The sequence below is a fragment of the Mycolicibacterium sp. XJ2546 genome (assembly GCF_053483195.1).
On the sequence record NZ_JBEFRW010000013.1, the window covers coordinates 1 to 57,096 of the forward strand.

The 57,096-nt window shown below is 66.8% G+C and carries 54 protein-coding genes (1 of these 54 only partly in view); 29 read left to right on the plus strand and 25 right to left on the minus strand.

What is annotated here, in order from left to right; genetic code table 11:
* Positions 1-21: 21 nt before the first annotated feature.
* The 5 genes from folP to ABQE44_RS19340 all read left to right on the plus strand — a co-directional run bounded on the left by folP (position 22) and on the right by ABQE44_RS19340 (position 3,164).
* On the plus strand, positions 22-897 hold the full coding sequence (folP, locus tag ABQE44_RS19320; protein ID WP_448393419.1) for a dihydropteroate synthase: 876 nt from the start codon (positions 22-24) through the stop codon (positions 895-897).
* Positions 894-1,844 carry a glucosyl-3-phosphoglycerate synthase gene (locus ABQE44_RS19325; RefSeq protein WP_448393420.1) on the plus strand — a complete coding sequence of 317 codons (951 nt, stop codon included), beginning with the start codon at positions 894-896 and terminating at the stop codon, positions 1,842-1,844. Before folP ends, ABQE44_RS19325 begins: the two co-directional genes overlap by 4 nt.
* 30 nt (positions 1,845-1,874) lie before the next feature.
* Entirely contained in the window at positions 1,875-2,240 is a 366-nt protein-coding gene (locus ABQE44_RS19330; RefSeq protein WP_448431400.1) for a DivIVA domain-containing protein, read from the plus strand.
* Positions 2,237-2,839 (plus strand): DNA-3-methyladenine glycosylase I, encoded by a 603-nt coding sequence (locus tag ABQE44_RS19335; protein ID WP_448431402.1) that lies wholly within the window; start codon positions 2,237-2,239, stop codon positions 2,837-2,839. Before ABQE44_RS19330 ends, ABQE44_RS19335 begins: the two co-directional genes overlap by 4 nt.
* Positions 2,840-2,996: 157 nt before the next feature.
* Positions 2,997-3,164: a DUF3117 domain-containing protein gene (locus ABQE44_RS19340; RefSeq protein ID WP_066857137.1), complete on the plus strand. Its 168-nt coding sequence runs from the start codon at positions 2,997-2,999 to the stop codon at positions 3,162-3,164.
* An 11-nt stretch (positions 3,165-3,175) separates the two neighbouring features.
* Here ABQE44_RS19340 and glgA read toward each other — a convergent pair whose 3' ends face one another.
* A complete protein-coding gene (gene glgA, locus ABQE44_RS19345) occupies positions 3,176-4,339 on the minus strand; it encodes a glycogen synthase (RefSeq protein ID WP_448393423.1) in 1,164 nt (387 codons plus the stop codon).
* Between the two features lie 91 nt (positions 4,340-4,430).
* On the opposite strand from glgA, the gene glgC reads away from it, so the two are divergent.
* Entirely contained in the window at positions 4,431-5,645 is a 1,215-nt protein-coding gene (glgC, locus tag ABQE44_RS19350) for a glucose-1-phosphate adenylyltransferase (RefSeq protein WP_448393424.1), read from the plus strand.
* Here glgC and ABQE44_RS19355 read toward each other — a convergent pair.
* The 7 genes from ABQE44_RS19355 to ABQE44_RS19385 form a co-directional block, all read right to left on the minus strand.
* Positions 5,642-6,220, minus strand: coding sequence for a DUF4126 domain-containing protein (locus tag ABQE44_RS19355; protein ID WP_448393425.1), 579 nt, complete (start codon positions 6,218-6,220; stop codon positions 5,642-5,644). The two genes, glgC and ABQE44_RS19355, sit on opposite strands and share 4 nt — an antisense overlap.
* A 74-nt stretch (positions 6,221-6,294) precedes the next feature.
* On the minus strand, positions 6,295-7,578 hold the full coding sequence (locus ABQE44_RS19360; RefSeq protein WP_448431404.1) for a DUF222 domain-containing protein: 1,284 nt from the start codon (positions 7,576-7,578) through the stop codon (positions 6,295-6,297).
* 299 nt (positions 7,579-7,877) lie between these two features.
* Entirely contained in the window at positions 7,878-8,552 is a 675-nt protein-coding gene (locus tag ABQE44_RS19365) for a methyltransferase family protein (protein WP_448431406.1), read from the minus strand.
* 3 nt (positions 8,553-8,555) lie between these two features.
* Entirely contained in the window at positions 8,556-10,172 is a 1,617-nt protein-coding gene (locus ABQE44_RS19370; protein ID WP_448431408.1) for an ABC transporter permease, read from the minus strand.
* Positions 10,169-11,083 carry an ABC transporter ATP-binding protein gene (locus ABQE44_RS19375; protein ID WP_448431410.1) on the minus strand — a complete coding sequence of 305 codons (915 nt, stop codon included), beginning with the start codon at positions 11,081-11,083 and terminating at the stop codon, positions 10,169-10,171. The genes ABQE44_RS19370 and ABQE44_RS19375 overlap by 4 nt, the downstream gene beginning before the upstream one ends.
* Positions 11,058-11,720, minus strand: a complete 663-nt coding sequence (locus ABQE44_RS19380) for a TetR/AcrR family transcriptional regulator (protein ID WP_448393430.1) — start codon at positions 11,718-11,720, stop codon at positions 11,058-11,060. Before ABQE44_RS19380 ends, ABQE44_RS19375 begins: the two co-directional genes overlap by 26 nt.
* 94 nt (positions 11,721-11,814) lie before the next feature.
* Complete coding sequence (locus tag ABQE44_RS19385; RefSeq protein ID WP_448393431.1) at positions 11,815-12,474, minus strand: O-methyltransferase; 660 nt, start codon at positions 12,472-12,474, stop codon at positions 11,815-11,817.
* A gap of 176 nt (positions 12,475-12,650) precedes the next feature.
* Here ABQE44_RS19385 and sigE point away from each other — a divergent pair, with 176 nt between their 5' ends.
* The 4 genes from sigE (at position 12,651) to tatB (ending at position 15,840) form a co-directional block, all read left to right on the plus strand.
* The gene (gene sigE / locus ABQE44_RS19390; protein ID WP_448431412.1) at positions 12,651-13,421 is read left to right on the plus strand and encodes an RNA polymerase sigma factor SigE; all 771 of its coding nucleotides are present in this window, start codon (positions 12,651-12,653) and stop codon (positions 13,419-13,421) included.
* Between the two features lie 75 nt (positions 13,422-13,496).
* Complete coding sequence (gene rseA / locus ABQE44_RS19395; protein ID WP_448393433.1) at positions 13,497-13,892, plus strand: anti-sigma E factor RseA; 396 nt, start codon at positions 13,497-13,499, stop codon at positions 13,890-13,892.
* 66 nt (positions 13,893-13,958) lie between these two features.
* Positions 13,959-15,449, plus strand: a complete 1,491-nt coding sequence (gene htrA / locus ABQE44_RS19400; RefSeq protein ID WP_448431414.1) for a serine protease HtrA — start codon at positions 13,959-13,961, stop codon at positions 15,447-15,449.
* A 1-nt stretch (position 15,450) separates the two neighbouring features.
* Positions 15,451-15,840 carry a Sec-independent protein translocase protein TatB gene (gene tatB, locus ABQE44_RS19405; RefSeq protein ID WP_448393435.1) on the plus strand — a complete coding sequence of 130 codons (390 nt, stop codon included), beginning with the start codon at positions 15,451-15,453 and terminating at the stop codon, positions 15,838-15,840.
* Between the two features lie 7 nt (positions 15,841-15,847).
* Here the strand turns inward: tatB and ABQE44_RS19410 are convergent, their stop codons facing one another.
* The 5 genes from ABQE44_RS19410 to ABQE44_RS19430 form a co-directional block, all read right to left on the minus strand.
* Complete coding sequence (locus ABQE44_RS19410; protein WP_448393436.1) at positions 15,848-16,501, minus strand: VldE C-terminal domain-containing protein; 654 nt, start codon at positions 16,499-16,501, stop codon at positions 15,848-15,850.
* 54 nt (positions 16,502-16,555) lie between these two features.
* The gene (locus tag ABQE44_RS19415; protein ID WP_448393437.1) at positions 16,556-17,695 is read right to left on the minus strand and encodes an Mrp/NBP35 family ATP-binding protein; all 1,140 of its coding nucleotides are present in this window, start codon (positions 17,693-17,695) and stop codon (positions 16,556-16,558) included.
* 35 nt (positions 17,696-17,730) lie between these two features.
* Positions 17,731-19,158, minus strand: a complete 1,428-nt coding sequence (locus tag ABQE44_RS19420; protein WP_448393438.1) for a lytic transglycosylase domain-containing protein — start codon at positions 19,156-19,158, stop codon at positions 17,731-17,733.
* Positions 19,159-19,282: 124 nt separating this feature from the next.
* On the minus strand, positions 19,283-19,795 hold the full coding sequence (locus tag ABQE44_RS19425) for a DUF1003 domain-containing protein (protein ID WP_448393439.1): 513 nt from the start codon (positions 19,793-19,795) through the stop codon (positions 19,283-19,285).
* A complete protein-coding gene (locus ABQE44_RS19430; RefSeq protein ID WP_448393440.1) occupies positions 19,792-21,084 on the minus strand; it encodes a magnesium transporter MgtE N-terminal domain-containing protein in 1,293 nt (430 codons plus the stop codon). Before ABQE44_RS19430 ends, ABQE44_RS19425 begins: the two co-directional genes overlap by 4 nt.
* 25 nt (positions 21,085-21,109) lie before the next feature.
* Between ABQE44_RS19430 and ABQE44_RS19435 the strand changes: the two genes are divergently transcribed.
* Entirely contained in the window at positions 21,110-22,066 is a 957-nt protein-coding gene (locus ABQE44_RS19435; protein WP_448393577.1) for an HpcH/HpaI aldolase/citrate lyase family protein, read from the plus strand.
* A gap of 9 nt (positions 22,067-22,075) precedes the next feature.
* Here ABQE44_RS19435 and ABQE44_RS19440 read toward each other — a convergent pair whose 3' ends face one another.
* On the minus strand, positions 22,076-22,699 hold the full coding sequence (locus tag ABQE44_RS19440) for a DUF4190 domain-containing protein (RefSeq protein WP_448431416.1): 624 nt from the start codon (positions 22,697-22,699) through the stop codon (positions 22,076-22,078).
* A gap of 106 nt (positions 22,700-22,805) precedes the next feature.
* Between ABQE44_RS19440 and ABQE44_RS19445 the strand changes: the two genes are divergently transcribed.
* From ABQE44_RS19445 to ABQE44_RS19485, 9 genes are all read left to right on the plus strand, one after another.
* Positions 22,806-23,333, plus strand: a complete 528-nt coding sequence (locus ABQE44_RS19445) for a YflT domain-containing protein (protein ID WP_448393442.1) — start codon at positions 22,806-22,808, stop codon at positions 23,331-23,333.
* A 229-nt stretch (positions 23,334-23,562) separates the two neighbouring features.
* Positions 23,563-24,966, plus strand: a complete 1,404-nt coding sequence (locus tag ABQE44_RS19450; protein WP_448393578.1) for an ABC transporter substrate-binding protein — start codon at positions 23,563-23,565, stop codon at positions 24,964-24,966.
* Positions 24,963-25,889, plus strand: coding sequence for a carbohydrate ABC transporter permease (locus ABQE44_RS19455; RefSeq protein WP_448431418.1), 927 nt, complete (start codon positions 24,963-24,965; stop codon positions 25,887-25,889). The genes ABQE44_RS19450 and ABQE44_RS19455 overlap by 4 nt, the downstream gene beginning before the upstream one ends.
* 11 nt (positions 25,890-25,900) lie before the next feature.
* Positions 25,901-26,725, plus strand: coding sequence for a carbohydrate ABC transporter permease (locus tag ABQE44_RS19460; protein ID WP_448393579.1), 825 nt, complete (start codon positions 25,901-25,903; stop codon positions 26,723-26,725).
* Between the two features lie 4 nt (positions 26,726-26,729).
* Complete coding sequence (locus ABQE44_RS19465; RefSeq protein WP_448431420.1) at positions 26,730-27,929, plus strand: ABC transporter ATP-binding protein; 1,200 nt, start codon at positions 26,730-26,732, stop codon at positions 27,927-27,929.
* Positions 27,926-28,531: a suppressor of fused domain protein gene (locus tag ABQE44_RS19470; protein WP_448393445.1), complete on the plus strand. Its 606-nt coding sequence runs from the start codon at positions 27,926-27,928 to the stop codon at positions 28,529-28,531. Before ABQE44_RS19465 ends, ABQE44_RS19470 begins: the two co-directional genes overlap by 4 nt.
* Before the next feature lie 123 nt (positions 28,532-28,654).
* On the plus strand, positions 28,655-29,644 hold the full coding sequence (locus ABQE44_RS19475) for a malate dehydrogenase (RefSeq protein ID WP_448393446.1): 990 nt from the start codon (positions 28,655-28,657) through the stop codon (positions 29,642-29,644).
* 42 nt (positions 29,645-29,686) lie between these two features.
* Complete coding sequence (locus tag ABQE44_RS19480; protein WP_448393447.1) at positions 29,687-30,871, plus strand: NAD(P)-dependent malic enzyme; 1,185 nt, start codon at positions 29,687-29,689, stop codon at positions 30,869-30,871.
* 2 nt (positions 30,872-30,873) lie between these two features.
* Positions 30,874-31,719, plus strand: coding sequence for a glycine betaine ABC transporter substrate-binding protein (locus ABQE44_RS19485; protein ID WP_448393448.1), 846 nt, complete (start codon positions 30,874-30,876; stop codon positions 31,717-31,719).
* A gap of 11 nt (positions 31,720-31,730) precedes the next feature.
* Here ABQE44_RS19485 and ABQE44_RS19490 read toward each other — a convergent pair whose 3' ends face one another.
* The 3 genes from ABQE44_RS19490 to ABQE44_RS19500 form a co-directional block, all read right to left on the minus strand.
* Positions 31,731-32,561, minus strand: coding sequence for an SDR family NAD(P)-dependent oxidoreductase (locus ABQE44_RS19490; RefSeq protein ID WP_448393449.1), 831 nt, complete (start codon positions 32,559-32,561; stop codon positions 31,731-31,733).
* Positions 32,562-32,704: 143 nt separating this feature from the next.
* Complete coding sequence (locus tag ABQE44_RS19495; protein WP_448393580.1) at positions 32,705-36,445, minus strand: multifunctional oxoglutarate decarboxylase/oxoglutarate dehydrogenase thiamine pyrophosphate-binding subunit/dihydrolipoyllysine-residue succinyltransferase subunit; 3,741 nt, start codon at positions 36,443-36,445, stop codon at positions 32,705-32,707.
* A gap of 204 nt (positions 36,446-36,649) precedes the next feature.
* On the minus strand, positions 36,650-37,402 hold the full coding sequence (locus tag ABQE44_RS19500; RefSeq protein WP_448393450.1) for a hypothetical protein: 753 nt from the start codon (positions 37,400-37,402) through the stop codon (positions 36,650-36,652).
* A gap of 145 nt (positions 37,403-37,547) precedes the next feature.
* Between ABQE44_RS19500 and ABQE44_RS19505 the strand changes: the two genes are divergently transcribed.
* Both ABQE44_RS19505 and ABQE44_RS19510 read left to right on the plus strand, forming a co-directional pair.
* Entirely contained in the window at positions 37,548-38,852 is a 1,305-nt protein-coding gene (locus ABQE44_RS19505; protein WP_448393451.1) for a multidrug effflux MFS transporter, read from the plus strand.
* 88 nt (positions 38,853-38,940) lie between these two features.
* A complete protein-coding gene (locus ABQE44_RS19510) occupies positions 38,941-41,058 on the plus strand; it encodes an MFS transporter (RefSeq protein WP_448431422.1) in 2,118 nt (705 codons plus the stop codon).
* Positions 41,059-41,078: 20 nt separating this feature from the next.
* Here the strand turns inward: ABQE44_RS19510 and ABQE44_RS19515 are convergent, their stop codons facing one another.
* Both ABQE44_RS19515 and ABQE44_RS19520 read right to left on the minus strand, forming a co-directional pair.
* Positions 41,079-42,431 carry an FAD-binding oxidoreductase gene (locus ABQE44_RS19515; protein WP_448393453.1) on the minus strand — a complete coding sequence of 451 codons (1,353 nt, stop codon included), beginning with the start codon at positions 42,429-42,431 and terminating at the stop codon, positions 41,079-41,081.
* Positions 42,428-45,853: a TM0106 family RecB-like putative nuclease gene (locus ABQE44_RS19520; RefSeq protein ID WP_448393454.1), complete on the minus strand. Its 3,426-nt coding sequence runs from the start codon at positions 45,851-45,853 to the stop codon at positions 42,428-42,430. Before ABQE44_RS19520 ends, ABQE44_RS19515 begins: the two co-directional genes overlap by 4 nt.
* A gap of 190 nt (positions 45,854-46,043) precedes the next feature.
* Between ABQE44_RS19520 and ABQE44_RS19525 the strand changes: the two genes are divergently transcribed.
* Positions 46,044-46,958 carry a type IV toxin-antitoxin system AbiEi family antitoxin gene (locus tag ABQE44_RS19525; protein WP_448393455.1) on the plus strand — a complete coding sequence of 305 codons (915 nt, stop codon included), beginning with the start codon at positions 46,044-46,046 and terminating at the stop codon, positions 46,956-46,958.
* Between the two features lie 77 nt (positions 46,959-47,035).
* Here ABQE44_RS19525 and ABQE44_RS19530 read toward each other — a convergent pair whose 3' ends face one another.
* On the minus strand, positions 47,036-47,596 hold the full coding sequence (locus ABQE44_RS19530) for an LppP/LprE family lipoprotein (protein ID WP_448393456.1): 561 nt from the start codon (positions 47,594-47,596) through the stop codon (positions 47,036-47,038).
* A gap of 122 nt (positions 47,597-47,718) precedes the next feature.
* Between ABQE44_RS19530 and ABQE44_RS19535 the strand changes: the two genes are divergently transcribed.
* From ABQE44_RS19535 to ABQE44_RS19545, 3 genes are read left to right on the plus strand one after another with little or no spacing between them, the layout of a single operon-like run.
* Positions 47,719-49,422: a DEAD/DEAH box helicase gene (locus ABQE44_RS19535; protein WP_448393457.1), complete on the plus strand. Its 1,704-nt coding sequence runs from the start codon at positions 47,719-47,721 to the stop codon at positions 49,420-49,422.
* Entirely contained in the window at positions 49,419-50,561 is a 1,143-nt protein-coding gene (locus ABQE44_RS19540) for an acyltransferase family protein (RefSeq protein WP_448393458.1), read from the plus strand. The genes ABQE44_RS19535 and ABQE44_RS19540 overlap by 4 nt, the downstream gene beginning before the upstream one ends.
* Positions 50,562-50,619: 58 nt before the next feature.
* Positions 50,620-51,336 (plus strand): siderophore-interacting protein, encoded by a 717-nt coding sequence (locus ABQE44_RS19545; RefSeq protein ID WP_448393459.1) that lies wholly within the window; start codon positions 50,620-50,622, stop codon positions 51,334-51,336.
* A 12-nt stretch (positions 51,337-51,348) separates the two neighbouring features.
* Here the strand turns inward: ABQE44_RS19545 and ABQE44_RS19550 are convergent, their stop codons facing one another.
* The 3 genes from ABQE44_RS19550 to ABQE44_RS19560 form a co-directional block, all read right to left on the minus strand.
* The gene (locus tag ABQE44_RS19550) at positions 51,349-51,930 is read right to left on the minus strand and encodes a TetR/AcrR family transcriptional regulator (RefSeq protein WP_448393460.1); all 582 of its coding nucleotides are present in this window, start codon (positions 51,928-51,930) and stop codon (positions 51,349-51,351) included.
* Positions 51,930-53,204 carry a cytochrome P450 gene (locus ABQE44_RS19555; RefSeq protein WP_448431425.1) on the minus strand — a complete coding sequence of 425 codons (1,275 nt, stop codon included), beginning with the start codon at positions 53,202-53,204 and terminating at the stop codon, positions 51,930-51,932. Before ABQE44_RS19555 ends, ABQE44_RS19550 begins: the two co-directional genes overlap by 1 nt.
* 97 nt (positions 53,205-53,301) lie before the next feature.
* Positions 53,302-54,621 carry an FAD-binding oxidoreductase gene (locus ABQE44_RS19560; protein ID WP_448431469.1) on the minus strand — a complete coding sequence of 440 codons (1,320 nt, stop codon included), beginning with the start codon at positions 54,619-54,621 and terminating at the stop codon, positions 53,302-53,304.
* A gap of 120 nt (positions 54,622-54,741) precedes the next feature.
* On the opposite strand from ABQE44_RS19560, the gene ABQE44_RS19565 reads away from it, so the two are divergent.
* From ABQE44_RS19565 to ABQE44_RS19575, 3 genes are all read left to right on the plus strand, one after another.
* A complete protein-coding gene (locus ABQE44_RS19565) occupies positions 54,742-55,551 on the plus strand; it encodes an AAA family ATPase (protein WP_448393462.1) in 810 nt (269 codons plus the stop codon).
* Positions 55,552-55,840: 289 nt separating this feature from the next.
* The gene (locus tag ABQE44_RS19570; RefSeq protein ID WP_448393463.1) at positions 55,841-56,251 is read left to right on the plus strand and encodes a hypothetical protein; all 411 of its coding nucleotides are present in this window, start codon (positions 55,841-55,843) and stop codon (positions 56,249-56,251) included.
* Positions 56,252-56,448: 197 nt separating this feature from the next.
* Positions 56,449-56,775, plus strand: a complete 327-nt coding sequence (locus ABQE44_RS19575) for a LuxR C-terminal-related transcriptional regulator (RefSeq protein WP_448393464.1) — start codon at positions 56,449-56,451, stop codon at positions 56,773-56,775.
* On the opposite strand, the gene ABQE44_RS19580 is transcribed toward ABQE44_RS19575, so the two are convergent.
* Positions 56,772-56,936 (minus strand): hypothetical protein, encoded by a 165-nt coding sequence (locus ABQE44_RS19580; RefSeq protein WP_448431427.1) that lies wholly within the window; start codon positions 56,934-56,936, stop codon positions 56,772-56,774. The two genes, ABQE44_RS19575 and ABQE44_RS19580, sit on opposite strands and share 4 nt — an antisense overlap.
* 149 nt (positions 56,937-57,085) lie before the next feature.
* Positions 57,086-57,096 carry the 3' end of a multidrug efflux MFS transporter Tap gene (locus tag ABQE44_RS19585; RefSeq protein ID WP_448393582.1) on the minus strand. Its footprint extends 1,240 nt past the window's final position, so 11 of the gene's 1,251 nt are visible here — the last part of the coding sequence; the start codon falls outside the window, past its right edge; its stop codon occupies positions 57,086-57,088.

The window sequence follows — 57,096 nt, forward strand, 5'->3', positions numbered from 1 at the left end:
GCAGGACCGTAGCCTGGAAGCGTGCAGTCGACCTTTCTGGGCCGCCCCGTGGCGGGTGATCGGGCGCTGATCATGGCGATCGTCAACCGCACACCCGACTCGTTCTACGACCGCGGGGCCACCTTCGCCGACGAGCACGCCAAGGCGGCCGTGCACACGGTGATCGAGCACGGCGCGGACGTCGTCGACGTGGGCGGTGTCAAGGCGGGCCCCGGCGCGCCGGTCGACACCGACGAGGAGATCGCCCGGGTGGTGCCGTTCATCGAATGGGTGCGCAACGCCTACCCCGACCAGTTGATCAGCGTCGACACCTGGCGCTCGACGGTGGCCAAACAGGCCTGCGCGGCCGGTGCCGACCTGATCAACGACACCTGGGCGGGCCACGATCCGGCGCTGCCCGAGGTCGCCGCGGAGTTCGGTGCGGGCCTGGTCTGCTCGCACACCGGCGGCGCGGCGCCGCGGACCCGGCCGTTTCGGGTCAACTACGGCGTTTCCGAGCGTGGCGTCGTCGACGACGTCATTGCCGAGGTGACCGCCGCCGCCGAGCGTGCGGTGCAACTGGGCGTGGCTCCAAACGCCGTATTGATCGACCCGACGCACGATTTCGGCAAAAACACTTACCACGGTCTTAGTTTGTTGCGCCACGTGAAAGACCTTGTAAAAACTGGATGGCCGGTCCTGATGGCGCTGAGCAACAAGGATTTTGTCGGGGAGACTCTGGGTGTGGGTTTGACCGAACGCCTGGAGGGCACGCTTGCTGCGACGGCACTTGCCGCTGCGGAGGGAGTTGCCATGTTCCGAGTACACGAGGTCGGGCCCACGCGACGCGTTCTCGAAATGGTCGCGTCGATTCAGGGCGCGCGTCCACCGGCGCACACGGTGAGGGGACTGGCATGACACTCACACCCGAGCTTCCCGCTACGGACGTTGTCACCGCACGGTGGCTGGCCGAGCGGAGCTGGAACCGGCCGTCGTGGACGGTCGCCGACCTCGAGGCCGCCAAGGGCACCCGGACCGTGTCGGTGGTGCTGCCCGCGCTCAACGAGGAGGACACCGTCGGCGGGGTCATCGCGACCATCGCACCACTGGTCGGCGGTCTGGTAGACGAGCTGATCGTGCTGGATTCCGGCTCGACCGACGACACCGAGATCCGCGCGCTGGCTGCCGGCGCCCGGGTGGTCAGCCGTGAAGCGGCCCTGCCCGAGGTGGCGCCGCAGCCCGGCAAGGGTGAGGTGCTGTGGCGCTCGCTGGCCGCCTCCACCGGCGACATCGTCGTGTTCGTCGACTCCGACCTGATCGAGCCCGACCCGATGTTCGTACCCAAGCTGCTGGGTCCGCTGCTGACCACCGAGGGCGTGCACCTGGTGAAGAGCTTCTACCGGCGGCCGCTGAAGGTCAGCGGCAGCGAGGACGCCAACGGCGGGGGCCGGGTCACCGAGCTGGTGGCGCGACCGCTGCTGGCGGCGCTGCGCCCCGAGCTCGGCTGCCTGTGCCAGCCGCTGGGCGGGGAGTACGCGGGCACCCGCGAATTGCTGATGTCGGTGCCGTTCGCGCCGGGTTACGGCGTGGAGATCGGCCTGCTCATCGACACCTATGACCGCTTGGGGCTGGATGCCATCGCCCAGGTCAACCTCGGGGTTCGCAGCCACCGCAACCGGCCGTTGACCGAGTTGGCGACGATGAGCCGCCAGGTCATCGCCACGACGCTGTCTCGCTGCGGGGTGCCGGATTCCGGGGTGGGGCTGACCCAGTTCTTCGCCGACGGCGACGACTACACCTCACGCACGTCGGCGGTATCGCTCACCGATCGGCCCCCGATGGCCACCCTGCGCCCGAACGCCTGATTGTCGGAGCGCTGAGGCAGTATCGATGCCGTGACGCTTGTTCTGGTCTATCTGGTCGTGCTCGTCCTGATTGCGGTCGTGCTGTTCGCGCTTGGCACCGTTCTGTTCGGGCGCGGGGAGCCGCTGCCTCCGCTGCCGCGCGGGACGACGGCCACCGTGTTGCCCGCCTCCGGAGTCACCGGCGCCGACGTCGAAGCGGTCAAGTTCACCCAAAGCCTGCGCGGCTATAAGACCAGCGAAGTGGACTGGGTGCTCGACCGGCTCGGCCAGGAGCTGGATCTGGTGCGCGGTGAGTTGGCGGCCGTGCGCGCGGCCTACGGCGTCGGCGACGACGACTCCGAGGAGCCCGAGGATGACGGCGTGCATGCGGGGCCGTCCGCGCAGGACGAATCGTGACCACCGACGACGACGGCCGGGTCCGCTGCGCCTGGATCGACGCGGCCCGCCTGGCCCCCGCCGATTACGTGCTGTACCGCGATTACCACGACACCGAGTGGGGCCGGCCGCTGCGCGACTCCGCGGCGCTGTTCGAACGCATCAGCCTCGAGGCGTTCCAGAGCGGGTTGTCGTGGCTGATCATCCTGCGCAAACGCGACAACTTCCGGCGCGCCTTCCACCAGTTCGACGCCGCGCGCATCGCCCGCTACACCGACCGTGACGTCCAGCGGTTGATGGCCGATACCGGAATCGTGCGCAACCGCGCGAAGATCGAGGCCACCGTCGCCAACGCCCGCGCGGTCGTCGACCTCGCCGAAAACGGGGTGGACCTGGCCGAGCTGCTGTGGTCGTTCGCCCCTGCCGGCCGGGCCCGGCCGGTTGACATCGCGCACGTCCCGGCGGTGACCCCCGAATCGACGGCGATGGCCAAAGAACTCAAGCGTCGCGGCTTTTCCTTCGTGGGTCCGACGACCGCGTACGCCTTGATGCAGGCCACCGGAATGGTCGACGACCACACGGCCGACTGCTGGGTGCCCGCACCGTCGTCGCAGTCTTAAGCCGGGTCTTTGCACACCGAGCGGCGGTGATAGGGAACAATAGGGGGAGTTCAATAGCAGTTCAGTGCCGGGAGCTGCCAACGGGTGGGCGCTCTTGGCCCCGACGAAGCCCGCTGGCTAGTCCCCGGCGGGCGGTTCATTGTGGAGGGAGCACTCGATGGCGGCGATGAAGCCCCGGACCGGAGACGGTCCACTGGAAGCGACGAAGGAGGGGCGCGGCATCGTGATGCGAGTACCACTGGAGGGCGGTGGGCGACTCGTCGTCGAGTTGACCCCTGACGAGGCCGCGGCACTCGGCGAAGAGCTGAAGAACGTCACCAGCTAGTCCGCCCGGGTCTACGCACACACCTTGCGGTAGATCTCGAGCGTCTGTTCGGCGATATGCGCCCAGGAGAATTCCTGGATGCACCGCTGCCTGCCTGCCTGACCGTAGTGGCGCGCCGTGTCCGGATCACCCACCAGCTCGTTGACCGCCTGGGCGAGCCGTTCCTCGAAGCCCGCAGGGTCGTTCGGGTCATAGCTCACCAGCAGGCCGGTCTCGCGGTCCGCCACCACCTCGGGGATGCCCCCGACATCGGAAGCCACCACCGCCGTCCCGCATGCCATCGCTTCGAGGTTGACGATGCCCAGCGGTTCATACACTGACGGGCACACGAACGCGGTTGCAGCCGACAGTATTTCGCGGATCTTGTTGACCGACAGCATTTCTCGGACCCAGAACACGCCGCTGCGCGCGCCGGTGAGATCCTGCACGGCTTCGGTCACCTCCGCCGCGATCTCGGGGGTGTCGGGAGCCCCGGCGCACAGCACCAGCTGAACGTCTGGCGCGAACCGGTGCGCCGCGGCGACCAGATGGGCGACGCCTTTCTGCCGGGTGATGCGTCCGACGAACGCCACGATCGGACGCGACATGTCCACACCCAGCTCGGCCAGCACCGACTCGCGCGCGTCGGGCACCGCCGGATACCAGACGTCGGTGTCGATGCCGTTGCGCACCACGTGGACTCGGTTGGGATCCAGCGCGGGATAGGTGCGCAGCACGTCGTCGCGCATGCCGGAGCTGACCGCGATGACCGCGTCGGCGCCTTCCACCGCCGTCTTCTCCACCCACGACGACACCCGGTAGCCGCCGCCGAGCTGTTCGGCCTTCCACGGCCGCATCGGCTCGAGTGAATGCGCGGTCACCACGTGCGGGACGCCGTAGAGCAGCGACGCCAGATGTCCGGCCAGCCCGGTGTACCAGGTGTGTGAATGCACGACGGTGGCCTGCGCCGCGGCGTTGGTCATTGCCAGATCCGCGGACAGCATCGACAACGCTGGGTTCGCGCCCGACAGGGCGGGATCGGGTTGCGCGACGACGGCGTCGGTCCTGGGCGCACCCATGCAGTGCACGTCGACCTCACACAGTCGGCGCAGTCGCGCGACGAGTTCGGTGACGTGCACCCCGGCCCCGCCGTAGACCTCGGGCGGGTACTCCCGGGTCATCATCGCCACCCGCATGGGATCGACGATAGTGACGGCCGCTCACCGCTGCAGCCTGATGTCGACGTGGGTGTTGGCAGTGAAGAGAATCGGCCGATAGGTTTGGAATATGAGGGAATTGCCACACGTGCTGGGCATTGTCCTGGCCGGCGGGGAGGGCAAGCGGTTGTATCCGCTGACCGCTGATCGGGCCAAACCGGCGGTTCCCTTCGGTGGTGCCTACCGGCTGATCGACTTCGTGCTGTCCAATCTCGTCAACGCCCGGTATCTGCGCATCTGTGTACTGACCCAGTACAAGTCGCATTCACTGGACCGGCATATCTCGCAGAACTGGCGACTGTCTGGTCTGGCGGGTGAGTACATCACCCCGGTGCCCGCCCAACAGCGGCTGGGCCCACGGTGGTACACGGGTTCGGCCGATGCCATCTACCAGTCAATGAACCTCATCTACGACGAGGATCCCGACTACATCGTCGTGTTCGGCGCCGACCACGTCTACCGGATGGACCCCGAGCAGATGGTCCGCTTCCACATCGAGAGCGGCGCCGGCGCGACGGTCGCCGGTATCCGGGTGCCGCGCACCGAGGCCACCGCGTTCGGTGTCATCGACGCCGACGAGTCGGGCAGGATCCGTGCCTTCGTGGAGAAACCAGCGGACCCACCCTCGGTGCCGGACAATCCCGACGAGGCGTTCGTGTCGATGGGCAACTACATCTTCACCACGAAGGTGCTCATCGACGCGATCCGCGCGGACGCCGAGGACGACCACTCCGACCACGACATGGGCGGCGACATCATTCCCCGGCTGGTCACCGACGGGATGGCCGCCGTCTACGACTTCAACAACAACGAGGTCCCCGGCGCCACCGAACGCGATCACGGCTACTGGCGTGACGTGGGAACCCTCGATGCGTTTTACGACGCGCATATGGATCTGGTGTCGGTGCATCCGGTGTTCAACCTGTACAACAAGCGCTGGCCGATCCGCGGTGAGATGGAGATGCTGGCACCGGCGAAGTTCGTCAACGGCGGCTCGGCGCAGGAGTCGGTGGTCGGTGCCGGCAGTATCGTTTCGGCTGCCTCCGTTCGCAATTCGGTGCTGTCGTCCAACGTCGTTGTCGACGACGGGGCCATCGTGGAGGGCAGCGTGGTCATGCCCGGAACGCGGATAGGTCGCGGCGCGGTGGTGCGCCATGCCATCCTCGACAAGAATGTCGTGGTGGGTCCTGGCGAGATGGTGGGCGTCGATCTCGACAAGGACCGCGAACGGTTCGCGATCAGCGCCGGCGGTGTGGTGGCGGTCGGCAAGGGCGTCTGGATCTAAGCCTCGGTTGGTCGGCGTCGGCGTCGTAACCGCACGGCCGCCCAGGCCAAACCGATCACCACCACGAGCACAAGTACGGGCACCAGGATCGCGACGAAGACCAGGCCGAAGCTGACCCCGTCCTCGACGGTGCTCAGCACCGGGGCGGCTACCCCGGCGGTCGCGACGTTGGCGGCAGGGCGCACCGTGGATTTGGTCAGCGAAATCACCAGTGCCACAACGACACCGATGAGCACAGCGACCCATTGACCGGATTGGGCGAACGCGCCGGGATCGGTGACCGCCGAAGTCTGTGCGGCGGTGCCCGAACCGAACACGATGCCGCCCGACGTCGGCCGGATGAACGTTTGAACGGCGTCGTTGACGGTGTCGAGTGCGGGCACCTTATCGGCGATGACCTCGATCACCAACAGCACCGCGACGATCAGCATGACCCAACCGTTCTCCAGCCAGGCCCAGCCCTGCGGCAGCGCGACCAGATCGGTGAACCGGGACAACAAGCCAAGCGCCAGCAACGGGATGTAGGCGTTGAGCCCCGCCGCGGTCGCTAAGCCGAGTCCGGTCAGCACTTCCATGGGGACAGTATGGGCGCACGCGCCACCACGGCCTGCGAGTTGCTGGAACCTGACAGGCGACGATCGAAACCGAATCAGGCAGCGTCGCGCCAGGCCAACACGTCGGCGAAGGCGATCTCGATGCTGCTCGCCGGGGGTCGGGGCGAGCCGGGCAGTGGTGGCGCCTTGGATCTGTGGCGGGCCTTGGTCGGAGTGGTGATCTCGGAGGTGTGGGTGCCGTCTTCATCCCGCCGGGTGGTGACCCGCCAACCCGGGGCTTCCTTGGCGTAGTTGCAGGCTTCGCAGTCGCCGAGACCGTTCAGCTCGCTAGTCTGTCCACCCACGGCGTGGGCGGTTGCGTGGTCGATGTGTCGAATTGGGGCATCGCAGTATGGGGTGCGGCAGGTGTCATCGCGGAAGGCGATGAACTTTGCGAGGGCTTTGGGGAACAGCCGGGCCCGGGATTCCATGGCGACCAGCGCACCGGATGACGGGTGGCGGTACAGGCGGCGCAGCGTGGCTTTGGAGCGTTCGTCGGCGATCGCGTGGCTGGCCAAGCGGCGCGCGATTGCGGCCGGAATCGGCCCGTATCCCGGAACCCGCGCCGGAGTCTGGTCGTCGCCCAACAGGGTCTCATCGGTCACGACGAGGTCGACCGCGATTGGCGTCGGAACGTCGGCCGGTTGGCCGGTCACGCGCTCGACGAGCGTATCGGCCATGACCTGGCCGCGCGAGCGGTTATCGAACGTGGTGTCGGCTTGCCGTCGTAACGCTGCATACACGCTGATGCCCTGGGTTAGCGGCAGCAGCGCGGTAACATAGACCATGTTGTCGGGTGCTGGACGGGTGGTCACGGTGCGCTCCCGCTCGGCACGCACCGCGCGGTCGACGACCGCTTGCGGGTCCAGTTCGTAGGCAATGGCCTTCGCCGCGGCGGCGATTCGCTTATCGCCCTTGCCTTCGAGTTCGGATTGATCCGCGCACATCTTCGCATCGAGCTTCCCGCGGTCTTCCACGGTCAAGCAGGCCGACTCGCGCACGATGAGGGTGGCCCGCCATTCCGACAGCGTTCCTGCCTCGAGCGCAGCGAGCGTGTGGGGCATCTCGTAGACGAGCGCCTTGGCGAAACCCAGATGGCGATTGCCGCGATTCGGCGAATCATGCCGAGCCAACGCGATCTCGCTGGCCAGACCGCGGCAGCGTTTGGCGGTAGGAATCCCTTCGGCTTCCTCGCGGGCGCGGCGCTTCTGGTCGAGTGCGGCGGTGAGTCTGGCCTGCCCGGCGGCCGCGACGGACTTGAAGTGTTCGAGTTCGGCGATGCACTCGACCAGCGTCGCCTCATCGGCGTCGGTGTCGAGGACTGCCAAAGTGTCGAACATACGTTCGAGTATAACGCACAAGGCGACAACTTTCGCGAGGAGTTCGCGGGCTGTGGACAACTAAGCAGGCGCGGCTGGCCACCTGAGCTGACGGCGGTGATATCGGCCACCGCCGAGCCTGAATAAAGCGATGCGACGGAAAGTCGCCGTCGTACTCGGAGGCTTCGGACGGACGGGGCAAAATTTCGATGCGCGCGTCTCGGTACCCGACGCACGCCGGTGCCACTGCCACGCCGTGGCCTTACGCACGCCAGTTGTGTCCGGTTGCGGGGCGCGCATTGGCTGGCGCCGGTCCGCGCTCACCAGACGCAGGGCAGCAACCGGTAGTGCACCTTCTCGGTGTACTGGTCTAGTCCACGAGTTCGGTGCGTAGTGCCTTGCTCCTCGTCGAGGATCCGGAAGACGAGCATCGCAACGGTGGGTATCACGGTCACCAGCCCCCAATACGAGTCCAGCGCAAGCGGCGTGCCGATCATCATGATCAGCGTCCCGGAGTACATCGGATGACGAACCACGCCGTACAGGCCCGTCGAGACGAGCTTCTGTTCTACTTCGACCGTGATGGTCGCCGCGGCGTAGTTGTTCTGGATGACCACGATCTGCGCGAGGGTGAGCCCCACCCACACCAGCGCGTTGCCGACGATGACCACCGCCGTCGGCACGCTCGACCAGCCGAACCGGTGATCGAGTGCGCTGATCACCAGGACCGCGAGGACCGACAGGATCGTCGCGGTGATGATGAGCTTCTGCACCGTGCGGGTTTCGGCGAACGGCCCCGCGCGCATGCGCCGGCGCAACGCATCGGGCATCCGCACCGCCAGGTAGAAGGTGGGGCCCATTGTCCCAACGACGAACACCGCGATGAAAACCCAAGCCTGCCAATAGTGGAAGGTGCCGGCGGGCCAGAACAACCCCACGCCGAAGAACACGACGCCGAAGACGGCCGAGGCGAGCACCTGAAAAGCAATCTTCATAGATCACACCGCGTCGCGCCCGCGGTAGATCAGGCCCGCGCCCAGCGTCAGCAACCCGGCGACGACGACCATCCCCACCATCGCCGCCACGGGGACATCCATCGGCGCCGTCGTTTGACCCACTGGGGAGAGGTCCAGCAGCCACTGCGGAAGGCGTAGCAGCGCACCAAGATACAGCGACACGATCACGAACGTGACGACAAGCCAGGTGATCCAAACCTGGCGCAGTGCGAATGCGATCGCCGCGATACCCGCGATCACCGCCATCGCCGGAAGGTGCGCCAACGCGGCGAGCGTCAGTCGGACGACGGCGTCGGGTTCACCGAGCGCGATACCGGCGCCCAATCCGTTGCCCAAACCGGCGCTGAAGAGCAACACGAATGCACCGACCAGCGAAGCCGCCACCGTCGAAAGCAGCCAGCGCCACCGCGATACGGATCCGGCCAGCACGGCCTCGGCGATGCCCGACTGTTCGTCGGCGTTGAGCCGCAACACCGTGATCGCGACGAACGCGGTCGCCGCGGCCGCCAAGAACTGTGTCATGGAGGTGTAGATGCCGTCGTTGCCCTGCGCGGAGAGCATTTGGGCGACCAACTCGTTCTCCTCGGCCATGTCCAACAGCGACTGGGTCAATGACCCGAATGACAGGCCGGCCAAGAACAATCCGATCGACCAGCCGATGACCTGGCCGCGTTGCTGCATAAGGTCCAGCCCTAGGACACCGCGGATCGGCGGGGCGTTGGGATGCGTACCGCCGGACGGCAGCCTTCCCGCGTCGTACTCGCGGGACCGTTGCAACACGGCGGCCGCCACCAGAAGTGCGCCGGCCAGCGCGACGAGCATGGCCAGCGGCCACCACCGCAGATCGACGAACGCCCGCATCTGCTGGGCCCAGGCGATCGGGGAGCACCAACTCAGCGCGCTGCCCGAATGTTCGATCACATCGCCGACCCCCCGGACCACCACCGCGGCGGCCAGCACCGCCATCGCCATCCCGGTGGCCATCCGCGCCGTGCGCCACAGCTGCGCGGTCACCGCGGCCACACCGCCGAACACCATTGCCACCCCGGCGATGCCGAAGCTCACCGCCGCGGAGTCGACCAGCGCCAGGCCGGTTGCGGCCGTCGCGGCGGTCATCGTCACCGCCAGCACCGCGTTGAGCCCGGCGACGACGAGGATCGCCGCGCCGGTTCGGGCATACCGTCCGACCGGTGCTGCCAACACCAATTCGGCTGCACCGCTTTCCTCTTCGGTACGAGTGTGCCGTACCACGGTGAGAATGGCCAGGATCGAGGCGGCGACGATAACGCTGAGCATGACCTCGTTGGCGAACATGGCTCCGATGTCGGTCTCGTTGCGCCCGAACATCGGTCCGCTGAACATGATCCCGGCCGGAGTCTTGATCAGGTTGGCCCGCGCTATGCGGTCGGCTTCCTCCGGATAGGCCAGCTCGAAAGCGGAGGGGGTGTACCACATGGTGAGCGTCAGCGCCGCGATCCACACCGGCAGCCGGATACGGTCGCGGCGCAGCGCCAGGGCGATGAGCCGGCCGAGACCGGTCAGCGAGGAGCCCGTCTGATGCGCATGACGAGCGCCAACAGCGGTCGCAACGGCGGTCATCGTTGGGCCCCTTGATATTCCCGCAGAAACATATCCTCCAGAGAGGCAGGAGACACCGTGAGTTCGTCGATACCCAGCGTGGTCAACTGGCTCATCGCGTGGTCCAGATCCTCGCGGTCGACCGAGAAGGTGCTCAGGCCGTCGTCGACGGCGAAGTCGTGCACGAACCGAGCCGAACGCAGGCCGTCGACGGGCGAGCGGGTGCGCACCTGCACCGTCGTGCGCATCAGATGTCGCAATTCGGCCAGACGCCCGGATCGAACGGTGGCGCCGGCTCGGATGATCGTCACCGAATCGCAAAGGCGCTCCACCTCGGCGAGGATGTGGCTGGACAGCAACACCGATGAGCCCTTGTCGGCCGCCTCCTGAACACAGAGCTGAAACGCCTTGTCCATCAACGGGTCCAGGCCCGAGGTTGGTTCATCGAGGATGTAAAGCTCGGCGTTGGTGCTGAACGCCGCGATCAGCGCCACCTTCTGCCGGTTGCCCTTCGAGTAGGTGCGGGCCTTCTTGTCGGGGTCCAACTCGAAGCGTTCGATCAACTCGTCGCGACGTTTGGTGTCGAACTCGTCGCGAAGGCTGGCCAGAAAGTCGATCGCCTGGCCGCCGGTCAAGTTGGGCCACAACGTCACATCACCGGGTACGTAGGCGATCCGGCGGTGCAGCGCCACCGCGTCGTGCCACGGATCCCCGTCGAGCAGCCGCACCGTGCCGCCGTCGGCGCGTAACAACCCGAGCAAGACGCGGATGGTGGTCGACTTACCCGAGCCGTTGGGCCCCAGAAATCCCGCGATGCTGCCCGGTTCGACGACCATGTCCAGGCCGTCGAGGGCCTTGGTGCTTCCGAAATACTTTTCCAGTCCGTGTATTTCGACTGCAGGGCGCTCAGCTCGTGGCGACGTCGTAGTCATGTGCCCCTCCCTGGGATTGGTTCCGGCTGCGAAACGCGTCGTACATGGTGGAGTCGGCCATCACGCCCTCGGTGTAAATCTCGAGAGCGGGCAGCATCATCTCTTCGCTGTAGTCGCGAAGCACCGCACGCAGATCGGTTGGGTTGTCGTGCAATTGCAGGTACAGCAGGAACCCGCCGCCGCCGCTGAGCACCATGTACTTGGCCCTGGCGGTGGGATCGCGGCTGGGTTTGAGGACGCCGTTGTGGACGCCCTCGGCGATGTACTCCTCGGCATCGGCGATCATCTTGCGCCACAGCGTCTTGGCCAGCTCGCTGCCCGACTGCATGCTGCGCACCAGGTAGGCCATCAGCGGGGCGTAGGACTCGATCTCGGCCAGCTGCGCAAACCACGTCGCGGGATCGTTGGCGCGCATCGACTCCAGCTTGCCGCTGCGCACTTCCTCGGCGATGTGGTCGTCGCACGCCGTGCGCAGGCCCTCCTTGGATCCGAAGTGGTGAATCACCAGCGCCGCGGAGACGCCCGCCGCCTCGGCGATGGCCCGCAGGCCGACCTGGAAGCCGTGCTGACCCCACTGGTCGATCGCGGCATCGCGGATTCTCGCAACAGCCGTGCGATCTTCAGGCACTGAACGCATGTTCAATACACTAAACGCACGTTTAGTCAGGGGTCAAGGTTTGTGTGCGTCCAGCCGCGCTGAGCGCAACAAGACGCACACAAATCGCAAAAAATCAGTCGCGTGCGGCGACGAGCAGGCCGTCGCCCAGCGGGATCAGCACCGGGGTGAGCCGCTCATCCTCGGCGATCAGCCGCGCGGCCTCGCGCACCGCGGTCACCTCGGCGTCGTTGGCGCGCGCATCCCCGGCGCGACCGTCGAGGGCGGCGCGGTGCACGACGATTGCACCGCCGGGGCGCAGCAGCCGCACGCCCTCGGTGACGAACTGAGGCTGATCCACCGGATCGGCGTCGATGAACACCAGGTCGTAGGACTCGTCAGCCAGCCGGGTGAGCACATCCTGCGCCCTGCCGCTGATCAGCCGGGTGCGGCCGGGTCCGATACCGGCCTCGGTGTAGGCCTGCTTGGCGATGCGCTGATGTTCGGGTTCGACATCGATGGTGGTGAGCACGCCGTCCTCACGCATGCCCGACAGCAGCCACAGCCCGCTGATGCCTGCGCCGGTGCCGACTTCGACGACGGCCTTGGCGCCGGTCATCTTGGCCAACACACACAGCAGTGCACCGACGGCGGGGGTGACCGCGCCGGCACCGATGTCGTCGGCGCGATCGCGGGCGGCCGCGACAATCGCGTCCTCGGAGATCGACTGCTCGGCGTGCGCGACGATCGACTCAGCGCGGCTTTGCTGACCGCTGCTGTCGTCGGTGCCCGCCATGCCCGCAGCGTAGAGCCAACCGACGCCGCCCGACCCCCGACACGCCCGGGCCGACACCGTAGTATTCGCCCGCAGCAACCCGGTTTTCGCAGGTGAAAAATGGGTAGAAAGCATTCTCAGGAAATGTTCAGTTTGCTCATATGCGAACCACACCAGGGTCGGAGACCGTATTGCCCATGGACGACGGCACACGCTGGCATTCCGGGAATACGCGCCGCAATTTGGACGTTTCCGCCGATATCGAGCCGTCGATTCGTGATGACGGCTGTGACCAGGAGGAAGTGACGATCATTTCAAGTGCGCCCAGCGCTCCGGTTTCCATGACCCATTTCGAGACCCACCTCGAGCAGTACACCGATGGGACGTGGGTGGAGCCGTCCGACGAGCCCACCGGCACCGCGATCTTCGACGCCACCGGTGACAAGTCGACGATGCCGTCGTGGGATGACCTGGTGCGTCAGCACGCCGACCGGGTGTACCGCCTGGCCTACCGGCTCTCCGGCAACCAGCATGACGCCGAGGACCTCACGCAGGAGACCTTCATCCGGGTTTTCCGGTCCGTGCAGAACTATCAGCCCGGCACGTTCGAGGGCTGGCTGCACCGCATCACCACGAACCTGTTCCTCGACATGGTCCGCAGGCGCGGGCGCATCCGCATGGAAGCACTGCCCGAGGACTACGACCGGGTGCCCGCCGAGGACCCCAACCCCGAGCAGATCTACCACGACTCGCGGCTGGGCCCCGACCTGCAGGCCGCCCTGGACTCGCTGCCGCCGGAGTTCCGTGCGGCGGTCGTGCTGTGCGATATCGAGGGGCTGTCCTACGAGGAGATCGGCGCCACGCTCGACGTCAAGCTCGGCACCGTGCGCAGCCGCATCCACCGCGGACGCCAGGCGTTGCGCGAATATCTGGCCAAGCACAGCGACCAGACGGCCAAAACCGCCTGACCTTTGCAGGTCTAAGCGCACCCGCCGCGCTACATTCGAGTAAGCACCGACAAGCGAAACGAGAGGAGCTCGGTGATGGTCGACCGGGGACATGTGTTCCGTCGGGCGTTTTCCTGGCTGCCTTCTCAGTTCGCGTCGCAGAGCGACGCACCGGTCGGGCCGCGCCAGTTCAGTTCCACTGAGCACCTTTCGACCGAGGCCATCGCCGCGTTCGTCGACGGTGAGCTACGGATGAACGCTCACCTGCGCGCGGCCAGCCATATGTCGATGTGTCCGCAGTGCGCGGCCGAGGTGGACGCCCAGCGTCAGGCGCGTGCGGCGTTGCGGGATTCGCATCCGATCGTCGTGCCGACGGAGTTGTTGGGCCTGTTATCGGAGATCCCGCGTTCTGCTCCCCATCAACCGCCAGCCGAATCCGAGCCGACGCAGTTTGCTGGAGACGCAACGCGGTCTCGGCGTAAGCGCCGGTAGGGTGGTGCGGACACGACAGCGGCCTGCGTTTGAGGCAGCGGGCGCTTCCACAGGGGTGATAAACGGGTGACCAATCTGGACCAGTCCGGCCGTGAGCGCCTCGAACCGCGCCCCGTCTCGCGTCCGCCGGTCGATCCGGCGGCGCGACGTGTGTTCGGCCGCCCCGACGGGGTCAGCGGATCTTTCGTAGGCCAGGACCGCTTCCGCGATCAATCCGAGTTCACCCCGAAGGACCGCACGCCGGACCCGGTGCTGGCCGAGGCGTTCGCCCGTCCGCACCCGGCTGTCGACTCGCTGCAGCGGCATCCCGCCGACGTCGGCGCGCTGGAGGCCGAACGCGACGGACAGGGCGCCGACCCGGCGGCCGATCCGTGGCGCGATCCGGCGGCTCCGGTGGCGTTGGGCACGCCCGCGCTTCAGGAAGCCTCGCACGCACCGGTCAGCGTCAGCATGGGCAGGCTCAGCGTGCGCGACGTGTTGTTTGGCGGCAGGGTCTCCTATGTGGCCCTGGCGGTTCTCGGCATCGCCGCGATAGTGATCGGATTCGCCGGCGGTTGGGTCGGACGCACGACGGCCGAGGTGACCGAGGCGTTCACGACGTCGAAGGTGACGTTGAACACCAGCGACACCGGCCAGCCGCCCGAGGGCCGGTTCGCCAAAGTGGCTGCGGCGGTCGCAGATTCGGTGGTCACCATCGAGGCGAAAAGCGATCAGGAGGGCTCGCAGGGCTCGGGTGTGGTGGTCGACGAGCGTGGTTACATCGTCACCAACAACCACGTCATCTCCGAGGCCGCCAACAACCCGAGCAAGTACAAGATGACTGTGGTGTTCAACGACGGCGAGGAAGTGCCCGCCAACCTGGTTGGGCGCGACCCCAAAACCGACCTGGCCGTGTTGAAAGTCGACAACGTCGACAACCTCGCCGTGGCCAAGATGGGCGACTCCGACACGCTTGAGGTCGGCGATGAGGTGATCGCCGCGGGCGCCCCGCTGGGGCTGCGCAGCACCGTGACCGCCGGCATCATCAGCGCGCTGAATCGACCGGTGCCGCTGTCGGGCGATGGCTCCGACACCGACACCGTCATCGACGGTCTGCAGACCGACGCGCCGATCAACCACGGCAACTCCGGCGGACCGTTGATCGACATGGACGGCAACGTCATCGGTATCAACACCGCGGGCAAGTCGCTGTCGGAGAGCGCCAGCGGGCTCGGCTTCGCGATTCCGGTCAACGAAGTGAAATCCGTTGTGGAGACGCTGATCCGCGACGGCAAGATCGCCCATCCGACGCTGGGTCTGACAGCGCGCTCGGTGAGCAACGAGCTGGCATCGGGGGCGCAGGTGGCCAACGTCAAGGCCGGCAGCCCCGCGGAGCGTGCGGGCATCCTGGAGAACGACGTCGTCGTCAAGGTGGGTGACCGCAAGGTCGCTGACGCCGACGAGTTCGTCGTCGCGGTGCGCCAGCTTCAGGTGGACCAGCCGGCCCCGATCGAGGTGCTGCGCGACGGTCGTCCCGTCACGCTGACGATCACCCCGATCCCCGACAACACCGTCTGACATGTTCGCCAACGTCGGCTGGGGCGAAATGCTGATCCTGGTCATCGCCGGTTTGGTGATCCTGGGACCCGAACGGCTGCCCGGAGCGATCCGCTGGACGTCGTCAGCGCTGCGGCAGGCGCGCGACTACATCAGCGGCGCCACCACGCAGTTGCGGGAGGACCTCGGACCCGAGTTCGACGATCTGCGAGAGCCGTTGGGCGAGCTGAACAAGCTGCGCGGGATGTCGCCGCGGGCCGCGATCACCAAACACCTGCTCGACGGTGACGACTCCCTGTTTACCGGGCGGTTTGACGGCCCTGCGGTCGAAAAGCCCGTCAGCTCACCGGCGCCCACCCCGCACCCACCGCCGCCCCCTTCGGTGACGCCGTACGACACCGACGCCACCTGAGCCCGCGTCAGATGAAGTAGCTCTCGTCCCCGGTCGGATATCCGCCGCCGTTGGTGGCGATGTGGATGTGGTCGAAGTGGTTGGCGGTCTCGTTGCCGTAGTCGGCGGTCCAACTCGGGGCGCCGACGCCGGGATAGAACCCCTGCCGCCAGATCACATGGATGACGCCCCAGCGTTTGGCGTTCGCCAGCGCGAACCCGGCGATCTGGTTGCCGAGCTCGATACCTTTTTCGCTGCCGTGGTTGGGGATCATCACGTCGATGGCCAGCCCGTTGGGATGCCACTTCAACGGGTCCTGCCGGTAGCCGCCGATGCTGGTGATCTCCGGGAACAGCACGGACAGCGCCCTGGCCACCCGAATGGTGTTGACCTGCAACCCTTCCTCGGGCGCGACGCCGGGCGGTAACTCGAAGGTGACCGCGGCGCTGGCCACCGGCGCGCTGGCCGCCATCAACTCAGCCTCGGTGGGTGTGTCCACCGGCGGGGGTGGTGGCGCGGGCGGTTCGGCGACCTCACCGGGCGGAACGGAGGCCGCCGGGGTCTGGGGCGGATGTTCGGCGGTTTGGGCATAGAACAGGCCTGCGGCCACGACGATCGAGGCGGCCAGCGCCAACGACCGGCGGCGCCCGCTGGCTAACCGATCTTTACCCACGAACAGCACTGTAACGCCGCATTGGACGACCCGTGGCGATCTTTGACATCGGACACGCGACCGTTATTGCCTGCCAGCAGGATCCAGACCCAGCGACATGCCGGCCAGCCCGCGCTTACGGCTCGACAGCGCCTCGGCGATACTGCGCAACTCCTTACCGGCGGCCGAGTCCGGCGCCGAGAGCACCAGCGGCACACCGGAGTCGCCCGCGGTCACCAGCGCCGGGTCGAGCGGCACCTGACCCAGCAGCGGGACGTCGGCGCCGACGGATCGCGACAGCCGCTCGGCGACCTGCTTTCCGCCGCCCTCTCCGAAGATCTGCATGGTGGTGCCGTCGGGCAGCAGGAGCCCGGCCATGTTCTCCACGACGCCGACGATGCGTTGACGCGTCTGCAGCGCGATCGCTCCGGCGCGCTCGGCGACTTCGGCGGCCGCCAACTGCGGGGTGGTCACGACGAGGATCTCCGCGCCCGGAATCAGCTGGGCCACTGAGATGGCGACGTCCCCGGTGCCCGGCGGGAGGTCGAGCAGCAGCACATCCAGGTCGCCCCAGTAGACGTCGGCCAGGAACTGCTGCAGCGCACGGTGCAGCATCGGCCCGCGCCACACCACCGGGGTGTTGCCCTGAGTGAACATCGCGATCGAGATCACCCGGACGTCGTGGGCGACCGGCGGCAGGATCATCGACTCGACCTGGGTCGGACGGTCGGTGGTGCCCATCATCCGCGGCACGGAGTGGCCGTAGATGTCGGCGTCGAGCACGCCGACCGAGAGCCCGCGCGCGGCCATGGCCGCCGCGATGTTCACCGTGACGCTCGACTTGCCGACACCGCCCTTGCCGGAGGCGACCGCGTAGACCCGGGTCAGCGAGTCCGGCTGGGCGAACGGGATGACCGGTTCGCGCGAGTCGCCGCGAAGCTGCTTGCGCAATTCGGTGCGTTGCTCGTCGTTCATCACGTCGAGGCTGACCTTGACCGCGCCGGTGCCCGGCACGTCGGCGACCACCCGGCGCACGTCATCGGAGATCTCGGTCTTCTTCGGACACGCGGAGGTGGTCAAATACACCTCGACGTGCACGCCGCCGTCGGCTTCGACGGTGACGTCCTTGATCATGCCGAGCTCGGTGATCGGCCGCCGCAGTTCGGGGTCGATCACCTTGGCCAGCGCGGCACGAACCGCAGTTTCAAGCTCAGGTCCGGACATCGCCTCCGAGTCTAGGCGCGACCCGAAATTCGTGGTTAACCCACCGGTCCGGGCGGTGGTCCCGGCATTGGGGGCCCAGCGGGGCCAGGGGCCGGCCCGGGCGCGGGTCCCGGCGCGACGGGTGCTGCCGGGCCTGCAGGCATGGGCGCCGGCGGCGCCCCCAGCGGAGGCGGTGCGGGCGGAAGCATCGGCTGCGCCACGGCGGGCCCGGGTGCGCCGAGCGCCGGCTGCAGCGGGGGCGGCGGCACGTTGTCCTCGATGCAGAACACCGCGCACTCGGGTTGCTGCGGCTGCATCCACGGCGGGGTCCACGGCGGCGGAGCCGGCGCCTGCGGTTTCGGGGTGAGCTGCGGCACCGGGCCGGGCAGCGGTCCGAGCTGTTGGCCCGGTGCGAAACCGGGCACGCTGGTGATCTGGTTGGCGACGCTGTCGCGCTGCAACAGCGACATCAACGCCATCGGGTCGTTCTCGGGCAAGGCCAGCGCGTTGAGCGGCAGCCCGGGGCCCAGCCCTTCGTAGCTTTCGAGGCTTTCGAGGTGCTCCATACCGGTCTCGCTGAGCGCGGGAACCGAACCGGTGATCGGCGGCAGATCCATCGGGACCACACCGGTGGCGTAGGCCGCGGCCCAGCCGAGCACGTTGCGGGCATAGGCCACCGAGTTGTTGTAGCGCAGGATCGAGGCCATCACGTGGGACTGATCGCGCAGATTCATCCCACCGCTGCACAGGTAACGCGCGGCCGCCAGGGTCGAGTCGAAAAGGTTTTGCACCTCGGCCTTGCCGTCGCCGTCGCCGTCGGACGCATAGCGCGCCCAGGTGCCCGGCAGGAACTGCATCGGCCCCATGGCGCGGGCGTAAGTGACGCGGTCGGCGGTGCGGCTCTGAACGATGACCTCGTTACCGGGCAGCGTGCCGTCCAATACCGGACCGAGGATCGGGCTGACCGCCGTGCCGCTGGCGTCGGTGGCGCCGCCGTTGGCGTGCATCGACTCGATGCGGCCGATACCGGCCAACAGGTTCCAGCTGACGCCGCACTCGGGTTGCGCGACGGCCATCATCCGCTCGGCGTTGCGGTACGCCGACAACGCCATCCCCGGGATACCGAGTGCGCCAGGTGAATTCACCACTGCGGCGGGCGGGGGAGAGGACACCGAGGTCGAGGCGATGTGGAACGGGGACGGTGCTTTGGTGACCGCGACGACGGACGCGCCGCTGCGGGTGTCCGGTGCGGGTGCGACGGCGGCGAGCGGCGTCACCGCGGCGTCGCGCACCTGGGTGCGCGTGGACTGGGCGGACGCGCCGACGCTGCCGGCGAGAACGACCGGGGTGATGATGGCGATGGCCATCCCCGCCCGTACCCGCGGCGGAGAGATCGCGTCATGCACACCCAGGCCCGACTTGGGAAGTACGCGCCCTGCTTGGCGCCGCACGGCTTTGAGGGCGGCGACTCCTCTGATGTGCACTCAACCGTCCTTGTTCTGCGATCGCTTGTGAACCAGGTCACCATACCTAGTCGATAACGGAGTTGTTACAGCAATGGCGTTAGCCGATGCAAGCTTTCTGTCGCGGCGCGCCGCTCGGTGCCCTTCAACGACCGGTGTCGTCGTCGTGGGCAGTGGTGGCCGACTGCTGCATCGCCGCGAGCATCTCACGCAGTTCGTCGAGTTCGCGGCGCAGGTAGTCGCGGGTGGCGACCTCGCCGACGGCCAGCCGAAGGGCGGCCAGCTCACGGGCCAGGTACTCGGTGTCGGCCTTGGTCTGTAAGGCGCGACGACGGTCTTCGTCCAGCGAGACGCGGTCGCGGTTTTCCTGTCGGTTCTGCGCCAGCAGGATCAACGGTGCGGCGTAGGCGGCCTGCGTCGAGAACGCCAAGTTGAGCAAGATGAACGGATACGGATCCCAGCGCAGGCTGACAGCAAACAAGTTCAGGATTATCCAGACGACCACGAGGATCGTCTGCCACGCCAGATAGCGGCCCGTACCCAGGAACCGGGCGATCGACTCGCTGACCCGCCCGACCGCCTCGGGGTCGTAGTTGAAGCCGAAGCGGCGTGACGTCAGCGGCGTGTCCAGTCGTCCGCGGCTCGTGGGCTCGGTCATGTCGCCCCCTCGGCGCCGGACAGTTCGGGCTCCTCGGTGTCGCGCCAGTCCTCAGGCAGCAGGTGGTCGAGGAGATCGTCCACCGACACCGCTCCGAGCAGGTGGTTCTCCGCGTCGACGACGGCCCCGCACACCAGGTTGTATGCGGCGAAATACCGCGTCACCGCCGATAGCGAGTCCTCGGGCGCCAGGTTGGGCAGGTCGGTGTCGACGATGCCGCTGACTAGTTCGGCCGGGGGCTCGCGCAGCAGCCGCTGCAGATGCACGCAACCCAGGTAGTGGCCGGTCGGCGTGGCCGTCGGGGGGCGCGTCACGAACACCAGCGACGCCGCCGCCGGGGTCAGGTCGGGGTCGCGGACCCGGGCCAGCGCCTCGGCGACGGTGGTGTCGGGTGCGAGGACGACGGGTTCGGAGGTCATCAACCCGCCCGCGGTGTTGGGGGAGTGCGACAGCAACCGCCGCACGTCCTCGGAGTCCTCGGGGTCCATTCGACGCAGGAAGTGTTCGGCTTCTGACGGGTTCATCGCGCCGAGCAGGTCGGCGGCGTCGTCGGGGTCCATCGCCTCCAGCACCCGGGCGGAGCGCTCCGCCGGAAGCCGTTTGACGACGTCGGTCTGGTCGTCCTCGGGCAGTTCCTGCAGCACGTCCGCCAAGCGTTCGTCGTCGAGGGCGTTGATCAGCTCATAGCGCCGCTTGGCGGGCAGCTCGCGGATCGCCTCGGCGACCTCGACCGCGCGCTGGCCCTCGAACAGGTCGAGCAGCTGGGCCACACCCTGGTCGGGCATTGCCAGACCCGACGGCGTCAGACCCTGCACCCGACGCCAGTCCACGACGTGCACATTGCTGCGGCGGCCCAGCCGGCGCTGCGGGCGCACGGCCACCTTGGTGACCACCCAGTCGCGGGTGCGGGTCTGTTCGATGCCCAGATCGACGACGATCACGTCGATTCCGGCCAAATGCGACAGCTCGGGATCGTCGACGCGGACCCGGGTCTCGATGATCTGGCCGAGTACCAGCACCTCGCCCGGGCGCTGGGCGAACCGGCGCAGCGATACGCTGCCGGTCGACAGCGTCACCGCACCCGGCTCGATCGCGGTCACGCGCAGGATCGGAACGAAAATCCTTCGGCGCGTGAGCAGTTCGATGACAAGGCCGAGTACCCGCGGTTGCTGGCGCACGATGCTGATGCTGACCACCACATCGCGGACGCGGCCGATGGACTCACCGTCGGGGCCCAGTACCACCATCCCCGCGAGTCGGGCCGCATAGACCCTGTTCACCGCCGCCATGAGTCAAAGGGTAGAGAGTGTGGTTGTGGAAAACCGGTATCGACCCCGCCGAACAGTGCTTTCCGTTCCCGGCAGCAGCGCCAAGATGATCGAGAAGGCGAAGTCACTGCCCGCCGACGAAGTGTTCCTCGACCTGGAGGACGCCGTCGCGCCCGAGGCCAAGGCCGACGCACGCACCGCGGTCGCGGCCGCGTTGGCCGAGCCCGGCTGGTCCGGCCAACTGCTCGGGGTGCGGGTCAACGACTGGACCACACCGTGGACCCACGCCGACATCATCGACGTGGTCGCGGGCGCCGGTGCCGCGCTCGACATTGTCGTGCTGCCCAAGGTGACTGACGTTTCGCATATCGAGGCGCTGGATTTGTTGCTGAGCCAGCTGGAGACGACGCACGGGCTGCCCGTGGGTCGCATCGGGATAGAGGCGCAGATCGAAAATGCGCAGGGGCTGACGAACATTGACGCGATCGCCGCCGCCCCGCGAGTGCAGGCGCTCGTGCTCGGCCCGGCCGATATGGCGGCCAGCCTGAACATGCGCACCCTCGAGGTCGGCGAGCAGCCCGAGGGATACGACGTCGGCGACGCCCATCACCACGTGCTGATGCGGATCCTGATCGCTGCGCGCACCAACGGCATCCTGGCCATCGACGGACCCTTCTTGAAGATCCGCGACGTCGACGGGTTCCGCCGGGTGGCGGGCCGGTCGGCCGCGCTGGGATATGACGGCAAATGGGTGCTGCATCCCGACCAGATCGCCGCGGGCAACGAGATTTTCAGCCCCCGTCAAAAGGACTACGACCACGCCGAGCTGATCCTGGAGGCCTACGAATGGCACACCTCGCGTGCGGGCGGCGCGAGAGGCGCAGCGATGCTCGGCGACGAGATGATCGACGAGGCCAGCCGGAAGATGGCGCTGGTGATCGCGGGTAAGGGTCGCGCGGCGGGCATGGTCCGCAGGGAGCCGCCGTTTCAGCCGCCGTCCTGACGGCGAGGGTCAAGCACTCAAGAACGCGATGCCCGTGACGACGCTGATGAGGAACGTCACGGCGCCGATCGCGATACCGGCGATGGCCATCCCGCGTCCGCCCTCACCGGAGGTCTTGATCTGGTTGAGCGCGATGACTCCGAGCACGATGCCGATGATCGACCCGATCCCGCACAGGAACGGGATGACGCCGATGACGGAGGCCACCAGCGAGCCGATCGCCATCCCGTTGACCTTCTGGCCAGGTGCGCCGTATCCGGGCGCCGGGTAGGCCGGCCCGTATCCCTGCGCTCCGTAGCCCGGCGGAGGCCCGTAGCCAGGTGGGGGCGCCCCGTAGGGCGGCGGCGGCGCTCCGTACGGCGGAGGCGGCGGCGGGTACGTGGGGTACTGCGGTGGCGGGGGATAGCCGCCCGGCGGTGGATAGCCGGAGGGGTAGGCCGACGACGGGTCGTAGCCCGGTGGACCCGGGTACTGCTCATCCGGCGGGCTGAAGGCCGGCGGCGGGGGGTATTCGGGTTGCTCTTGCGCTTCCGACGGCGTTTCGGTCGACTGGTGCGGTGCCTGCTCGACCGGCGTCGGCTCGGACGAACCGGATGGCGTGGTTTCTCCTGAGTCTTCGCCGGGATTTGTCATGCTGTTCAACCTAGCGCAAATGCCTGGCACGATTGTGGCCGCTCACGCGTTGACCAGGATAGGAGAATTACCTGATCAGGCGCATGATTAAGGAGTTTGAAAACCGATGACCAGCCCGTTTCAACCTGGACCGAACCCCGGCCCGACGCCGGGAACGCCGAGGGTGGGACGTGGTGCCCCGCCACCCCTGCCCACACCACCGAAAGGCTGGCCCATCGGGTCGTATCCGACGTACGCCGAGGCGCAGCGAGCCGTCGACTACCTGTCTGACCAAGAGTTCCCGGTGCAGCAGGTGACGATCGTGGGCGTGGACCTGATGCAGGTCGAACGTGTCACCGGTCGACTGACATGGCCAAAGGTGCTCGGCGGGGGCGTGCTGACGGGCGCCTGGCTGGGTCTGTTCATCGGTCTGATCCTGGGCTTCTTCAGCCCCAACCCGTGGAGTGCACTGGCCACCGGTCTGATCGCCGGTGTCTTCTTCGGGTTGATCACCTCAGCGATCCCATACGCGATGGCGCGCGGCACAAGAGATTTCAGCTCGACGCTGCAATTGGTGGCGGGCCGCTACGATGTGCTGTGTGATCCGCAGAACGCCGAACACGGCCGGGATCTGCTGGCGCGCTTGACGATCTGATCCCCTCCTCGGCGCGAGCGTGCGTGTTTGCGGGCGACACGCCGTCTGCTTAGCCGAGTTTGCGCACGTTCGCAATTGCGTAACGGTGGGCGACGCGCGCACCCATGGTGTTGCAATCACGCATAACTCGCAATACGGTTTGCGCGCGGAGATTCCCGCCGGAGTCGCTTCGGCGACGGCATTGGACCATCGAGGTGGCGGTGACATCGACGCGGACTGGAGGCGGGTGGTGCGCGTCCCCTACGTGCGTGTGGGTGCTGCGGCGTTGGCCGCGCTGACGACGGCGTCAACCGTGGCGGCGTGCGGTTCTGACAGCGACGGAATCGTCATCAACTACTACACGCCGGCTAACGAAGCGCAGACCTTCACGGCGGTCGCCGAGCGTTGCAACGAACAGTTCGGCGGCCGGTTCACCGTCCGGCAGATGAGCTTGCCCAAGGGGGCTGACGATCAGCGGTTGCAGCTGGCTCGGCGGCTGACCGGAAACGACAAGACGCTCGACGTGATGGCGCTCGACGTGGTGTGGACAGCCGAGTTCGCCGAGGCCGGTTGGGCGCTACCGCTTTCCGACGATCCGTCCGGGCTGGCTGAGGCCGACGCCACCACCAACACCCTGCCCGGTCCGCTGGAGACGGCCAAGTGGGAGGGCCAGCTTTACGCGGCGCCTATCACCACCAACACCCAGTTGCTTTGGTACCGCGCCGATTTGATGGACGAACCGCCGACGACCTGGGACGGCATGGTCGCGGAGGCGACGCGGTTGCACGCAGCGGGCAAGCCGAGTTGGATCGCTGTGCAGGGCAAGCAGTACGAAGGCCTGGTGGTGTGGTTCAACACGTTGCTGGAAAGCGCTGGCGGTCAGGTGCTTTCCGAAGACGGAGAGACCGTCACGCTGACTGACACCCCCGAACATCGGGCCGCCACCGTCAAGGCGCTGCAGATTATGAAGGACGTTGCTACCGCGCCGGGCGCCGATCCGTCGATCACCCAGACCGATGAGACCACCGCGCGGCTGGCGTTGGAACAGGGCAAAGCCGCACTGGAGGTGAACTGGCCCTACGTCCTGCCGTCGCTGCTGGAAAACGCCGTCAAGGGCGGTGTGAGCTTCCTGCCGCTCGACGAACGCCCGGATCTGCAGGACGCCATCACCGACGTCGGCACCTTCTCGCCGACCGACGAGCAGTTCGAGGCCGCCTACGCGGCCAGCAAGGATGTATTCGGGTTCGCGCACTATCCCGGTGTCGTACCCGGTGAACCGGCCAAGGTGACGCTGGGCGGGCTGAACCTCGCGGTCGCCAAGACGACCCAGCATCGCAAGGAGGCGTTCGAGGCGATCCGCTGCCTGCGCAACATCGAGAACCAGCGCTACACCTCGGTGGAGGGGGGGCTGCCCGCGGTGCGCGCGTCGCTGTACGACGATCCGACGTTCCAGGCCAAGTATCCGCAGTACGAGATCATCCGCGACCAACTCACCAACGCCGCGGTTCGACCGGCGACGCCGGTCTACCAGTCGGTGTCGATGCGGATGTCGGCCACGCTAGCCCCGATCACCGACATCGACCCGGAGCGTACGGCCGACGAACTTGCCGAGCAGGTGCAGAAAGCCATCGACGGTAAGGGGCTGATTCCATGACGGCGACGGCACCGACCGCATCGCGCACCGCCGCGGCCACCGGCACCGACGACCGCAAATCCGAGCGGCGGCTGGCGTTCTGGCTGATCTCGCCCGCGGTGGTGCTGATGCTCGCCGTCACCGCCTACCCGATCGGCTACGCGGTGTGGTTGAGCCTGCTGCGCTACAACCTCGCCACCCCGGATGACACGTCGTTCGTGGGCCTGGAGAACTACGTCACCGTCCTCACCGACCGCTACTGGTGGACAGCGTTCGCGGTGACGCTGGCAATCACGGTGGTGTCAGTCGCGATCGAGTTCGTCCTCGGCATGGCGCTCGCGCTGGTGATGCACCGTACGATCTTCGGAAAAGGCGTGGTGCGCACCGCGATTCTGGTGCCCTACGGCATCGTCACGGTCGCGGCCTCCTACAGCTGGTACTACGCGTGGACGCCGGGCACCGGTTACCTGGCCAACTTGCTGCCCGAGGGCAGTGCGCCGCTGACCCAACAGATCCCGTCGCTGGCGATCATCGTGCTGGCCGAGGTGTGGAAGACGACGCCGTTCATGGCGCTGCTGCTGCTGGCCGGTCTGGCGCTGGTGCCTCAGGACCTGCTGAACGCCGCGCAGGTCGACGGTGCGGGCGCGTGGAAACGTCTGGTCAAGGTGACCATCCCGCTGATCAAACCGGCCATCCTCGTAGCACTGCTGTTCCGCACCTTGGATGCGTTCCGCATCTTCGACAACATCTACATTTTGACCGGCGGTGCCAACGACACCGGATCCGTATCGATCCTCGGCTACGACAACCTGTTCAAGGCGTTTAATCTCGGCCTGGGTTCGGCGATTTCGGTGTTGATCTTCCTGTCGGTGGCGATTATCGCGTTCATCTACATCAAGATCTTCGGGGCGTCGGCGCCGGGATCCGACGAGGAGCGACGCTGATGGCTGAGCGGGTGAACGCCCGGCGCGCAACGGGTTGGACCGTCGTCAACGTGCTGGTGGTGGTGTATGCGCTGCTACCGGTGCTGTGGATCCTGAGCCTGTCGTTGAAGCCGACGTCCACCGTCAAGGACGGCAAGCTGATTCCCGATGGCATCACGTTCGACAACTACAAGGGCATCTTTCAAGGCAACTTTTTCTCCTCGGCGCTGATCAACTCCATCGGCGTCGGTCTGATCACCACGTTGATCGCGGTCGCGATCGGCGGCATGGCCGCGTACGCGGTGGCCCGGTTGACGTTCCCCGGTAAGCGGCTGCTCATCGGCGTCGCGCTGCTGATCGCGATGTTCCCCCAGATCTCTTTGGTCACACCGCTTTTCAACATCTGGCGCAACATCGGGCTGTTCGACACCTGGCCGGGGCTGATCATTCCGTACATCACGTTCGCGTTACCGCTGGCGATCTACACGCTGTCGGCGTTCTTCCGGGAGATCCCGTGGGATCTGGAGAAGGCGGCGAAGATGGACGGCGCCACCCCGTGGCAGGCGTTCCGCAAGGTGATCGCACCGTTGGCTGCCCCCGGCATCGTCACCGCGGCGATTCTGGTGTTCATCTTCGCGTGGAACGACCTGCTGCTGGCGTTGTCGCTGACGGCGACAGAGCGCGCGATCACCGCGCCCGTCGCGATCGCAAACTTCACCGGTAGTTCGCAGTTCGAGGAGCCGACGGGTTCGATCGCGGCCGGGGCGATGGTCATTACCATCCCGATCATTGTGTTTGTTCTCATCTTCCAACGACGGATCGTCGCCGGTCTGACATCCGGTGCGGTGAAGGGGTAGTTCGATGGCCGAAATCGTGTTGGACCGGGTGACCAAGAGTTACCCAGGCGGTGCGACGGCCGTCAAGGACTTGTCGCTGACCATCGCCGACGGCGAGTTCATCATCCTGGTCGGGCCGTCCGGCTGCGGGAAGTCCACAACCCTGAACATGATCGCCGGCCTCGAGGAAATCACGTCGGGGGAGTTGCGCATCGGCGGCGACCGCGTCAACGAGAAGGCGCCCAAAGACCGCGACATCGCGATGGTGTTCCAGTCCTATGCGCTGTACCCGCACATGACCGTCCGGCAGAACATCGCGTTCCCGCTGACCCTGGCGAAGATGAAAAAAGGTGACATCGCCCGCAAGGTCGATGAAGCCGCCAAGATCCTCGACCTCACCGAGTTTCTGGACCGCAAACCCGCGCAGCTGTCGGGTGGTCAGCGCCAGCGCGTCGCGATGGGTCGCGCGATCGTCCGCGACCCCAAAGCGTTTCTGATGGACGAGCCGCTGTCGAACCTGGACGCCAAGCTGCGAGTCCAGATGCGTTCGGAGATCGCGCGTCTGCAGGACCGGCTGGGCACCACGACGGTCTACGTCACCCACGATCAGACCGAGGCCATGACGTTGGGGGACCGCGTGGTGGTGCTGTTGGGCGGGGTGGCCCAACAAGTCGGCACACCCGATGAGCTCTACAAGTTCCCGGCCAACCTGTTCGTGGCGGGCTTCATCGGTTCCCCGGCGATGAACTTCCTGCCCGCCAGCATCACCGATGTGGGCGTACGGCTGCCGTTTGGCGAAGTCACGATGAACCCCGAAGTCCACGACCGGTTGACGCGGCGCAACACCCCATCCGAAGTGATTGTCGGCATCCGTCCCGAGCACCTCGAGGATGCCGCGGTGCTCGACGGCTACGCGCGCATCAGCGCGTTCACGTTCGACGTGACGGTCGAACTGGTCGAGTCGTTGGGCGCCGACAAGTACGTGCACTTCAAGGCCGAAGGCACCGGCGCGCGCTCCGCCCAACTCGCCGAGCTGGCGGCAGAGTCCGGCAGCGGCGAAAACGAGTTTGTGGCAAGAGTTTCCACCGAGTCCACCGCCAAACAAGGCGACACCATCCAGCTTGCCGTCGACACATCGAAGTTGGTGATCTTCGATCCCGACTCGGGCCGGAACCTCAGCCTTCCCGACGACGCCGACGATGCGGCCGGGCCGCCAGCCGAGTGATCGACGTCTTGGCGCGGGTCCGCGAGCACGTGCGCGAGCACTTCACCCGCGTCGGCATCGCCACCGAACCCGACGTGGCAAGCGTCACGTTCCTGGGGACGGAGAACATCGACGTGCTGCGCTTCGGGCCCGACGGCAGGCCCGGGCTGGAGGGCGTCTTTCACTATGTCTCGGTTGGCTGTTCGCGACATCCGATGGCCGACCCGACCGAGATGGTCACCGACGCGCTGCACGGCCCGCGAGCCGAGATCAGCGTCGCGCTGCGCGGCACCACCCCCCGCGGGCTGGTGCGGTCCATCGCGATCGTCGCTGCCGCCCCAGCAGTCGAAGGTTTGGTGCTCGCGCCCGACGCGCTCATCGACCTGGAGTCGCCGCTGTGGGAAGGCTCCCCGTTCACCGCGTTCCTGTTGGCGACCAGCGACATCGACGACGTCGCGTTGACGCCGCCGCTGCCGCCGGTGACGGTGTTGTCGGCGACGCCGATCACCGCGACGGAGGCGGCCTGGGTGCGGCTCAAGGGCGCCGACGCGATGCGTGAGGCGTGGCAGCAGGACGGGGTCGACGTGCTCGATCCTGAGCGGCGGGCCGCTCGTCCAGTGTGAGCGGCGGGCCGCTCGTCCAGCGTGAGCGGCGGGCTTCCGCGAAAACCAGAACCGGCTAGCAGCAAGCGCAGGTCGGTGCGCTAGGTTCGTGCGGAAACCATCTGGATCCAAGGAGCATCTGACGTGAGCACAAGTCCCCTCAAGGTCGCCGTCACCGGTGCGGCGGGCCAGATCGGCTACAGCCTGTTGTTCCGCATCGCGAGCGGCTCGCTCCTGGGCCCCGATCGCCCAGTCGAGCTGCGGTTACTCGAGATCGAGCCGGCGCTCAAAGCGCTCGAGGGTGTCGTGATGGAGCTCGACGACTGCGCGTTCCCGCTGCTGTCCGGCGTGGAGATCGGCGCCGACGCCAACAAGATCTTCGACGGCGCCAACCTGGCGCTGCTGGTCGGAGCCCGGCCGCGCGGCCCGGGCATGGAGCGCAGCGATCTGCTCGAGGCCAACGGGGCCATCTTCACCGCCCAGGGCAAGGCACTCAACGAGGTCGCCGCCGACGACATCCGCATCGGGGTGACCGGTAACCCGGCCAACACCAACGCGCTGATCGCGATGAGCAACGCACCCGACATCCCGCGCGAACGGTTCTCCGCGCTGACCCGCCTGGACCACAACCGCGCGATCAGCCAGCTGGCCGCCAAGACCGGCGCCAGTGTGACCGACATCAAGAAGATGACGATCTGGGGCAACCACTCGGCCACCCAGTACCCCGACATCTTCCACGCCGAGATCGGCGACAAGAACGCCGCCGATGTCGTCAATGACCAGGACTGGATCGAGAACGACTTCATTCCCACGGTGGCCAAGCGCGGCGCGGCGATCATCGACGCGCGCGGCGCCTCCTCGGCGGCCTCGGCCGCGTCGGCGACCGTCGACGCCGCACGTGACTGGCTGCTGGGCACTCCGAAGGACGACTGGGTGTCGATGGCGGTGATCTCCGACGGCAGCTACGACGTGCCGGAGGGGCTGATCTCCTCGTTCCCGGTGACCACCGAAAACGGTAACTGGACGATCGTGCAGGGCCTGGAGATCAACGACTTCTCCCGTGCCCGCATCGACAAGACGACGGGCGAACTCGCCGATGAGCGCAAGGCGGTCACCGACCTCGGACTCATCTGAGGCGATTAGGCTACCTACCAGTTCGTCGCTACCCTCGACACCGTGTCGCAAGCGGTGGAAGAGCATTTGGTGACCGAATCCAACATCGTCCTTTCTGACGACGAGATTTTCGCTGGCCACGCCGGTGGCAAGCTCGGGGTAGAACTGAAGTCGCCGTTGGATACCCAGCGTGCGTTGTCGATCGCCTACACACCGGGTGTGGCGCAGGTGAGCCGGGCCATTGCCGCCGACCACACGTTGGCCGCCCGCTACACCTGGGCCAACCGCCTGGTCGCTGTGGTCAGCGACGGCACCGCGGTGCTGGGCCTCGGCGACGTCGGACCGGCGGCGTCGCTGCCGGTGATGGAGGGTAAGTGCGCGCTGTTCAAGGAGTTCGCCGGCCTCGACGCGATCCCGCTCGTGTTGGACACCAAGGACCCCGACGAGATCGTGGAGACGCTGATCCGGCTGCGCCCGACGTTCGGCGCCGTCAACCTGGAGGACATCTCCGCGCCGCGTTGCTTTGAGATCGAACGTCGTCTCGTCGAGGCGCTGGACTGCCCGGTCATGCACGATGACCAGCACGGAACAGCAATCGTGGTGCTGGCGGCGCTGATTGGCGCCGCGGCCGTCGTGGAACGTGATCCGGCGTCGCTGCGCGTGGTGGTGTCCGGCGCGGGCGCGGCCGGTGTGGCGTGCACAAAGATCTTGCTGGCCAAGGGGATCAACGACATCACGGTGCTGGACTCGCAGGGCATCGTGCACGGAGACCGCGAAGATCTCAACGCCTACAAGGCCGAACTGGCCGAACAGACCAATCCCCGCGGGGTGACCGGCGGCCTGGCCGAGGCGCTCAACGGCGCCGACGTGTTCCTCGGGCTGTCTGCTGGTGTGGTGCCGCCTGAACTGGTCGCGACCATGTCGTCGGACGCCATCGTGTTTGCACTGTCCAATCCCGACCCCGAGATCCATCCCGACGACGCGAAGAAACACGCCGCCGTGGTGGCCACCGGTCGCAGCGACTTCCCGAACCAGATCAACAACGTGCTGGCGTTCCCGGGAGTGTTCCGGGGGGCGCTGGACGCCGGCGCAGGGCGCATCACCGAGCAGATGAAGGTGGCGGCCGCCGAGGCGATCTTCTCGGTGGTCGCCGACGACCTCTCGCCCGACTGCATCGTGCCGAGTGTGTTGGACCCGCGGGTGGGTCCGGCTGTGGCACAAGCGGTTGCCGACGCCGCCGGCACCTGATTATGGCCGTTCGGTGGCTGGCGTCAGCGCTCGTCGCGCTGCTCGTCGCGGCCACCGCCGGCTGCGGCGATGACGCCGTAGCTCCGTCCATCGCCGTCGGTTCGGTGCCGGATCCCGACGCAACGGTGATCGCGCACCTCTACGCCGCGGCGCTGCGCTATTACGGCAGCCCCGCGCACGTCGAACCTGAAGCCGACCCGCTGATCAAACTGGATGCCGGCGATGTCCGCGTCGTCTCGGGTTTCACCGGGAAGTTGCTGCACCGGTTCATGCCCGACGCGACCGCGCGCTCGGCAGCGCAGGTGTACCGAGACCTGGTGTCCGCCTTGCCAGAAGGTATCGCCGCGGGTGACTACACGATGTCGGCGGAGGACAAACCTGCGCTCGTCGTCACCGAGTCGACCGCCGACGCATGGGGCGGACGCGATGTCACCGCGGCGGTGCGCAACTGCGACAAGTTGAGGGTCGGCCACGTCGTCGATGAGCCGGGGCCCGCCACGCTGGGCACCTGCGACGTCGGCAGTTCCGCTGAATACCCGGACAGCACCGCGATGTTCGCCGCTGTGCAGGCGGGCCAGATCAACGCGGGGTGGACGACGACCGCCGCGACCGGCATCCCGCCGCAGCTGTTGACGTTGTCGGACAAGACATCGCTGATCCGCGCGGAGAACCTGGTGCCGCTGTACCGTCGCAACATGCTCAACGAACGGCAGGTGCTCGCGCTCAACGAGATCGCCGGCGTGCTGGACACCGCGGCGCTGGCGCAGATGCGCGCTGACGTCGCCGCCGGCAAAGACCCTGGCCACGTCGTGGACGCGTTCCTGGCCGAACACCCCCTGGGCATCTGACCCGCTCGCGGTCAGTGCGCGTTGGGCACCAGCCGCGACACCACCGTGTTGAACAGCCACTGATAGCCCGAACCGGTGATCCGCACGATGGCGTCGAGCACTTTGGCGTCCGGGCCGACGAGCACCCGCGGCTTGTTCCTGCGGACCGCGGAGAGGATTTCGCGTGCCGCCTTCTCCGGCGTGGTGATCGTCAGCCGGGTGTCGAAAGTCTTTGTCAGGCCTTCCCGATCGACGCCCTCGGCGGCTGTCGAGTTACGCATGATCGCGGTTTTGATGCCGCCGGGATGCACCGTAGTCACCTTCACCGGGTACTTCTTGGCGATCATCTCCTGGCGCAGCGCTTCGGTGAATCCGCGAACCGCGAACTTCGCGGAGTTGTAGGCCGCCTGCCCCGGGACCGAGAAGATGCCGAACACGCTGGAGACGTTGACGATGTGACCGTCGCCGGAGGCGATCAGGTGCGGCAGGAACGCCTTGGTGCCGTTGACCACACCCCAGAAATCGACATCCATCACGCGCTCGATGTCCTTGTACGGCGTCACCTCGACGTCGCCGACGTAGGCGATCCCGGCGTTGTTGTAGACCTGGTTGACGGTGCCGAAGTGTGCCACCACCGACTCGGCGTACAACTCGAAGGCTTCCCGTTCGGTGACGTCCAACCGGTCGGCCTTCACCGGCGCGCCGATCGCCTTGAGTTGCTGCTCGGTAGCGGCCAGTCCGTCGGTGTCGACGTCGCTGATCGCCAGCTTTGCGCCGGACCGGCCCAGTTCGATCGCCAACGCCTGCCCGATGCCTGATCCGGCGCCGGTCACCACCGCGATTTTTCCGGCGAAGCCTTCCATAGCCACTCCTCGTATCGATTGCTCCGGTCGAGGCTAGTCGGTACTCGCGGTAGCAGGTACTGGACCCCCTTGCCGGGGGCTGTCAACTAGCGGGTTGATCCCGCGGAACAGCCACCAGATGCCGGCGATCAACCCGTTAACCACTAGGGCGCAAAGGCTTCGTCGATGATCTCTTGCTGCTCGACGGCGTGTACCTTCGACGAGCCCGACGACGGCGCCGACATCGCCCGCCGCGAGATGCGCTTGATGCCGCCCAGCTTCTCGGGCAACACCTCGGGCAGCGTCAGCCCGAACGTCGGCCACGCACCCTGGTTGGCCGGCTCCTCCTGCACCCAGAAGTACTCCTCGACGTTCGGGTACCGGTCGAGCGTCTCGGCGAGCCGCCGCCGGGGCAGCGGAGCGAGCTGTTCGACGCGCACGATCGCGACGTCCTGGCGGTCGTCCTTGTTCTTGCGGGCGGCCAACTCGTAGTAGAGCTTGCCGCTGCACAACAACACCCGGCGCACCTTGCCGCGGTCACCGTCGCCCTCGGCGAACGTCGGCTCCTCGATCACCGAGCGGAACTTGGCCTCGGTGAACTCCTTGAGATCGCTGACGGCGGCCTTATTGCGCAGCATCGACTTCGGCGTGAACACGATCAGCGGGCGGTGGATGCCGTCGAGGCCGTGCCTGCGCAGCAGGTGGAAGTAGTTCGCGGGGGTCGACGGCACCGCGATCGTCATCGAACCCTCGGCCCACAGCTGCAGGAACCGCTCGATGCGGCCAGACGTGTGGTCGGGACCCTGCCCCTCGTGTCCGTGGGGCAGCAGCAGCACCACATCAGAGAGCTGACCCCACTTGGCCTCACCCGAGCTGATGAACTCGTCGATGATCGACTGCGCACCGTTGACGAAGTCGCCGAACTGCGCCTCCCACAGCACCAAGGCGTCCGGGTTGCCGACGGAGTAGCCGTATTCGAAGCCCACCGCAGCGACTTCCGAGAGCGCCGAGTCGTACACCATGAACCGGCCGCCGGTCGGGTTGCCGTCCTTGTCGACGGTCAGCAACTGCAGCGGGGAGAACTCCTCGCCGGTCTTGCGGTCGATGATCACCGAGTGCCGCTGACTGAATGTGCCGCGCCGGGTGTCCTGCCCGGACAACCGGATCAGCTTGCCTTCGGCCAAGAATGAGCCGAACGCCAGCAGTTCGGCGAACGCCCAGTCGACCTTGCCTTCGTAGGCCATCTCCCGGCGCTTCTCCAACACCGGCTTTACCCGCGGATGCACCGTGAAACCTTCCGGCATGGCAAGGTGCGCATCGCCGATACGGGCCAGCAGCGACTTGTCCACACCGGTGTGCATACCGGCGGGCACCATCTGGTCGGTCTCCACCGACGCGCTCGGAGCGATCGGGTGTTTCTCGAGTTCGCGGACCTCGTTGAACACTCGCTCCAGTTGACCCTGGTAGTCGCGTAGCGCGTCCTCAGCCTCTTTCATCGAGATGTCGCCACGGCCGATCAGCGCTTCGGTGTAGGTCTTGCGCACCCCGCGCTTGACGTCGATCGCGTCATACATCGCCGGCTGCGTCATCGACGGGTCGTCGCCTTCGTTGTGACCGCGTTTGCGGTAGCAGATCAGGTCGATGACGACGTCCTTCTTGAACTTCTGCCGGAAGTCCACGGCCAGCCGCGACACCCACACCGCGGCCTCGGGGTCGTCACCGTTGACGTGGAAGATCGGAGCCCCGATCATCTTCGCGACGTCGGTGCAGTACTCCGACGACTTGGCGTCGGAAGGCGATGTGGTGAAACCGATCTGGTTGTTGACGATGATGTGGATCGTGCCGCCCACGCCGTAACCGCGCAGCAGCGCGAGGTTGAGCGTCTCGGCGACTACGCCCTGGCCTGCGAACGCGGCGTCACCGTGCAGCATCAGCGGGACGACGGGAAATTTTTCGGACGCGTCATCGTCGCTTTCGATGTCGATCAGGTCTTGTTTGGCCCGCACCAGACCCACCAGCACCGGGTCGACCGCCTCCAGGTGTGACGGATTAGCGACCAGCGACACCTCGATGTCGTTGTCGCCGAACATCTGGATGAAGGTGCCGGTGGCACCCAGGTGGTATTTGACGTCACCGGAGCCGTGCGCCTGCGACGGGTTGAGGTTGCCCTCGAACTCGCTGAAGATCTGCGAATACGGTTTGCCGACGATGTTGGCCAACACGTTGAGCCGGCCGCGGTGCGGCATCCCGATGACCACCTCGTCGAGAGCGTGCTCGGCGCACTGGTCGATGACGGCATCCATCGCCGGGATGACGGTCTCCGCGCCTTCCAGCGAGAACCGTTTCTGCCCAACGTATTTCGTTTGCAGGAACGTCTCGAACGCCTCGGCGGCGTTGAGCCTGCTCAGGATGTACTTCTGCTGGGCGACGGTCGGCTTGTCGTGCCTGCCCTCGATGCGCTCCTGTAACCACTGCTGTTGTTCGGGTTCGAGGATGTGGGTGTACTCCACACCGATGTGGCGGCAGTACGCGTCGCGCAGCACCGCGAGCACATCGCGCAGCTTCTTGTGCTCGGCGCCGGCGAACCCGTTGACCTTGAATTCGCGGTCGAGGTCCCACAGCGTCAGACCGTGGGTCAACACGTCGAGGTCGGGGTGGCTGCGGAACCGGTCCTTGTCCAAGCGCAGCGGATCGATATCGGCCATCAGGTGGCCGCGGTTGCGGTAGTCGGCGATCAGCTCGATTACCCGGGCGTTCTTGTCCTCGATCGAATCGGGGTTGTCCGTACGCCAGCGCACCGGCTCGTAGGGGATCGCCAGCTCGCGGAAGATCTCGTCGAAGAAATCGTCGGAGAGCAACAGTTCGTGCATCGTGCGCAGGAAGTCACCCGACTCCGCGCCCTGGATGATGCGGTGGTCGTAGGTGGAGCTCAGCGTGACGAGCTTGCCGATGCCCAGATCGGCGATGCGTTCGGGGCTGGCGCCCTGAAACTCGGCCGGGTACTCCATCGCGCCGACGCCGATGATCGCACCCTGGCCGCGCATCAGCCGCGGCACCGAGTGCACGGTGCCGATGGTGCCGGGGTTGGTCAGCGAGATGGTCACCCCGGAGAAGTCGTCCATGGTCAGCTTGCCGTCGCGGGCGCGCCGCACGATGTCCTCGTATGCGGCGATGAACTGGCCAAAGCGCATGGTCTCGGACTTCTTGATGGCCGCCACCACCAGTTGGCGGTCGCCGTCCTTGCGCTGCAAGTCGATGGCGAGGCCCAGGTTGACGTGGGCCGGGGTGACGACGTGGGGTTTGCCGTCGACCTCGTCGAAGGAGCGGTTCATCCCCGGGAACTTCTTGACCGCCTGAACCAGCGCATAGCCAATCAGGTGGGTGAACGAAATCTTGCCGCCGCGGGTGCGCTTGAGGTGGTTGTTGATGACGATCCGGTTGTCGATCATCAGCTTGGCGGGGATGGCCCGCACGCTGGTGGCCGTCGGCACCTCCAGCGACGCTGACATGTTCTTGACAACCGCCGCAGCCGCGCCGCGCAGCTGCTGGGTCTCGTCGTCGTCGCCCTGCGGCGCCGTTGTCTTGGCCTTGGCGGGCTTTTCCTCGTCGCTCGTCTGCTTGGTCGACGTGCGCTGCGAGTTCTTGGATTCGGCCGGCTTTTGCTCGGACTTCTTTTCTGGCTTCTTCGGTTCGGCCTTCGGCTCCGCTTTGGGCTCCGCCTTGGCCGCAGGCACCTTCGGGGCGGGCGCGGGTGCGGGTTCCGGCGGTGAGATCGGCGCCGCGGCCCGCTGACCGTTACCGTCGGAGGCCTGGCTGTCGGTCGTCGGCTCGGGGGAGTAGTCGACCAGGAATTCATGCCAGCTGGGGTCTACCGACGAGGGATCCTCGCGGAACTTGCGATACATCTCCTCGACCAACCACTCGTTCTGTCCGAATGGTGAAGGTGAGCTCACGGTAGCTATTCGCCTCAATTCTCGCGTCACGCAAGCGCGGTCATCGCGCTTGCCAGTTCTGTGCGGTTACCCGCCTTTCCGCCGACCTAAAGGCTAGCGCCGAAGCAACGGTCAAGCCATGACAACGGCGTTATGGCCAGCGTGGGTCAGTATCGGCTAGTTCGGGGGCGCGGGCAGCACGTGCAGAGTCGACGGCCACCGCGGCGGTGGGCTGCCGAACGCCTTTTGGGCGTTGGCGACGATACGTTTGCCCATCAGCCGATTGCCTACACCACCGATGACGGCACCCACGCCCACGGGCAGCAGCTTGCCGAACGCCATCGCTCCGCGCTTCAGCGTGTAGCGCTTCACGAAATAGCGCAGCAGGCGGTTGTTCAGTTGGGACACCGCGGGTAGCGGCAACGTCGCTGCACCCTCGGCCACCCATGCGCCGCTGGTACGGCGCTTGCCGACCAGGTCGGCGAGCGCAGCCTTGCCGTCGTCGCCGACCAGGACGCCGAGCACCATGGCGCGGCGGCGTTCGTTGTGCTCGGCCGGGATTCCGTGCACCTCGGCGACGGCCAGGACATACAGCGTCGTCGCCTCCAAGAAGACCACCGTCTCACCGGCGACAGCGGACAGCGCGGCCAACGTGCCGATGCCGGGCACCGCGGCCGCCGAGCCGACGGCCGTACCGCTGGCGACCACCGCCGCCAGATACTGCGTCTCGAGCTTCTTGATGATCTCCGCGGGTGTCGCGTCAGGATTGCGTTCGCGGATACGGTTGACATAAGCCTGAACCGCGGGTGCCTGCACGCGTGAACCGCGCTCGAGGATGCCGGAGAGCACCTTGGCGGCAGCGCCCGGATTCTCTGGGCTGGCGTCGCCGGGATCGGGCAGCTGTTTGTTGGCCTTTGACCAGGCACTCATTGGCGGCCTCCCTGTCCGAACGCCGAATTATTCAGGCTATCCGCTTCACCTAACGAACCACCGCGCGCCGGCGTGCCCGCGGTGATTGCCCTCACTGTGTGCCCGATTGGGAAGAAAATATTGAGAAGCGACGCTAACCACTTTCATGGCAACATCACCGGCTGTGGACCTGACGCGCGCGGACTCCGAGATCTCGCGAACCAACGCGCCCAGCCGAACCCGGATGATCCTCGTGCTGGGCGTGATGGTGGCGCTCGGCCCGCTCACCATCGACATGTACCTGCCGGCGCTGCCTGACATCGGTGAACAGCTCGGGGTGTCATCGTCGGTCGCGCAACTCACCCTCACCGGAACGCTGGCGGGTCTGGCGCTGGGCCAGCTGATCGTGGGGCCGCTGTCAGACTCGCTGGGCCGGCGTCGTCCGCTGATGGTCGGCATCGTGCTGCACATGGCGGCGTCGCTGCTGTGCATGCTCGCGCCCAACATCACCGTGCTGGGTGTGGCCCGCGGGATGCAGGGCATGGGTGCTGCCGCCGCCGCGGTGGTCGCCGTCGCCGTGGTCGGTGACCTGTTCGCCGGCTCGGCTGCGGCCACCGTGATGTCGCGGCTGATCCTGGTGCTGGGGGTCGCGCCGGTGTTGGCGCCATCGCTCGGTGCCGCGGTGTTGCTGAAAGGCTCCTGGCCGTGGGTGTTCGCCGCGCTGGTCGCGATGGCCGGCGCACTGCTGTTGGTCGCGGCGTTGGCGCTGCCAGAAACCCTTCCGGTGTCGCACCGCAGGCCGCTGAAGCTGCGCAGCATCGCTGCCACATACGGCCAACTGCTGCGCGACGTGCGTTTCGTCGTCGCCGTCGTGGTCGCTGCGCTGAGCATGTCGGGGTTGTTCGCCTACATATCGGGGGCGCCGTTCGTGCTGCAGGGTCGCTACGGCCTCGACGAGCAGGCGTTCGCGCTGGTGTTCGCCGCAGGTGCAATCGCGCTGATCGGCTCCACACAGTTCAACGTCGTGCTGCTGCGCCGGTTCGCCCCGCAAGCCATCATGCTGTGGGCGCTGGTGGCCGCGACGGCAGCCGGGGCCGTGTTCATCACGCTCTCGCTCACCGGGTTCGGTGGGGTGCTGGGCTTCGTGATCCCGGTGTGGGCGATCCTCGGAGCCATGGGTCTGGTGCTGCCCAATGCGCCGGCGGTGGCGTTGACGCGGCATCCGGAGGCCTCGGGTACGGCGGCGTCGCTGCTCGGCGCGGCACAGTTCGGGTTGGGCGCGGTGGTGGCCCCGTTGGTCGGCGTGCTCGGCAACGACGAGATCGCGCTCGCTCTGGTGATGACGATGGGTATGGTGGTCGCGTTGTTCGCGTTGGCCTCCACGCTGCGCGGCGGATATCACGCCGATGGTGTGTCGGCGGTCGAACGCGCGGACGGAGTCACCGGCGACGTCGTCCCTGAACCCGCCTGACCTTAGGTGCACGTGTGAGCCCCGACTTGTCGGGACCACGCAAGCTCCGTAGCGTCGGCTGGACCGTCACGTAGCTAGTCGACTCGAGATGTCCCTGAACCTCATTCGCCGGCCCGCCGGCCTAACCTCCGCGGTGCGGCGGGGATTCGGCGGTCTGCTGCCGCGCGACCCCGAGTCCCGCAACGCATGGCGCGCGCTGTGGGCGATGATGGTCGGCTTCTTCATGATTCTGGTCGACGCGACCATCGTGGCGGTCGCCAATCCGTCGCTGATGGACCAGCTGGGCGCCGACTACGACGCGGTCATCTGGGTCACCAGCGCCTACCTGCTGGCGTATGCGGTGCCGCTGTTGGTGGCCGGTCGCCTCGGTGACCGGTTCGGCCCGAAGAACCTCTACCTGATCGGGTTGTCCGTCTTCACCGCCGCCTCGCTGTGGTGCGGGCTGTCCGACACGATCGGGATGCTCGTCGCCGCGCGGGTGCTGCAGGGGGTGGGCGCGTCGTTGTTGACGCCACAAACCCTGTCGACGATCACGCGGATCTTCCCAGCCGACCGTCGCGGCGTCGCGATGGGCGTGTGGGGGGCGACCGCGGGTGTCGCGACGTTGGTCGGCCCGTTGGCCGGTGGGTTTCTGGTCGACGGCCTCGGCTGGCAGTGGATCTTTTTCGTCAACGTGCCGGTCGGCGTCTTCGGGATCGTTCTGGCCGCGCGGCTGGTACCCGAACTACCTACGAACAAGCAGCCGTTCGACGTACCGGGCGTGCTGCTGTCCGGTATCGGCATGTTCATGATCGTGTACGCGCTGCAGGAAGGGCAGGCCCACGAGTGGGCGCCGTGGGTGTGGGGCGCCATCGCCGGCGGTGTCGGGTTCATGGCAGCGTTCTTGATCTGGCAGTCGGTCAACACTGCCGAACCGCTCGTCCCGCTGGCGATCTTCGGCGACCGCGACTTCGCCCTGTCCAACCTCGGTGTGGCCACGATCGGTTTCGTCGTGACCGCGATGATGGTGCCGGTCATGTTCTACGCCCAGGCGGTGTGCGGGCTCACCCCGACCCGCTCGGGTCTGCTGATGGCGCCGATGGCGATCCTCAGCGGTGTGCTGGCGCCGTTCGTCGGCAAAATCGTCGACCGGTCGCATCCTCGGCCGGTGGTGGGTTTCGGGTTCTCTCTACTGGCCATTTCGGTGACGTGGCTGTCGATCGAGATGACGCCGACGACGCCAATCTGGCGGATCGCGGTGCCGTTGGCGGTGACCGGTGTGAGCATGGCCTTCATCTGGTCGCCGCTGGCCGCCACCGCCACCCGCAATTTGGCGATCGACCGCGCCGGTGCGGGTTCGGGTGTCTACAACGCCACGCGCCAGGTCGGGTCGGTGTTGGGCAGCGCCGGTATCGCGGCGTTCATGACGTGGCGGATCGGCGCGGTGATGCCGCCGGCGGCCGACCAGGCCACCGAGACCTCGGGCGTCATGGAACTGCCGAGTTTCCTTCACGAATCGTTCGCCGCGGCGATGTCGCAGGCGATGTTGTTGCCGGCGTTCATCGCGTTGTTCGGTGTGGTGCTGGCGCTGTTCCTCGTCGGCTTCGAGAGCGACCCAGTCGCCGACGACGTCGTCGATCCCGATGCCAGCGCCGGTCTGGCGGTCGACTACGGCGGCGACGAGACGTTCGTCGACGATGACGACGACTATCTCGAGTACACGGTGTCCTGGGATGAGCCCGGACCAGTACCAGTGGCACCCGATGCCGCCGAGTCGCCGACGGACCCGATCCCGGCGCGCGCCACGCCGCCGTCGCACACGCCTCGCGCGTCGCGGTACTGGCAGAACGACACAGCGGCCGAACCCGAGACCGACGAGCGTGAATCCTGGCGCGCTGTCTTGGATCTGCTCGACGACGTTCCTTCGGTGCCCGCTACGTCGCCGGAGCCCGAGCCGATCGGGCATGCGCACAACGGGTTTCACGTCGACGATCAGCGAAGGTTCAAGCCGACGGGCCGACGGCCGCTGGCCGAGCCGCGGTCGTCGGTGGCCGACGCGTACGAGATGGCGACCGGCCACCACTATCGGCGCCCGCGACATCGCCGGTCGGATGAGGCGAACGAGTCACGCTCGTTCTGGTTTCAGTCGCACGGCAGGCATTCCCGCGACGAGGATCCCGACGACCGGCGGCATTCCGGCAGACATTCGCTGCCATGGAACGAATGAACGGCGCACCGACGGTGCGGTCAGGTGCCGAAGAGCACTGCGGGGTTGAGGTATCCGGTCGGGTCGAAGGCCGTTTTCACCGCCCGCATGGCCGCGATGTCGGCGTCGGTGCGTGACATCGAGAGGTAGTCGCGCTTGCGGGTGCCGACGCCGTGCTCGGAGCTGACGTTGCCGCCCAGTCGTGCGATCAGCGCCATCATCACCGAGTACAGGTTCTGCTCTGCGTCCGGGCCGCAACGCAACACGTTCAGATGTAGGTTGCCCTCGCCGATGTGGCCGAAAAGCACCGGGATCGCCTCGGGTGCGTGCTCGGTGACGAGTTGTGCCGCGTTCCCGGCGAACTCTGCTACGCTCGAAAGCGGCAGCGAGACATCGAATTTCAACGGTGGGCCGTACACTCCGAGCACCTCGGCGACCGCTTCGCGCACTTGCCACAACCGCTGCTGCGCGGCTACATCGACACCGACCGCCGGCTCACCGGACAGCCGGGACCCGTCGAGCGCATCGGCCAGCCGCTCGGTCTGGTCATCCCAGTCGCCGGCCAGTTCGATCAGCAGCTGCCAGGCACCGTCGACGGGGGCGGGCACGCCGACGTGTTCGGCGGTCAACGCGCTCGCGCGGGCGTCGATCAACTCCAATGCCGCGATACCGTCGAAATCGCGGAACATATGGCCGGTTTCGATGAGCGCGTCCAGGTCGGCGAACCCGCAGATCGCCGTCACCCGGTGTCGCGGCGCGGGGTGCAGCCGCAGATCCAGTCCGGTGATGACGCCGAGCGTGCCCTCGGCGCCGATGAACAGGGACCGCAGGTCGTATCCGGTGTTGTCCATCCGCACCAGGCTGTGTCGGTGCAGGACGGTGCCGTCGGGCAGCGCAACCTCCAATCCGATCACCTGTTCACCCATGTTGCCGTAGCGCACGGTGCGCAGCCCGCCGGCGTTCGTGGACGCCATGCCGCCGACAGTGGCCGAATCCCGCGCCGCTAGATCGACTCCGAACACCAGGCCCGACGCGGCTGCGGCGCGCTGCGCCTCGGCCAGCGTCACGCCGGCGCCGACGGTGATGCGCCGCTCGACGACGTCGATATCACCGACGTCGCGCAGCCGTTCGGTGGAGAGCAGCACGTCGTCGTGTTCGGGCACCGTGCCGGCGACCAGGGAGGTGCGCCCGCCCTGCACGGTGACGCAGACGCCCGCGTCACGGCAGGTGCGCAGCACCGCGGCGACCTCGTCGGCAGTGCCCGGCCGCACCAGGATGCTGGCCCGGCCCCGGTACCGCCCGGTGTGGTCGACGCTGCGCCCGGCCAGCACGTCGGGGTCGGTGCTCACATGCGCGGCGCCGACGATCGCGGCCAGCCGGTCGGTCAAGCTCACCCCGTGGGTGTATCACACGGCGCCAGCGCGAGAAACGCACCCAACTCGACCAAGCCCGAAGGGCTGCTGGGCAGGTAGTCGGTCAGCAGCGGTGAGCGCACGATCACCGTGCGGTACATGGCTCGACTGATCGCCACGTTCAGCCGGTTTCGATTCAGCAGGAACGGCATCCCGCGCGGGATGTCCTCGATCGCCGAGGCCGTCATCGAGACAAACACCACGGGCGCTTCGCGGCCCTGGAGTTTGTCGACAGTGCCGACGAGTACGTCGCCAAGTCCGGCTTCCTGCAGTTCGGACCGCAGTTGCAGCACCTGGGCGTTGTAGGGGGCGACGACGAGCACATCGCTCTGCGTCAACCGCCGTGGTTTGCCATCTGTCCATTGCGCTCCGATCATCGACCTGATCTCGGCGGCGATCACCGACGCTTCCTCCGGGCTGCACGTCGAGCGGCCCTCGTGGTGCACGCAGAGGGTATGTACCCCGGGCGGGTATCCGGCCAATGTGCGTGCGGAGGTCTTCGGGTGCGGAATCAGCCGATTGTCGTAGGACAGAGCGGAATCCACACGGCACAGATCAGGATGCATGCGGTGGGTCTGCTCGAGGAAGTAGCCGTATTTCGCGGGCAGCACGTCGTGGCCTTCCATCAACCAGCCGAGCGCCGAATGGTTGATCGGTTCGGGGTGGATGCCGGTTGATACCTGACCGAGCTGTTGCGGGTCGCCGAGCAACATGATGTTGCGCGCACCGCGAGCAACGGCGATCGTGAAGCCCAGGGAGAACTGACCCGCCTCATCGATGGCGATCAGGTCGAGGCAGTCCTGCGCCACCCGGTTGTCGTTGGCGAAATCCCATGCGGTGCCACCGATCACACACGCGCCATGCTGGGTGAGGTAGTCGGCATGGTCATCCTCGCCGATCACCGTGAAACGATCCGTTCCCGTCGAGTCGCGGCTCGCCTTCTTGGCGACCAGAGCAGGGTCGACACCGGCCTCGACGATCTTGTTGAGCAGATGCGCGACGACGGAGTGTGACTGCGCGACGACACCGACGCACCAACCGTGGTCGTTGACCAATGACTTGATGACGCGCGCGGCCGTGTACGTCTTGCCGGTGCCGGGTGGACCGTGCACGGCGACGTAGGACCTGTCGAGGTCCAATACGGCTGCGGTGATCGATGCGATGTTGTCGCCGAGACGGGGCAGCCCAGCACCTGATTTCGTGGTCGGTGTTGCGCGGCAGAGGATGTCGACGACGGCGCGCCGCGGTAGCCGACCGTCGGCGACGGTGGTTGCCGCCTCCGTCGCCAGCGCCTCGATCGCTTCCTCGAGCTTGTCGGTCGGGATCGGTACGGCCGGAGCGAGTGCCATCGGCAACTGATCGAACTGTCCGGTATTGATTTCCAGTTCTTCTACGAAAACCTCGACGGGTACACCTTCGACTTCGGTTACATCTTCTACCGTCACCTGGTGGTTCGCGCGGCGGTCGGGGTGTTCATCGTCGAGACCCGCGGGCGCAGGGCGGTCGTAGAGCGCCTGAGGTTTGCTGTCGAGTGTCCCGCCTTGTAGCACCCCGGTTAGCCGTAGCTTCCTGCGGTGCTTTCGCTTTCTCGGTGGCTTGTGCCAATCCTGTTCGACGACAGCTTCCTCGACGAGGAAGACCCCCGACGTATCGCCCCATTCGTCAACGGGATGGTTCAGCCTTTGGAAATGATTCCACCAGTAAGGCTTTTTCTCGCGAGGTAGGTAGCCGCGGGCGGCTTGGATCAGCGCTGCGGCGCATTGTTGCGGTGTGCGTTCGATGTCGACACCGTCGCCGGCGAAATCCATCAGCTTTTGCGCCGTCTCGTCGGGCGGCGGCAGGGTGTCGCGCTTTTCGACGGGGCGGGTCAGATGAGTGACCCCGTTTTCAAAGGCCCGCAGTAACAACCAGTCTCGTAGTCGTCGGGTCGAACGGCAGTCGTACTCGTTGTAGTCCTCGATCTCCTTGAGCACTCCAGCGGCCTCGTCGGTGCGGTCCTCGTCGAGAAGTGTGCGGTAGCGCTCGTACTGGGTGATCGACGCAGCGGCGTTGGTGACCTCGCCGGTGCGGAGTTCTGAACCCATGTACAGCGGTTCCAGAGCCTTCAGTGAGTACGACGGTGCGCCGACCCGCAGGCTGCTTCGGACAATGGGGAACAGGTCGACCAACACCTCCTGGCGCAGCAGCTCGTCGACCTCGTCTTCCCCCACCCCGTACCTGGCGGCCAACTCCAACAGCTTGGTGCGTTCGTACGCTGCGTAATGGTAGATGTGCATGTCGGGAAACCTCTTGCGGCGCTTGCGCACTAGTGCGAGAAAGTCGGTGAACGCCTTGCGCTCGGAGCGGCGGTCCTCAGCCCACAGCGGCGTGAAGTTGTCTGCCGTGTCGAGCACACCCCACATGTACTCCAGGCCCCAGGTGACACCGTCGTCGGTCCACAGCGGGTCGCCCTCGAAGTCGAAGAACAGATCACCGCGGCTCTTGGCGGGAAGCGCGCCGAGCGCGTCGACATCGGCAAACTCGAACTGCGGTGTCCCCGTGTCGCGTTGGGTGACCTGCAGGCGTGCCTGGGTGCGGAGGCCAGCGAGGGTGCTGGCCGCCATGCCGTCGACCGGACCGGTCGAACGGGCCAGCTTCGCGACGGTGTCGATGCCCTCGGCCATAAGCGTGTCACGCTGCGACGACCGCAAGCCGGCCACCAGCAGCACATCGTCGTCGTCGACGACGTTGGGTACACAGCACTCGCAGCGCATACACGCACCCACCACAGGATCGGCCCAGGCGACCGGTGCGCCGGATGCGAAGTGGGTGTCAAGCAGGTCGCGCAGGCGGTCACGCTGCTGGCGGTACACCGGGATCAGGTTGTCGACCGGATAGTCGACGGTGGTGCGGTCGCCCAGGATCAGCCCGGCGGTGTCGGCGATCGGCACTTGCATCCGGCGAAGCGCGTCAGCGTAACCGGCGATCTGAAGGAGCGCCTGAATTTTCGCGCTGCGGGCGAGTTTGGAGTCCAACACTCGGTAGCGGTCACCGTCTAGCACGACGAAGTCGGCGAACCCGACGAAGCGATCGTCGAACACCACCGCTTGGTAGACGACTGGTGGACGCCGGGCGAACGCTTCGGCTGTCGCGCGCGCAGCGCTTTCGAACGCAGCTCGCGAGTAAGCGGGCCGCCCGATCCGGACCACACCGTCGCCGTGGCGTGCGATGAACTCGTCGAGGATGCGTTGTTCGTGTGCGTCGCCAAGTTCGCTGGTGCGCCGGAGCAACTCGTCATCCTCGGTTTCGACCGCGGGGCCGCGGCCCAACTTCGCGTCGAATGCACGCAGCAGCGCGTACTCACAGCGCGACGCCGCCGCGAGGTCTGAGGCGCTGTAGATGACATGGCCGTCGGTGACGAACACGCTGCCACTGTAGGCGAGCTTACTGACACCCCCTGTCGGCGCGAACGTGGATTACCCGCACGTCGAAGCCGCGTCGGGCGCGCATCGAGGCCACACTCGTCGATCCCCAACGCCGTACTCATCCACAGCCCGCGGCCTCGCCACCGTCGCACCGGCCGATTGTGTGAGACCCAACGCCGACATTCGGCGCATGAACACGAAACCCCTGCCGTTCATCGGCACTGAGGCGCTGGCGGCCGGCCTGGTAACCAGGCGCACGCTGGTCAGCGGCCACGACATGATCTATCGCAACGTCTACCTGCCGAAAGGCGTGGAGCTGACGCCGGACAGACGAGCGATGGCCGCATGGCTGTGGTCCAACCGCAACGCCACTCTGGCCGGAATGTCCGCATCGGCGCTGTACGGCTCACGATGGATCAGCGGCGAGTTACCCGCCGAGTTGATTCGCACCGAGGCCTGCCCCGTCGAGGGAATCGTCATTCACCGGAACAAATTGCGGGATGACGAGGTCGGCGTTGCTGATGGAATGCCGGTGACCACGCCGGCCCGGACTGCATTCGACATCGGACGCAGAAGGGGACTCGAGAGGGCGGTCGTCCGGATCGATGCGCTGGCCCAAGCCACCGGGCTCAAGGCGGTCGACGTCGAGCGTCTCGCCGAAACCCGTCGCGGTGCCCGCGGCATCGTGCAACTGCGCCGGGTGTGGGAACTTATGGATGGCGGTTCCGAATCGCCGCAGGAAACGCGGACGCGCCTGCTGTTGGTAGCGGCCTGTTTTCCGCGGCCACAAACGCAGATCCTCGTCGTCGACGAGCACGGGAGATACATCGGCCGCGTCGACATGGGGTGGGAGGATTTCAAAGTCGGCGTCGAATATGACGGCCCGCAACACTGGGAGGACCCTGAGCAGTACGCCCACGACATCGACCGGCTGGCTGAACTGGCGGCTCAGGGGTGGCTGATCATCCGGGTGAGTCGGGATCTCTTCCGCTATCGGCCGCATGTCTTCTTGGCCCGTGTGCAGGAGGCTATGCGCGCAAGAGCTTGGCCGCACGCAGACAAGGTCCGGCTCGACGCACGGATCTCTTGGCTTGAGCTCCGTTAGGCCGCCGAGTGTGGCCTAAATGCACGCGTTTTCGCGCGCACGTGTGCTGGTAACCCACGTTCGCCCCGAAATAGGGGCTACCCCGGGGCGTTGCCGATCAACTCGACGCCGTTGCCGTTCCACCGGAACTTCACCACGCTGTCCAGGCCGGGCACCCCGTTGGAATACCGCAGCGCGACGGTGTCGCCGGTGCTGGCGCTCGGATCGATGCCGTTGAAACCGTAAGTGGCAGGCACCCCGTCGGGAATGAACTTGCCGAGGTGGAACATCACCGCGCGGGTGTTGGGGTTTTCGGCGTTGGTGTTGGCTTTGACGATCACCACCGACAGCTGCGCGCACTCGTTGTAGTTACCGGCCAGCGGCTCCGGGCTCCACCCTTGGTTGCTGCGCGGGTCGCGAGGCAACTCCGAAACCGCCTGAGCGATCTCCGGTGCGGCGAGGTCGACCTCGCACGGGTCCGCTGCCGCCGTCGTGGTCGGTGCCGCCGCCGGCAGCGACGACGGCGCCGACGCCGCGGACGTCGGGGGAGGTGCCGTGGGGCCCGGTGTCTTCGAGACGGTGGAGTCGCCTGCCCCGCAGCCGGCGAGCAGAACCGTCACGACACCGATGAGACTGCAGAACCGAACCGTGCACTTCACCTAATCCACCCTCGCAAATCGTGTCGGACAGATCGCGGCGACACACCGGCGTGCGGTGACGGAAGTGACGACTGGGCCGCGTGGCGAATTGGGCAGGTGACGGGCATTAGAATCGCTACCTGATGACGTCCTCTGAGTCGGATCCGAACCAGGCACCTCCGACTGCCGAACTGACCTTTTCTGACCTGCAGATTCACCCGGCGGTGCTGCAGGCTGTCGTGGACGTCGGCTACGAGTCGCCGTCGGCGATCCAGGCCGACACCATTCCGGCGATGATGGCCGGCTCCGACGTCGTCGGCCTGGCCCAGACCGGCACCGGTAAGACGGCCGCCTTCGCCATCCCGATCCTGTCGAAGATCGACCCTGCCAGCCGCGCCACTCAGGCGCTCGTACTGGCACCGACGCGCGAGTTGGCGCTGCAGGTGGCTGAGGCGTTCGGCCGCTACGGCGCGCACCTGCCCCAGATCAACGTGCTGCCCATCTACGGCGGCTCGTCCTACGGCCCCCAGTTGGCGGGCCTCAAGCGCGGGGCGCAGGTCGTCGTCGGCACGCCCGGCCGGGTGATCGATCACCTGGAGAAGGGCCGACTGGACCTGTCGCACCTCGACTACCTGGTGCTCGACGAGGCCGACGAGATGCTGCAGATGGGCTTCGCCGAAGACGTCGAGCGCATCCTCGCCGATACCCCGGAGTACAAGCAGGTGGCGTTGTTCTCGGCGACCATGCCGCCCGCGATCCGCAAGATCACCACCAAGTATCTACACGACCCGGTCGAGGTCACGGTCAAGGCGAAAACTGCTACCGCCGAGAACATTTCGCAGCGCTACATCCAGGTCGCCGGGCACCGCAAGATGGATGCGCTGACCCGGGTGCTCGAGGTGGAAGAGGGCGACGCGATGATCGTGTTCGTCCGCACCAAGCAGGCCACCGAAGAAGTGGCCGAACGCCTGCGGGCGCGAGGCTTTTCCGCGGCCGCCATCAACGGCGACATCCCGCAGGCGCAGCGGGAACGCACGATCGCCGCGCTGAAAGACGGCAGCATCGACATCCTCGTCGCCACCGATGTGGCCGCGCGCGGGCTGGACGTGGAACGGATCAGCCACGTCCTGAACTACGACATCCCGCACGACACCGAGTCCTACGTGCACCGCATCGGCCGCACCGGCCGCGCCGGCCGCTCGGGTGCCGCGCTGTTGTTCGTCACGCCCAGAGAGCGCCATCTGCTCAAGGCCATCGAAAAGGCCACCCGCTCCAAGCTCGTCGAAACCGACCTGCCGAGCGTCGAAGACGTCAACGCCCAGCGCGTCGCGAAGTTCCGCGACTCGATCACCGAGGCACTCAACGCGCCCGGCGTCGACCTGTTCCGCAGCATGATCGAGGACTACGAGCGCGAAAACGACGTTCCGATGGTTGATATCGCCGCCGCACTGGCGGTGCAGTCCCGCGACGGCGAGCAGTTCCTGATGTCCGAACCGCCCCCGGAGAAGCGTCGCCGCGACGAGCGCCCGGAGCGGCCCGACCGCGGCCCCAAGCAACCCCGTCGAGCCGGGCAGAACTTCGCCACCTACCGCATCGCCGTGGGTAAGCGGCACAAGGTGAGCCCTGGCGCGATCGTCGGCGCCATCGCCAACGAGGGTGGCCTGCACCGCAGCGACTTCGGCCACATCTCGATCCGCGTCGATCATTCGCTGGTCGAGCTGCCGGCCAAACTGTCGCGCGAGACGGTGAAGGCCCTGGAGCGCACCCGCATTCAGGGCGTTTTGATCAACTTGCAACCCGACCGTCCGCCACGCAAGGGCGGGAAACCCCCTCGCCGATCGAAATGACGCTGTCGCGCGGGGTGGATGCGCAGGGCGGCCTGGAGTCCATCAGTAGGCCCGAGCGGGTCGCCTCGCTCACCGGGATCCGCGCGGTCGCTGCCCTGCTGGTCATGGCTACCCACGCCGCCTATACCACGGGTAAGTACCCGCAGGGATACGTCGGTCTGGTGTATTCGCGGATGGAGATCGGTGTGCCGATCTTCTTCGTGCTCAGCGGTTTTCTGCTCTTCGGGGCGTGGGTCAAGGCCGCCGCCGCGGACAAACCGCCGCCCTCATCCCGCCGCTATGCCTGGCGCCGGGTGCGCCGCATCATGCCGGCGTACGTCGTCACGGTGCTGGCGGCCTACCTCGTCTACCACTTCCGCACCGCGGGACCCAATCCCGGCCACACCTGGGAGGGGTTGTTCCGCAACCTGACGCTCACCCAGATCTACACCGACCACTATCTGTATTCGTTTCTGCACCAGGGCCTTACGCAGATGTGGAGCTTGGCGGTCGAGGTGGCGTTCTACGCTGTGCTCCCGCTGTTGGCCTGGCTGCTGCTCGTGGTGCTGTGCCGGCGGCGCTGGCGGCCGGGCCTGCTGGTGGTCGGCCTCGGTGGGCTCGCGCTGATCTCGCCCGCGTGGCTGGTGCTGGTGCACACCACCGACTTCCTGCCCGACGGGGCGGCGTTGTGGTTGCCGACGTATCTGGTGTGGTTCATCGGCGGAATGGTGCTGGCGGCGTTGCAGCCACTGGGTGTGCGGGCGTACGCGCTGGCTTGTGTTCCGTTGGCGGTGGTGTGCTATTTCATCGTCTCCACCCCGATCGCCGGGGAGCCCACCACCTCGCCGACCGAGCTGCGTGAGGCGTTGGCCAAGACCGCGTTCTACGCGGTGATCGCGACGTTGCTGGTGGCGCCGCTGGCGTTGGGGGATCGCGGGCTGTACTCGAGGTTCCTTGCCAGTCGCCCGATGGTGTTCCTCGGCGAGATCTCCTACGAGATCTTCCTGATCCACCTGATCACGATGGAGCTGGTGATGGTGGAGATCGTGCGCTATCCGATCTACACCGGCTCGGTTTTCTGGCTGTTCGTGCTCACGTTCATCGTCACGGTGCCGTTGTCCTGGCTGTTGCACCGGTTCACCCGGGTGCGCGACCGTTAGCGGAATATTAGGTTAAGCTGCCCTAAGAAATCGAATTCACTGAAGGGCTGTTGTTTCTATGTCCGACAAGAAGCCGACGCGCGGATTCCAAGGCGCGGTTCTCAAGCTGATGCGTGCGGGCGATTACCAGCTGACGGTCACCGGGCGGCGCGAGGTGACGCCGCACTACCTGCGGCTGAGCTTCACCGCCGGCGGGATGCTCGCCGACCGGCCGCTGCATCCGACGATGTGGATCCGGATGTGGTTCGCCGACGGCGACAAACTGCACCAGCGCGGTTTCACGCTGGTGGACCCGAATCCGGAGGTCGACACCGTCGACATCGAGTTCGCCCTGCACGAGGGCGTCGCCTCGCAGTGGGCGCAGAAGGCGAAACCGGGTGACACGATCGAGGTGACGGTGCTCGGCAGCAATTTCAAGCTGCCCGAACCGCAGCCGGCCGGCTACGTCATCGTCGGCGACACCGCGTCGTTGCCCGCGATCAACTCGCTGCTGCAGGCCATCGGCGACGTCCCGGCGCGGGTGTACCTGGAGGCCAGCCACGACGACGACAAGCAGTTGCCGGTGGCGCGCAGCGCCGATGTCATATGGGTGGACCGCAAGAACTCCGGCGAGTCGTTGATTCAGGCCGTCAACGAGGCGGCTTTCGACGCCTCCGATCACTTCGGTTGGGTCGCCTGCGACAACCGCACCACCCGCGCAGTCGCCAAGGTGTTCCGCGAGAACTACAAGATCCCGAAGAAGTCCATCAAGGCGCAAGCGTATTGGGTCGCCTGACGGCTCCGGGCGCTACTGGGTGGCCTGACTGCTCGGCACCATGATCGGCATGACGAACTCCTCGAGCATCGAGCGCTCGTCGGCTTCGTCGTGACCCGGGAAGACCAGCAGCGACGTCATCACTCGCACCAACCAGCGCGCCCGATGCCCCACTATCTCGGGCTCATCGGGCGCCAGCGAGATCACGAACGCTTCGGTCAGCGCCCTGATCACTTCTGACTGCTCGGCCATCTCGGCGCCGATCGGCCGTTGCGTCTTGGCGAACCACGATGCCAGCGCGGGACTTTCGCGCACGTTGCGCAACGAGGCCATCATGCCCTCGATGAGCCGTTCCCGCGGGTCCGCCACCGAAGCGACCTGATCGGTCATCTCGCTGTACAGGCGGTAGGCCTCGCGGTGCACATAGGCGGTGTAGAGCGCATCGCGGCTGTCGAAGTACCGGTACAGGGTCGCGCGGGAACACCCTGCAGCCGCAGCGATTTCATGCATACCGACGGTGGCTGCCTCATGCTTGGCGAACAGCTCGCCTGCCGCATCCAAGATCCGGTCCGCGGCGACCTCGGTGCGTCGTGCGGCCAGCCAATCACCGGCCATCAGCGGCTCACCGTGAACGGGACGGACAGTGGTCGTCGCACGTAACTTCCTCCGGCCCAGACGATCCCGTCCTCATCCACCTCGAACTCCGGAATCCGCGCCAGCAGTTCGGTGAGCGCGACCCGCGACTGCATCCGGGCGGCCGCGGCGCCGAGACAGTGGTGCGCACCGTGGCTGAAGGTCAGGATGTTGCGCGGGTTGCGCGTCACGTCGAGTTCGGCGGCGTCGTCGCCGAAATGGCGTTCGTCGCGGTTGGCCGATCCGTACAGCAGCATCACCCGGCGGCCTTCGGGAACCGTGGTGTCGCCGATCGTGACGTCGCGAGTCACGGTGCGGCCCAGCATCTGCACCGGCGAGGTCAGTCGCAGGAACTCGTCGACGGAAGCCGGTATCAGATCGGGGTTTTCGACCAGTAGCCGACGTTGGTCGGGTCGCTGGTGCAGCAGCTGCACCGAGCCGCCGAGCATGCCGGTGGTGGTGTCGTTGCCGCCGGTCACCATCGTGAACGTGAACGCGAGTATCGACAGCACCCCGGCGATGTCGCCGTCGGCGCCGACGCCGGCCGACACCAGATGCGAGACGGTGTCGTCGCGATCTTCCGAGGGCTCGGTCTGCCGCCGTTCGATCAGCACGGTGAAGTACGCCATCATCTCGCCGACCGCATCACCGGCGGTGCCCAGGGCACCGGTGATCCCGCCCTCGGCGGTGCTGGCAGCCACGATCGCGTCGGTCCAGCCGTCGAACTTGTCGCGGTCTTCCTCGGGGACACCGAGATAGTGCGCGACGACCATCGACGGCAGCGGTTTGAACAACTCGGCGACGATGTCGCCGCCGCCGTTGGCTCGGATGCGTTCGATTCGCTCGATGACGAACTCGCGCACCTTGGGTTCGACCGCCTCGACCTGCCGCGGGGTGAACCCGCGCGCCACCAGCTTGCGGAACTGGGTGTGCATCGGCGGATCCTGCATGACCATCGGAGGGTTGTCGGCCAGTCCGATCAGTTCGAGTTCGCCGTAGTTGACCGTCAGCCCCTGCGCCGACGAGAACGTCTCGTGGTCCCGCGCGGCCGCCCAGATGTCGGCGTGCCGGGACAGCACGTAGTAGTCGCGGGGGTGAGCCCCCGATGTGCCGGAGTCGGGCCTGCCCTCGGGCACGACGTGGTGCACGGGATCGTGATCGCGCAGCGCCGTGTACATCGCCCACGGGGCAGCCCAGGTGTCGGCGGTGGCGAGCTGGAAACGAACCGGCGACTCATGAGACAGAGTAGCTGTCATGTCTCATTGGTATGACACTACATGGGACTGTGTCAATAGCTCCTGGCGATTCGGGCGGATTTCGTCACGCTCACCGTGACCAACTGCGCCGCAATCGCTATAGGCCGGCGCCGGGGTTGAGGATGTTGTCGGGGTCCAGCGCGGCCTTGACGCGACGGTTGAGTTCCATCGCCTCCGGCCCGAGTTGACCGGCGAGCCAGGGCCGTTTGAGCCGCCCGACACCGTGTTCACCGGTGATCGTGCCGCCGAGGCCGACGGCGAGGTCCATGATCTCGCCGAACGCCGCGTGCGCGTGTTCGGTCATCTCGGCATCAGCGGGGTCGTACACGATCAGCGGATGGGTGTTGCCGTCGCCGGCGTGGGCGATCACCGAGATCATCAGGTCGTGGTTCGCGGCGATCTTGCTCACCCCGGCCACCAGGTCGGCCAGCGCGGGCAGCGGTACGCCGACATCTTCGAGCAACAGCGAACCCTTGGCCTCCACGGCGGGAATCGCGAACCGCCGGGCGGCGACGAACGCCTCACCCTCCTGCGGATCCGATGTCGAAAACACTTCTCTGGCAGCATGTTCGGTGAAGATCTGAGCCATGAACTCCGCGTCGGCGGCACCCGAGGGCCCGCGGTCGTCGCTGGCGGCGACCATCATCGCGGCCGCACTGCGATCCAGGCCCATCCGCAGCTTGTCCTCGACGGCGTTGATGGCCGTCGAATCCATGAACTCCATCATCGACGGCCGGATCCTGGCGGTGATGGCGACGACGGCGTTGGCCGCGGCTTCCACCGAGTCGAACGTGGCCACCACCGTGCATGCGGTGTTCTGCGCAGGCAACAGCTTGAGCGTGACCTCGGTGACGACGCCCAGCGTGCCCTCGCTGCCGACGAACAGCTTGGTCAACGGCAAGCCCGCGACGTCCTTGAGCCGCGGCCCGCCCAACCGCACCGCGGTGCCGTCGGCCAGCACCACCTGCAACCCGAGCACGTAATCGGTGGTGACGCCGTACTTCACACAACACAGCCCACCGGCGTTGGTCGCGATGTTGCCGCCGATGCTGCAGATCTGAAACGACGACGGGTCCGGCGGGTACCACAGCCCGTGCTCGGCGACCGCCTGCTTGACCTCGGCGTTGAGCAGCCCCGGTTGCACGACGGCCGTGCGAGTGACCGGGTCGACGGCGATATCACGCATTTTCTCGGTCGACAGCACGATCGCCCCTTCCAGTGCCGTCGCCCCGCCGGAGAGCCCGGTGCCCATCCCGCGAGGCACGACGGCGATCTTGTGCTTGGTGGCCCAGCGCAGCGTCGCCTGCACATCTTCGGTGCTGCGCGGACGCACCACGGCCAGCGGCGTTCCCGCGCTCGGATCGAACGCGCGGTCGTGCCGATACGACGCCAGGATGTCGGGATCGGTGACGACCATGCCTTCCGAACCCTCGGGCGTTTGGGTGATCAACTCGTCTAGGGCAAACTTCACACGGCAATCCTACGAGAGCTCGCGAAATCCGAACGCCGCCAACCGACCAGAGGTTGTACTCGCGCCGTGATCAGCGGGAATCCGCTGGCAGGGCGCGACGGCGAGTTGACTGCGATTCGTCGGGCGCTCGGCGGGGGTGGCAACACAGCCGGCGTCGTGATCGTCGGGTCTGCAGGCGTGGGCAAGACCCGGCTGGCCCGCGAGGTGCTGACCCGAGCAGAGAGCGCCGGTGGGCGCACCAACTGGATCGTCGGAACGGAGTCCGCGCGGGCGCTGCCACTGGGCGCGTTCACCGCCGTGTTGGGCGATTCGATGGCCGATCCCATGCCCAATGTGCGACGCGTGATCAATTCCTTTGTCGCCCTACAGCGTCGGGGCCCGGTGCTGATCGGTGTCGGTGACGCCCATCTCCTGGACGGATTGTCCGCGCACGTCGTGCACCAGCTCGCGCAGAGCCGCGACGCCCGTCTGGTGGTGACCGTGCGTTCCGGCGCCGACGAGCCCGACGCCGTCACCGCGCTGTGGAAGGACGGCCTGCTGACCCGCCTGGACCTGGAACCGTTATCGGCAGCGCCGACCCGCGCCATGATCGACGACGTGCTGAGCGGCGCCGTCGACGCGGGCGGCGCCCGCCGGTTGCAGAAACTCACCGACGGTAACGCCCTGTTTCTGCAGCAGCTCGTCAAGGACCAGGTGGCCGCGGGACGGATGCGGTGCATGCATGCGGGGTGTGGATGTGGGACGACGACGACGTCGCAGTGTGAGCCGCCGGCCGTCAACGTGCTGTGCGATCTGGTGCGCCGCGCTGCTGGCGCTCGACTCCGATCTGTCCCCCGGACCCGCAGCTGTACCTGCAGTCCGCGCGTTAGGCGATGACGCTTCTGGACCTCGACTTCGCCGAGCGTTTCGCCACGGCGGCCGCGGCGGCCGACGCACCCGAGGCTCCCGCGATCGAGGCGTGCGTAGACGCGGTCTCGGCCCGCTGTGACATCGCAGAGGAAAAGGCCAGGGCCGCACTGGATTCCGGTTTACTAACCGACTTTCACGCGATGATGGCGGCCGTAGCGCTGGCCACGGCGCTTGGCGCGTTGGGGCGCGCCGAGGAACTGACGACGGTGGCAGACGCGGCGCTGGACCGTGCCACGACCCGTTTCAGGCGTCGCACATGCGGTTCTGGTTCGCCAGCGTGTACGCGCGCGCCTGCCGCCTGGCCGGACGGGTCGGTGAATGCGACGCGACGGTGCAGCGGCTCGCCGAATCCGCGACCGAAATCCCCAGCCTTGCCTACGCGAACCTGGCGTCGCTGTTGGGCAATTTTGAGCCGATGCGCGGAAACGCCAAGGCCGCGGTGAAGCTTATGCACGAGGCCCTCGCCAGTGTCGAAAGGCATGGTGTGACAACGGGTCTGCGACCGGGCACATACTTTGCTTTAGCCGAGGGGCACGCGAAGCTCGGTGCGGCCGAAGCGGCCAGCGCGGCGGTGGCCGGCGCTCAGTCGTGCGTTCCATCCGACTATGTTCATGCAGACAGCGCTGAGCATCGCGACCGTGGGGTCAGCGGCACGCCAAGCCCGTGAGCGCCGGCAGCCCACGCACGAAGTCGCCTGCCTGCAGGCCGCGGCGCAGTGGGGCGACGCCACATGGGCAAGCCGGTCACGTGAGCTGGCCGACGAGTTGGCGTTACCCCTTGCCAGTGCCGTTGCCCGGCATACGGAATCGTTGGCCGCAGATGACGGGGAAGGGTTGATGGCGGCATCCAACGAATACCTTGCGCTTGGACCGGGCCACCGCCGCCGACGCGGCTGCCCAGGCCGCGGTCGCCTTCACGCGCGGTCAACAGCGCAAGCGCGGGCTCTATGCCGCGGCGGTGGCCGAGGAACTCAGCGACGCCTGCGGGGGGCTCTGCACCCCCGCGCTGCGGGGCCCCGCCAGCCAGCCGCTGACCGGGCGGCAACGCGAAGTCGTCGAGTTGGTGGTGGCGGGCCTGTCGAACCGTGAGATCGCCGAGCGGCTGGTGATGTCGGTGCGCGCGAGCACCCGCGCGGAGTTGGCCGCGATCGCGCGGAAGGGCCCGTCGGCCGGACGTCAAGTCGCTGGCTAGCGCGGCTCGTCGCTACCGGGTACGGCCTCTTCCAACAGCGTTTCTACCGCACCGGCAAGGTAGGCCGCCGCGTAGTGACCGTCGCCGCGGCGCCGTTGATTCTTGAAGTAGTCGAGTTCTCTACGCAGGTCATCGAGCGTTTCATCGCTCACCCTCGCCATGAATCCTCCACGCATACCCAGTAGATCCCGGTGGCCGCCCCCACCGGGCCACCTATGGAGGTAACCATGAATTCGGCGAAACGTGTTGAAAATGAGCGTAGTTCTCACGCCAACTGCCCAACAACACCAATGTGTTTCAGCGGAAACGCTCACTGGTCCA

What these genes read in the sequence shown, in the direction of transcription:
- ABQE44_RS19325 (WP_448393420.1), top strand. Translation starts at nt 894, where the DNA reads ATGACACTCACACCCGAGCTTCCCGCTACGGACGTTGTCACCGCACGG.
- ABQE44_RS19340 (WP_066857137.1), top strand. Translation starts at nt 2,997, where the DNA reads ATGGCGGCGATGAAGCCCCGGACCGGAGACGGTCCACTGGAAGCGACG.
- glgA (WP_448393423.1), bottom strand. Translation starts at nt 4,339, where the DNA reads ATGCGGGTGGCGATGATGACCCGGGAGTACCCGCCCGAGGTCTACGGC.
- glgC (WP_448393424.1), top strand. Translation starts at nt 4,431, where the DNA reads ATGAGGGAATTGCCACACGTGCTGGGCATTGTCCTGGCCGGCGGGGAG.
- ABQE44_RS19355 (WP_448393425.1), bottom strand. Translation starts at nt 6,220, where the DNA reads ATGGAAGTGCTGACCGGACTCGGCTTAGCGACCGCGGCGGGGCTCAAC.
- ABQE44_RS19360 (WP_448431404.1), bottom strand. Translation starts at nt 7,578, where the DNA reads ATGTTCGACACTTTGGCAGTCCTCGACACCGACGCCGATGAGGCGACG.
- ABQE44_RS19365 (WP_448431406.1), bottom strand. Translation starts at nt 8,552, where the DNA reads ATGAAGATTGCTTTTCAGGTGCTCGCCTCGGCCGTCTTCGGCGTCGTG.
- ABQE44_RS19370 (WP_448431408.1), bottom strand. Translation starts at nt 10,172, where the DNA reads ATGACCGCCGTTGCGACCGCTGTTGGCGCTCGTCATGCGCATCAGACG.
- ABQE44_RS19375 (WP_448431410.1), bottom strand. Translation starts at nt 11,083, where the DNA reads ATGACTACGACGTCGCCACGAGCTGAGCGCCCTGCAGTCGAAATACAC.
- ABQE44_RS19380 (WP_448393430.1), bottom strand. Translation starts at nt 11,720, where the DNA reads ATGCGTTCAGTGCCTGAAGATCGCACGGCTGTTGCGAGAATCCGCGAT.
- ABQE44_RS19385 (WP_448393431.1), bottom strand. Translation starts at nt 12,474, where the DNA reads ATGGCGGGCACCGACGACAGCAGCGGTCAGCAAAGCCGCGCTGAGTCG.
- sigE (WP_448431412.1), top strand. Translation starts at nt 12,651, where the DNA reads ATGGACGACGGCACACGCTGGCATTCCGGGAATACGCGCCGCAATTTG.
- rseA (WP_448393433.1), top strand. Translation starts at nt 13,497, where the DNA reads ATGGTCGACCGGGGACATGTGTTCCGTCGGGCGTTTTCCTGGCTGCCT.
- tatB (WP_448393435.1), top strand. Translation starts at nt 15,451, where the DNA reads ATGTTCGCCAACGTCGGCTGGGGCGAAATGCTGATCCTGGTCATCGCC.
- ABQE44_RS19415 (WP_448393437.1), bottom strand. Translation starts at nt 17,695, where the DNA reads ATGTCCGGACCTGAGCTTGAAACTGCGGTTCGTGCCGCGCTGGCCAAG.
- ABQE44_RS19425 (WP_448393439.1), bottom strand. Translation starts at nt 19,795, where the DNA reads ATGACCGAGCCCACGAGCCGCGGACGACTGGACACGCCGCTGACGTCA.
- ABQE44_RS19430 (WP_448393440.1), bottom strand. Translation starts at nt 21,084, where the DNA reads ATGGCGGCGGTGAACAGGGTCTATGCGGCCCGACTCGCGGGGATGGTG.
- ABQE44_RS19440 (WP_448431416.1), bottom strand. Translation starts at nt 22,699, where the DNA reads ATGACAAATCCCGGCGAAGACTCAGGAGAAACCACGCCATCCGGTTCG.
- ABQE44_RS19445 (WP_448393442.1), top strand. Translation starts at nt 22,806, where the DNA reads ATGACCAGCCCGTTTCAACCTGGACCGAACCCCGGCCCGACGCCGGGA.
- ABQE44_RS19455 (WP_448431418.1), top strand. Translation starts at nt 24,963, where the DNA reads ATGACGGCGACGGCACCGACCGCATCGCGCACCGCCGCGGCCACCGGC.
- ABQE44_RS19465 (WP_448431420.1), top strand. Translation starts at nt 26,730, where the DNA reads ATGGCCGAAATCGTGTTGGACCGGGTGACCAAGAGTTACCCAGGCGGT.
- ABQE44_RS19485 (WP_448393448.1), top strand. Translation starts at nt 30,874, where the DNA reads ATGGCCGTTCGGTGGCTGGCGTCAGCGCTCGTCGCGCTGCTCGTCGCG.
- ABQE44_RS19490 (WP_448393449.1), bottom strand. Translation starts at nt 32,561, where the DNA reads ATGGAAGGCTTCGCCGGAAAAATCGCGGTGGTGACCGGCGCCGGATCA.
- ABQE44_RS19495 (WP_448393580.1), bottom strand. Translation starts at nt 36,445, where the DNA reads ATGTATCGCAAGTTCCGCGAGGATCCCTCGTCGGTAGACCCCAGCTGG.
- ABQE44_RS19500 (WP_448393450.1), bottom strand. Translation starts at nt 37,402, where the DNA reads ATGAGTGCCTGGTCAAAGGCCAACAAACAGCTGCCCGATCCCGGCGAC.
- ABQE44_RS19505 (WP_448393451.1), top strand. Translation starts at nt 37,548, where the DNA reads ATGGCAACATCACCGGCTGTGGACCTGACGCGCGCGGACTCCGAGATC.
- ABQE44_RS19510 (WP_448431422.1), top strand. Translation starts at nt 38,941, where the DNA reads ATGTCCCTGAACCTCATTCGCCGGCCCGCCGGCCTAACCTCCGCGGTG.
- ABQE44_RS19525 (WP_448393455.1), top strand. Translation starts at nt 46,044, where the DNA reads ATGAACACGAAACCCCTGCCGTTCATCGGCACTGAGGCGCTGGCGGCC.
- ABQE44_RS19535 (WP_448393457.1), top strand. Translation starts at nt 47,719, where the DNA reads ATGACGTCCTCTGAGTCGGATCCGAACCAGGCACCTCCGACTGCCGAA.
- ABQE44_RS19540 (WP_448393458.1), top strand. Translation starts at nt 49,419, where the DNA reads ATGACGCTGTCGCGCGGGGTGGATGCGCAGGGCGGCCTGGAGTCCATC.
- ABQE44_RS19545 (WP_448393459.1), top strand. Translation starts at nt 50,620, where the DNA reads ATGTCCGACAAGAAGCCGACGCGCGGATTCCAAGGCGCGGTTCTCAAG.
- ABQE44_RS19550 (WP_448393460.1), bottom strand. Translation starts at nt 51,930, where the DNA reads ATGGCCGGTGATTGGCTGGCCGCACGACGCACCGAGGTCGCCGCGGAC.
- ABQE44_RS19555 (WP_448431425.1), bottom strand. Translation starts at nt 53,204, where the DNA reads ATGACAGCTACTCTGTCTCATGAGTCGCCGGTTCGTTTCCAGCTCGCC.
- ABQE44_RS19560 (WP_448431469.1), bottom strand. Translation starts at nt 54,621, where the DNA reads ATGGTCGTCACCGATCCCGACATCCTGGCGTCGTATCGGCACGACCGC.
- ABQE44_RS19570 (WP_448393463.1), top strand. Translation starts at nt 55,841, where the DNA reads ATGCGGTTCTGGTTCGCCAGCGTGTACGCGCGCGCCTGCCGCCTGGCC.
- ABQE44_RS19580 (WP_448431427.1), bottom strand. Translation starts at nt 56,936, where the DNA reads ATGGCGAGGGTGAGCGATGAAACGCTCGATGACCTGCGTAGAGAACTC.